Annotated in this window: 49 protein-coding genes, 3 pseudogenes and 1 riboswitch (1 of these 53 only partly in view); of the genes and pseudogenes, 40 read left to right on the forward strand and 12 right to left on the reverse strand. The window is 72.1% G+C overall.

From position 1 onward, the window contains the following. Positions 1-69 precede the first annotated feature (69 nt). Positions 70-729 (reverse strand): bifunctional DNA primase/polymerase, encoded by a 660-nt coding sequence (locus ACFWMZ_RS12905; RefSeq protein ID WP_383180885.1) that lies wholly within the window; start codon positions 727-729, stop codon positions 70-72. A 442-nt stretch (positions 730-1171) separates the two neighbouring features. On the opposite strand from ACFWMZ_RS12905, the gene ACFWMZ_RS12910 reads away from it, so the two are divergent. The 6 genes from ACFWMZ_RS12910 (at position 1172) to ftsH (ending at position 11510) form a co-directional block, all read left to right on the forward strand. Then, on the forward strand, positions 1172-2656 hold the full coding sequence (locus ACFWMZ_RS12910) for a hypothetical protein (protein WP_383180883.1): 1485 nt from the start codon (positions 1172-1174) through the stop codon (positions 2654-2656). A 259-nt stretch (positions 2657-2915) separates the two neighbouring features. Continuing rightward, entirely contained in the window at positions 2916-4193 is a 1278-nt protein-coding gene (locus ACFWMZ_RS12915) for an ammonium transporter (RefSeq protein WP_383180881.1), read from the forward strand. Continuing rightward, positions 4190-4528, forward strand: coding sequence for a P-II family nitrogen regulator (locus tag ACFWMZ_RS12920; protein ID WP_383180878.1), 339 nt, complete (start codon positions 4190-4192; stop codon positions 4526-4528). The genes ACFWMZ_RS12915 and ACFWMZ_RS12920 overlap by 4 nt, the downstream gene beginning before the upstream one ends. Before the next feature lie 26 nt (positions 4529-4554). Continuing rightward, complete coding sequence (locus tag ACFWMZ_RS12925; RefSeq protein WP_383201380.1) at positions 4555-7095, forward strand: [protein-PII] uridylyltransferase; 2541 nt, start codon at positions 4555-4557, stop codon at positions 7093-7095. A 423-nt stretch (positions 7096-7518) separates the two neighbouring features. Continuing rightward, on the forward strand, positions 7519-9069 hold the full coding sequence (gene ffh, locus ACFWMZ_RS12930; RefSeq protein WP_383201383.1) for a signal recognition particle protein: 1551 nt from the start codon (positions 7519-7521) through the stop codon (positions 9067-9069). A gap of 500 nt (positions 9070-9569) precedes the next feature. Beyond that, positions 9570-11510 carry an ATP-dependent zinc metalloprotease FtsH gene (ftsH, locus tag ACFWMZ_RS12935; protein WP_383201386.1) on the forward strand — a complete coding sequence of 647 codons (1941 nt, stop codon included), beginning with the start codon at positions 9570-9572 and terminating at the stop codon, positions 11508-11510. Between the two features lie 317 nt (positions 11511-11827). On the opposite strand, the gene ACFWMZ_RS12940 is transcribed toward ftsH, so the two are convergent. Next, a complete protein-coding gene (locus ACFWMZ_RS12940; protein WP_383201389.1) occupies positions 11828-12679 on the reverse strand; it encodes an SAM-dependent methyltransferase in 852 nt (283 codons plus the stop codon). Between the two features lie 597 nt (positions 12680-13276). On the opposite strand from ACFWMZ_RS12940, the gene ACFWMZ_RS12945 reads away from it, so the two are divergent. The 17 genes and pseudogenes from ACFWMZ_RS12945 (at position 13277) to ACFWMZ_RS13025 (ending at position 26839) form a co-directional block, all read left to right on the forward strand. Next, entirely contained in the window at positions 13277-13918 is a 642-nt protein-coding gene (locus ACFWMZ_RS12945; protein ID WP_383180863.1) for a hypothetical protein, read from the forward strand. Positions 13919-14155: 237 nt separating this feature from the next. Further along, a complete protein-coding gene (rpsP, locus tag ACFWMZ_RS12950; protein WP_100457680.1) occupies positions 14156-14590 on the forward strand; it encodes a 30S ribosomal protein S16 in 435 nt (144 codons plus the stop codon). 2 nt (positions 14591-14592) lie between these two features. After that, a complete protein-coding gene (locus ACFWMZ_RS12955; RefSeq protein WP_383180859.1) occupies positions 14593-14829 on the forward strand; it encodes an RNA-binding protein in 237 nt (78 codons plus the stop codon). A gap of 160 nt (positions 14830-14989) precedes the next feature. After that, positions 14990-15580, forward strand: a complete 591-nt coding sequence (gene rimM / locus ACFWMZ_RS12960) for a ribosome maturation factor RimM (RefSeq protein ID WP_383180856.1) — start codon at positions 14990-14992, stop codon at positions 15578-15580. After that, a complete protein-coding gene (gene trmD, locus ACFWMZ_RS12965; RefSeq protein ID WP_383180853.1) occupies positions 15580-16401 on the forward strand; it encodes a tRNA (guanosine(37)-N1)-methyltransferase TrmD in 822 nt (273 codons plus the stop codon). Before rimM ends, trmD begins: the two co-directional genes overlap by 1 nt. A gap of 132 nt (positions 16402-16533) precedes the next feature. Beyond that, on the forward strand, positions 16534-16884 hold the full coding sequence (rplS, locus tag ACFWMZ_RS12970; protein WP_020128707.1) for a 50S ribosomal protein L19: 351 nt from the start codon (positions 16534-16536) through the stop codon (positions 16882-16884). Between the two features lie 115 nt (positions 16885-16999). Beyond that, on the forward strand, positions 17000-17695 hold the full coding sequence (gene lepB, locus ACFWMZ_RS12975) for a signal peptidase I (protein WP_383201392.1): 696 nt from the start codon (positions 17000-17002) through the stop codon (positions 17693-17695). Between the two features lie 157 nt (positions 17696-17852). Then, positions 17853-18377, forward strand: a pseudogene (lepB, locus tag ACFWMZ_RS12980) (signal peptidase I); the annotation flags it as partial. Positions 18378-18654: 277 nt separating this feature from the next. Then, entirely contained in the window at positions 18655-19566 is a 912-nt protein-coding gene (lepB, locus tag ACFWMZ_RS12985; RefSeq protein WP_383180848.1) for a signal peptidase I, read from the forward strand. Positions 19567-19654: 88 nt separating this feature from the next. After that, complete coding sequence (gene lepB, locus ACFWMZ_RS12990; RefSeq protein WP_383201395.1) at positions 19655-20431, forward strand: signal peptidase I; 777 nt, start codon at positions 19655-19657, stop codon at positions 20429-20431. Then, complete coding sequence (locus tag ACFWMZ_RS12995) at positions 20421-20939, forward strand: NUDIX hydrolase (protein WP_383180842.1); 519 nt, start codon at positions 20421-20423, stop codon at positions 20937-20939. The genes lepB (ACFWMZ_RS12990) and ACFWMZ_RS12995 overlap by 11 nt, the downstream gene beginning before the upstream one ends. A gap of 63 nt (positions 20940-21002) precedes the next feature. Next, positions 21003-21311 (forward strand): DUF2469 domain-containing protein, encoded by a 309-nt coding sequence (locus tag ACFWMZ_RS13000; protein WP_383180839.1) that lies wholly within the window; start codon positions 21003-21005, stop codon positions 21309-21311. A 463-nt stretch (positions 21312-21774) separates the two neighbouring features. Continuing rightward, the gene (locus tag ACFWMZ_RS13005; RefSeq protein ID WP_383180837.1) at positions 21775-22137 is read left to right on the forward strand and encodes a YraN family protein; all 363 of its coding nucleotides are present in this window, start codon (positions 21775-21777) and stop codon (positions 22135-22137) included. Further along, complete coding sequence (locus ACFWMZ_RS13010) at positions 22137-23750, forward strand: YifB family Mg chelatase-like AAA ATPase (RefSeq protein WP_383180834.1); 1614 nt, start codon at positions 22137-22139, stop codon at positions 23748-23750. The genes ACFWMZ_RS13005 and ACFWMZ_RS13010 overlap by 1 nt, the downstream gene beginning before the upstream one ends. Continuing rightward, the gene (gene dprA, locus ACFWMZ_RS13015; protein ID WP_383201399.1) at positions 23747-25000 is read left to right on the forward strand and encodes a DNA-processing protein DprA; all 1254 of its coding nucleotides are present in this window, start codon (positions 23747-23749) and stop codon (positions 24998-25000) included. Before ACFWMZ_RS13010 ends, dprA begins: the two co-directional genes overlap by 4 nt. Positions 25001-25220: 220 nt before the next feature. After that, positions 25221-26060, forward strand: a complete 840-nt coding sequence (gene whiG, locus ACFWMZ_RS13020) for an RNA polymerase sigma factor WhiG (RefSeq protein ID WP_383180825.1) — start codon at positions 25221-25223, stop codon at positions 26058-26060. A 221-nt stretch (positions 26061-26281) separates the two neighbouring features. After that, positions 26282-26839 carry a TetR/AcrR family transcriptional regulator gene (locus ACFWMZ_RS13025; RefSeq protein WP_383180888.1) on the forward strand — a complete coding sequence of 186 codons (558 nt, stop codon included), beginning with the start codon at positions 26282-26284 and terminating at the stop codon, positions 26837-26839. Here the strand turns inward: ACFWMZ_RS13025 and ACFWMZ_RS13030 are convergent. After that, positions 26793-28061 carry a peptidoglycan DD-metalloendopeptidase family protein gene (locus ACFWMZ_RS13030; protein WP_383201402.1) on the reverse strand — a complete coding sequence of 423 codons (1269 nt, stop codon included), beginning with the start codon at positions 28059-28061 and terminating at the stop codon, positions 26793-26795. The genes ACFWMZ_RS13025 and ACFWMZ_RS13030 overlap by 47 nt on opposite strands. 273 nt (positions 28062-28334) lie before the next feature. Between ACFWMZ_RS13030 and rpsB the strand changes: the two genes are divergently transcribed. The 10 genes and pseudogenes from rpsB (at position 28335) to ACFWMZ_RS13080 (ending at position 39821) form a co-directional block, all read left to right on the forward strand. After that, positions 28335-29273, forward strand: a complete 939-nt coding sequence (gene rpsB, locus ACFWMZ_RS13035) for a 30S ribosomal protein S2 (RefSeq protein ID WP_383180819.1) — start codon at positions 28335-28337, stop codon at positions 29271-29273. 92 nt (positions 29274-29365) lie between these two features. Continuing rightward, positions 29366-30202 carry a translation elongation factor Ts gene (gene tsf, locus ACFWMZ_RS13040; RefSeq protein WP_003951138.1) on the forward strand — a complete coding sequence of 279 codons (837 nt, stop codon included), beginning with the start codon at positions 29366-29368 and terminating at the stop codon, positions 30200-30202. Between the two features lie 171 nt (positions 30203-30373). Further along, complete coding sequence (pyrH, locus tag ACFWMZ_RS13045; RefSeq protein WP_100457664.1) at positions 30374-31138, forward strand: UMP kinase; 765 nt, start codon at positions 30374-30376, stop codon at positions 31136-31138. A gap of 153 nt (positions 31139-31291) precedes the next feature. After that, positions 31292-31849: a ribosome recycling factor gene (frr, locus tag ACFWMZ_RS13050; protein WP_003951140.1), complete on the forward strand. Its 558-nt coding sequence runs from the start codon at positions 31292-31294 to the stop codon at positions 31847-31849. Beyond that, entirely contained in the window at positions 31849-32955 is a 1107-nt protein-coding gene (locus tag ACFWMZ_RS13055) for a phosphatidate cytidylyltransferase (RefSeq protein ID WP_383180811.1), read from the forward strand. Before frr ends, ACFWMZ_RS13055 begins: the two co-directional genes overlap by 1 nt. A gap of 477 nt (positions 32956-33432) precedes the next feature. Beyond that, positions 33433-34545 (forward strand): 23S rRNA (adenine(2503)-C(2))-methyltransferase RlmN, encoded by a 1113-nt coding sequence (gene rlmN, locus ACFWMZ_RS13060; protein WP_383180808.1) that lies wholly within the window; start codon positions 33433-33435, stop codon positions 34543-34545. A gap of 93 nt (positions 34546-34638) precedes the next feature. Then, positions 34639-34760: riboswitch (TPP riboswitch) on the forward strand. A gap of 80 nt (positions 34761-34840) precedes the next feature. Further along, the gene (locus ACFWMZ_RS13065; protein WP_383180806.1) at positions 34841-35917 is read left to right on the forward strand and encodes a thiamine ABC transporter substrate binding subunit; all 1077 of its coding nucleotides are present in this window, start codon (positions 34841-34843) and stop codon (positions 35915-35917) included. A 212-nt stretch (positions 35918-36129) separates the two neighbouring features. Next, complete coding sequence (locus ACFWMZ_RS13070; protein WP_383201405.1) at positions 36130-37773, forward strand: ABC transporter permease; 1644 nt, start codon at positions 36130-36132, stop codon at positions 37771-37773. Beyond that, positions 37773-38891: an ABC transporter ATP-binding protein gene (locus ACFWMZ_RS13075; protein ID WP_383180800.1), complete on the forward strand. Its 1119-nt coding sequence runs from the start codon at positions 37773-37775 to the stop codon at positions 38889-38891. Before ACFWMZ_RS13070 ends, ACFWMZ_RS13075 begins: the two co-directional genes overlap by 1 nt. 129 nt (positions 38892-39020) lie before the next feature. After that, positions 39021-39821 (forward strand): annotated as a pseudogene (locus ACFWMZ_RS13080) (maleylpyruvate isomerase family mycothiol-dependent enzyme). A gap of 160 nt (positions 39822-39981) precedes the next feature. Here the strand turns inward: ACFWMZ_RS13080 and ACFWMZ_RS13085 are convergent. The 5 genes from ACFWMZ_RS13085 to ACFWMZ_RS13105 form a co-directional block, all read right to left on the reverse strand. Then, entirely contained in the window at positions 39982-40392 is a 411-nt protein-coding gene (locus ACFWMZ_RS13085; protein ID WP_383180797.1) for a VOC family protein, read from the reverse strand. A gap of 205 nt (positions 40393-40597) precedes the next feature. Beyond that, complete coding sequence (locus ACFWMZ_RS13090; RefSeq protein ID WP_383201408.1) at positions 40598-41773, reverse strand: hypothetical protein; 1176 nt, start codon at positions 41771-41773, stop codon at positions 40598-40600. Beyond that, positions 41755-42483: an ABC transporter ATP-binding protein gene (locus tag ACFWMZ_RS13095; RefSeq protein ID WP_383201411.1), complete on the reverse strand. Its 729-nt coding sequence runs from the start codon at positions 42481-42483 to the stop codon at positions 41755-41757. Before ACFWMZ_RS13095 ends, ACFWMZ_RS13090 begins: the two co-directional genes overlap by 19 nt. A gap of 627 nt (positions 42484-43110) precedes the next feature. Next, complete coding sequence (locus ACFWMZ_RS13100; RefSeq protein ID WP_383201414.1) at positions 43111-44490, reverse strand: aspartate aminotransferase family protein; 1380 nt, start codon at positions 44488-44490, stop codon at positions 43111-43113. Further along, positions 44475-44963, reverse strand: a complete 489-nt coding sequence (locus ACFWMZ_RS13105; RefSeq protein WP_003951151.1) for an Lrp/AsnC family transcriptional regulator — start codon at positions 44961-44963, stop codon at positions 44475-44477. The genes ACFWMZ_RS13100 and ACFWMZ_RS13105 overlap by 16 nt, the downstream gene beginning before the upstream one ends. Before the next feature lie 176 nt (positions 44964-45139). On the opposite strand from ACFWMZ_RS13105, the gene ACFWMZ_RS13110 reads away from it, so the two are divergent. Continuing rightward, a complete protein-coding gene (locus tag ACFWMZ_RS13110) occupies positions 45140-46585 on the forward strand; it encodes a gamma-aminobutyraldehyde dehydrogenase (protein WP_383201417.1) in 1446 nt (481 codons plus the stop codon). A gap of 210 nt (positions 46586-46795) precedes the next feature. Here ACFWMZ_RS13110 and ACFWMZ_RS13115 read toward each other — a convergent pair. Then, positions 46796-47101 (reverse strand): annotated as a pseudogene (locus tag ACFWMZ_RS13115) (peptidase); the annotation flags it as partial. 259 nt (positions 47102-47360) lie between these two features. Between ACFWMZ_RS13115 and ACFWMZ_RS13120 the strand changes: the two are divergent. Further along, complete coding sequence (locus ACFWMZ_RS13120) at positions 47361-47609, forward strand: hypothetical protein (RefSeq protein WP_383201484.1); 249 nt, start codon at positions 47361-47363, stop codon at positions 47607-47609. A 101-nt stretch (positions 47610-47710) separates the two neighbouring features. Here ACFWMZ_RS13120 and ACFWMZ_RS13125 read toward each other — a convergent pair whose 3' ends face one another. Further along, on the reverse strand, positions 47711-48466 hold the full coding sequence (locus ACFWMZ_RS13125) for a glycerophosphodiester phosphodiesterase (RefSeq protein WP_383180782.1): 756 nt from the start codon (positions 48464-48466) through the stop codon (positions 47711-47713). Between the two features lie 43 nt (positions 48467-48509). Next, positions 48510-49553: an adenosine deaminase gene (locus tag ACFWMZ_RS13130; RefSeq protein ID WP_383180779.1), complete on the reverse strand. Its 1044-nt coding sequence runs from the start codon at positions 49551-49553 to the stop codon at positions 48510-48512. 858 nt (positions 49554-50411) lie between these two features. On the opposite strand from ACFWMZ_RS13130, the gene ACFWMZ_RS13135 reads away from it, so the two are divergent. Next, the gene (locus ACFWMZ_RS13135) at positions 50412-50699 is read left to right on the forward strand and encodes a DUF4190 domain-containing protein (protein WP_383201420.1); all 288 of its coding nucleotides are present in this window, start codon (positions 50412-50414) and stop codon (positions 50697-50699) included. 280 nt (positions 50700-50979) lie between these two features. Here the strand turns inward: ACFWMZ_RS13135 and ACFWMZ_RS13140 are convergent, their stop codons facing one another. Further along, entirely contained in the window at positions 50980-51531 is a 552-nt protein-coding gene (locus ACFWMZ_RS13140; RefSeq protein WP_383180773.1) for an NADAR family protein, read from the reverse strand. A gap of 229 nt (positions 51532-51760) precedes the next feature. Between ACFWMZ_RS13140 and ACFWMZ_RS13145 the strand changes: the two genes are divergently transcribed. The 4 genes from ACFWMZ_RS13145 to ACFWMZ_RS13160 form a co-directional block, all read left to right on the forward strand. Then, positions 51761-53278, forward strand: a complete 1518-nt coding sequence (locus ACFWMZ_RS13145) for a gamma-aminobutyraldehyde dehydrogenase (RefSeq protein WP_383180770.1) — start codon at positions 51761-51763, stop codon at positions 53276-53278. A 160-nt stretch (positions 53279-53438) separates the two neighbouring features. After that, positions 53439-54695 (forward strand): spermidine/putrescine ABC transporter substrate-binding protein, encoded by a 1257-nt coding sequence (locus tag ACFWMZ_RS13150; protein ID WP_383180767.1) that lies wholly within the window; start codon positions 53439-53441, stop codon positions 54693-54695. A 207-nt stretch (positions 54696-54902) separates the two neighbouring features. Further along, positions 54903-56054 (forward strand): ABC transporter ATP-binding protein, encoded by a 1152-nt coding sequence (locus ACFWMZ_RS13155; protein ID WP_383201423.1) that lies wholly within the window; start codon positions 54903-54905, stop codon positions 56052-56054. After that, positions 56051-56790 carry the 5' portion of an ABC transporter permease gene (locus ACFWMZ_RS13160; protein WP_383201426.1) on the forward strand. 193 nt of this gene lie beyond the right edge of the window, so only the first 740 of its 933 coding nucleotides appear in the window; it begins with the start codon at positions 56051-56053; its stop codon lies off the right edge, out of view. Before ACFWMZ_RS13155 ends, ACFWMZ_RS13160 begins: the two co-directional genes overlap by 4 nt.

A 56790-nucleotide genomic window follows, 5' to 3' on the forward strand; every position in this document is an offset into this window, starting at 1 on the left:
GTGAGGAGCCCCGCACCGGCGACGTGCCCGGTGCGGGGCTCCTCACTGCGCGGGTCGGGCGACGCCCCGCTACGCGTAGGCCGGGGTCCGGTGCGTGACGTACGCCAGCGTCCCCAGCAGCAGCCGTGCCTCCGGCGGCCGCCCCGAGGACGCCGCGCCGGGGGAGCGGAGCCAGCGCACCGGACCGAGCCCGGCCCGGTCCGAGGGCGGCGCCGTGATGTGCGTACCGGGGCCCAGGCAGCGCAGGTCGAGATCGGCGTCGTCCCAGCCCATCCGGTACAGCAGCCCCGGCAGGGCGCGGGCGGAGCCGGGGGCGACGAAGAACTGGGCGCGCCCCTCCGGTGTGAGGGTGACCGGGCCGAGCGGCAGTCCCATGCGCTCCAGGCGGACCAGGGCGCGGCGTCCCGCGCGCTCCGCCACGTCGAGGATGTCGAAGGCGCCGCCGACCGGGAGCATCATCGCCGCCCCGCCGTACGGGGCCCAGAGCCGCGCCGCGCTCTCCGCCGCGGTGCCCGCGGCGACGCGCCGTCCGCGGTCGAGAGGGTGGGCGCCCGGTGCGGCGCAGTCGTCCGTACCGCACGAGCAGCCGTCCGCCGTGGCGCGGGCGCCGGGCACCACGTCCCAGCCCCAGCGGCCGCTCAGTTCTGCCAGCGCGAGGCGGTCCGCGGTGCGTCCGCGTCGCCGGGTGCCGGACCGGATGTCCCGGATACCGCCGATCGTGAAACCCATGCCCCCTCCAACGGGTCCGCGCAGTGCCGGTTACGTGGCGGAGTCGACCGGTCACGGGGCGCACCCCCGATCGGGGGGTGGTGTGCGGGGTGACGTTCCACGGTGCCGGGGGTGGTGCGCGGCGCGTCGCGCGCCCCCTGGTGCGTCTCCACTCCTGTTTCAGCCGCTCGTGTCCAGTCAAGCGCGGGTGGCGGGGCGGGAGCCCGGAAGAGGGGGTGGCGAATGGTGGCGTTTCCCCGGGACCGGCCCCCGGAGAGGTGAGCGGGGCGTTACTTTCGGTACACAAGCTCACGCGTTCGTGTACGCGAGGGCGTGCCGCAGCTGCTTCGACCCCGTGTTCGAAGGGTGACCGCCGCTCCTGAGGGCGCCACCGCGCGCGGCACATCGGCTGGTGCCCGGCGCTCCCACACGCCGGGCGGTGCGAGGAGACGGGGGCGTTCCGGTGAACGGCGACGACGACATCAGCGCGGTGCACGCGGAGAAGCGCCCGAACGAGCTGCTCAGCTCCTGGTTCGTGCGCAGCGGCTGGTCCAAGGGCGAGCTGGCCCGTCAGGTCAACCGCCGAGCGCGCCAGCTCGGCGCCGCGCACGTCTCCACCGACACCTCCCGGGTGCGCCGCTGGCTCGACGGCGAGCAGCCCCGCGAGCCCATCCCGCGCATCCTCTCCGACCTCTTCTCGGAGCGGTTCGGCTGCGTCGTCGCCGTCGAGGGCCTGGGGCTGCGCCCCCAGCACCAGACGCCCTCCGCCGCCGGCGTCGACCTGCCGTGGACCGGACCGCAGACGATCGCGCACCTCAGCGAGTTCTCCCGCAGCGACCTGATGCTGGCCCGCCGGGGCTTCCTCGGCACCTCCCTCACCGTCGCCGCCGGGGCCTCCCTCATCGAGCCCATGCAGCGCTGGCTCGTCCCCACCCCGCAGACCTCACTCACCACCGACGGCCCCCACCGCGTCGCCGACCGCCGCCGCGGGCCCCGGCTCTCCGCCCCCGAACTGGACCTGCTGGAATCCACCATCCAGATGTTCCGCCGCTGGGACGCCCAGTGCGGCGGAGGGCTGCGGCGCAAGGCGGTTGTCGGCCAGCTCCACGAGGTCACCGAGCTGCTCCAGGAACCGCACCCCGCCGAGACCACCCGCCGCCTCTACCGCGTCGCCGCCGAGCTCGCGGAACTGGCCGGCTGGATGAGCTACGACGTCGGGCTCCAGCCCACTGCCCAGAAGTACTTCGTGCTGGCCCTGCACGCCGCGAAGGAGGCCGGGGACAAGCCGCTCGGCTCGTACATCCTGTCGCACATGAGCCGGCAGATGATCCACCTCGGCCGGCCCGACGACGCCCTGGAACTGGTCCACCTAGCCCAGTACGGCAGCCGCGACTGCGCGGGCCCGCGGACCCAGTCCATGCTGTATGCGATGGAGGCCCGCGCCCACGCCTCGCTCGGCAACCCGGGCAAGTGCAAGCGGGCCGCCCGGATGGCCGAGGCGACCTTCGCGGAACTGGAGGACGCCACCGAGCCGGAGCCGACCTGGATCCACTTCTTCACCGAGGCCGAACTCAGCAGCGAGAACGCCCACTCCTACCGCGACCTCGCCTACGCCGCGGGCGGCAGCACCCTCTACGCCAACCTCTCCGCCCAGGGCATGCGCCAGGCCGTCGACCTCTTCCGCGCCGACAGCCTCTACCAGCGTTCGTACGCACTGAACCTCATCGGCATGGCCTCCGTGCACCTGCTGCGCGACGAACTCGCCGACTCCACCGTCTGCGCCGAGGAGGCCGCGCACCTGGCGGCGAAGGTCCGCTCCGAGCGGGTCAACACACGGCTCCGCAAGACCGTCGACAGGGTGATGCGCCAGTACCCCGGCCGCAGCGAGACCGCCGAGCTCGCCGAGCTGCTCGCCCACCACCTGCCAGAGGCCGCGCAGGCGGTCTGACCCGCCGCGCGCCTCCCCCGGCCACCGGCCGCGGCCGACCGTCTCGAGACCGCCCGACGAGGCTCCCCGAGCCAGGCCGAGCGGACGGCGGCCGCGGCCGGGCGTTCATGCACGCGTAACACGGCTCGCGCCTTCGTCACTGGCGCGAAACAACGAGGCGCATCGGCCGAAACCGCGCTGCGTCAGTCTCCTCAGCACAGTCGGCCCGACGTTCCAGGCATCCGCGAGGGCCGTTCCGATCTGCAAGGAGACACTGGCCTTGAACGGTGCAGATACCGCATTCGTACTGATCAGTGCCGCGCTCGTCATGTTGATGACGCCCGGCCTGGCGTTCTTCTACGGCGGCATGGTGCGGGTCAAGAGCGCCCTCAACATGCTCATGATGTCGCTGATCTCGATGGGCATCGTCGCCATCCTGTGGGTCCTCTACGGGTACTCGCTCACCTTCGGCGGCGACATCGGCGGCGGCCTCCTCGGCAACTTCGACCACATCGGCCTCAAGGGCATCGACCCCACCACCCTCACCGGTGGTGACGAGGGCATCCCGGTCCTCGCCTTCGCCCTCTTCCAGCTGATGTTCGCCACCCTCACCCCCGCCCTGATGAGCGGCGCCCTCGCGGACCGTGTGAAGTTCAGCGCCTGGGCCCTGTTCATCGCCCTCTGGGTCACCGTGGTGTACTTCCCGGTCGCCCACTGGGTCTGGCAGGAGGACGGCTGGCTCTACCAGCTCGACGTGATCGACTTCGCGGGCGGTACGGCGGTCCACATCAACGCCGGTGTCGGCGCCCTCGCCGCGGTCCTCGTCGTCGGCAAGCGCATCGGCTTCAAGAAGGACCCGATGCGGCCGCACAACCTGCCGCTGGTCGTCCTCGGCGCCGCCCTCCTGTGGTTCGGCTGGTTCGGCTTCAACGCCGGCTCCGCCCTCGCCGCCGACGGCACCGCCGCCAACATGGCCTTCAACACGCAGGTCGCCACCGGCGCCGCGATGCTCGGCTGGCTGATCTACGAGCGCGTCCGCCACGGAGCGTTCACCACGCTCGGCGCCGCCTCCGGCGCCATCGCGGGCCTCGTCGCGATCACCCCGTCCGGCGCCCACGTCAACGCCTTCGGAGCCATCCTCATCGGCCTCGTCGCCGGCGCCCTCTGCTCCTGGGCCGTCAGCCTCAAGTACAAGCTCGGCTACGACGACTCGCTGGACGTCGTCGGCGTCCACCTGGTCGGCGGCGTCATCGGCACCCTGCTCGTCGGCGTCCTCGCCGTCGACGGCGTCGGCGGCCTCGGCCAGCTCGGCAAGCAGGCGATCGGCGCCTTCGCCACCATGGCCTTCTCCTTCACCGTCTCCTGGCTGCTCGCCAAGTTCGTCGACGTGACCATCGGCTTCCGGGCCCCCGAGGACGACGAGGTCGGCGGCGTCGACCAGGCCTACCACGCGGAGAGCGCGTACGACTTCACCGCCGTCGGGGCCTCCCTGACCAGCGGTAACCTCCCCAAGGCCGACGCTGCCCCGGCCGCCCCGAACTCGAAGGTGGACGCATGAAGCTCATCACCGCGGTCGTCAAGCCGCACCGGCTCGACGAGATCAAGGACGCCCTCCAGGCCTTCGGCGTCCACGGGCTGACGGTCACCGAGGCCAGCGGCTACGGCCGGCAGCGCGGCCACACCGAGGTCTACCGCGGCGCCGAGTACACCGTCGACCTGGTCCCCAAGATCCGCATCGAGGTCCTGGTCGAGGACGACGACGCCGAACAGCTCATCGAGGTCGTCGTCACGGCCGCCCGCACCGGCAAGATCGGTGACGGCAAGGTGTGGAGCCTGCCCGTGGACACCGCGGTCCGGGTCCGCACCGGCGAGCGCGGACCCGACGCGCTCTGACCACACACGAGGAACGGAGTCGCCGGGTGACGAGCACGGACGTGAGTACGGCAGCGGAAGACTCGGGACCCGGCGGTTATGCGGCGGCCCGGCTGAGCCTCCTCCAGCAGGAGGCCCGGCCCGGGCCGCCGCGCCGTAAGGCCCTCTCCGCCCTGACCGACGACTGGCTGAACGGCCTGTTCACCGCCGCCGCGGGCGGCATGCGGGGCGTCGCCCTGGTCGCCGTCGGCGGCTACGGCCGTGGGGAACTCTCCCCCCGCAGCGACCTCGACCTCCTTCTCCTGCACGACGGCAGCGCCTCGTCGGCCGAGATCGCCCGGCTCGCCGACCGCATCTGGTACCCGGTCTGGGACCTCGGCCTCGACCTCGACCACGCCGTCCGCACCCCCGCCGAGGCCCGGAAGACGGCCGCCGACGACCTCAAGGTCCAGCTCGGCCTGCTCGACGCCCGCCACCTCGCGGGCGACCTCGGCACCACCGCCGGCCTGCGGACCACGGTCCTCGCCGACTGGCGCAACCAGGCCCCCAAACGCCTCCCGCACCTGCGCGAACTCTGCGAGGAGCGCGCCGAACGGGCAGGCGAACTCCAGTACCTCCTCGAACCCGACCTCAAGGAGGCCCGTGGCGGCCTCCGCGACGCCACCGCGCTGCGCGCCGTCGCCGCCTCCTGGCTCGCCGACGCGCCCCGCGAAGGGCTCGACGACGCCCGGCGCCGCCTCCTCGACGTCCGCGACGCCCTCCACCTCACCACCGGACGCTCCACCGACCGCCTCGCCCTCCAGGAACAGGACCAGGTCGCCGCCGCCCTCGGCCTCCTCGACGCCGACACCCTCCTGCGCCAGGTCTACGAGGCCGCCCGCACCCTCTCCTACGCCGGCGACGTCACCTGGCGCGAGGTGGGCCGCGTCCTGCGCTCCCGCTCCGTACGGCCCCGGCTCCGGGCCATTCTTCCCGGCAAGCCTCCCGTCGACCGCAGCCCGCTCGCCGAGGGCGTCGTCGAGCAGGACGGCGAGGTCGGCCTCGCCCGCGCCGCCCGCCCCGAACGCGACCCCGTCCTGCCGCTGCGCGCCGCTGCCGCGGCCGCCCAGGCCGGGCTGCCGCTCTCCCTGCCCACGGTGCGCCGACTCGCCGCCACCACCCGGCCGCTGCCGACGCCCTGGCCCGCCGAGGCCCGGGACCAGCTCGTCACCCTGCTCGGCGCCGGACGCTCCACCGTGCCCGTCTGGGAGGCGCTGGAGGCGGAGGGGCTCGTCACCCGGCTCCTGCCCGACTGGGAACGCGTCCGCTGCCGCCCGCAGCGCAACGCCGTCCACACCTGGACCGTCGACCGGCACCTGGTGGAGACCGCCGTCCGCGCCGCCTCCCTGACCCGCCGGGTCAGCCGCCCCGACCTGCTCCTGGTCGCGGCGCTGCTGCACGACATCGGCAAAGGCTGGCCCGGCGACCACTCGGTGGCCGGGGAGATCATCACCCGCGACGTGGCGGGGCGGCTCGGCTTCGACCGGCACGACACCGCCGTCCTCGCCACCCTCGTCCGCCACCACCTGCTGCTGGTGGAGACCGCCACCCGCCGCGACCTCGACGACCCCGCCACGGTGCGCTCCGTCGCCGACGCCGTCGGCAGCCAGACCACCCTGGAACTCCTGCACGCCCTCACCGAGGCCGACGCCCTCGCCACGGGGCCCGCCGCGTGGTCCGCCTGGCGCGACTCGCTCGTCACCGACCTCGTGGGCCGCGTCGGCGCGGCCCTCGCGGGGGAGGAGCCGGAGGAGCCCGCCGCCCCGGCGCCCACCGCGGAGCAGGAGCGGCTCGCCGTCGAGGCGTACCGCACCCGCAGGCCCGTCCTCGCCCTCCGCGCCCACGCCGAGGCGCTGCCCCGCGACGGGGCGGGCGACGCCGCGGACGGGGCGGACACCGCGCAGGAGCCCCTCGGTGTCGAACTCGTCATCGCCCTGCCGGCCCGTCCCGCGCAGGGCGCCCGGGACAGCTACGCGGTCGGTGTGCTGCCCGCCGTCGCCGGGGTGCTCGCCATGCACCGCCTCACGGTGCGCACCGCGGAACTGAGCGCCGTCAGCCTGCCTCGCGGCCTCGACGGCGCGCCGCGGGCCGCCCCCGCCACGGCCGCCGACGACCCGTCCGGCGTCCTGCTGCTCAACTGGCGCGTCGCCGCCGAGTACGGCTCCCTCCCGCAGTCCGCCCGGCTCCGCGCCGACCTGGTCCGCGCCCTCGACGGGTCGCTCGACATCCGGGCGCGCCTCGCCGAACGCGACGCCGCCTACCCGCGCCGCCGCGGCATCACCGCCCCGCCGCCCCGGGTACGCGTCGCCCCCGCCGCCTCCCGGCACGCCACCGTCATCGAGGTACGCGCCCAGGACGCGCCGGGCCTGCTCCACCGCATCGGCCAGGCTCTGGAGAGCGACGGCGTTCGCGTCCGCAGCGCCCACGTGAGCACCCTCGGCGCCAACGCCGTGGACGCGTTCTACGTCACGGACGCCGGGGGGAGGCCGTTGTCGGAGGAGGAGGCGGGGCGGGTGGTGAAGAGGCTCGAGGAGACGTTGCGGGGGTGACGGGGCGGGGCGGGGGCTCGGGGCGGGCCCGCGAGGTCCGTTGCACGGTCCGGTACGAGGCGCTGCGCGCCGGTACCCCTTACGGTGCCGCCCCAGCTCGGTGCGGGGCGCGCCCCGCACGGGGCGGGTAGGGGGCGCTGCGCGACGGTGCCGCTTACGGCGGTGCTCCGTCCGGCTGTGGCGGGGGATGCTTCGCTCTGCCCAGGCCCGCCCCGCGCTACGCAGGTACGGGGCGCTGAGCGACAGCGCCGCTTACCGTGCCGCCCGCCCCGTGCGCGGGGCGCCCGCGGAGTGCCCCGCGCACCGTACGCTGCGCCCCCGGCCCCGTGCACCGCTTCAGGCTGCGGGACGACGCACTTGCCGGGGCGGATACCCTGTACAACGACCCACCCTGCCCCCGACCCCCGAGGACCGACGAGCGCCGTGTTCGACACCCTCTCCGATCGCCTTGCAGCGACATTCAAGAGCCTCCGCGGCAAGGGGCGCCTGTCCGAGGCGGACATCGACGCCACCGCACGCGAGATCCGCATCGCACTCCTGGAGGCGGATGTCGCGCTGCCCGTGGTGCGCGCCTTCATCAAGCAGGTCAAGGAGCGGGCTCTCGGCGAAGAGGTCTCCAAGGCGCTGAACCCGGCGCAGCAGATCATCAAGATCGTCAACGAGGAGCTGGTCGGCATCCTCGGTGGCGAGACGCGCCGCCTGCGCTTCGCCAAGCAGCCGCCCACCGTGATCATGCTCGCGGGTCTGCAGGGTGCCGGTAAGACGACGCTCGCCGGAAAGCTCGGCAAGTGGCTCCAGGGCCAGGGGCACGCGCCCCTCCTCGTCGCCGCCGACCTGCAGCGCCCCAACGCCGTCAACCAGCTCTCGGTCGTCGCCGAGCGCGCCGGTGTCGGTATCTTCGCCCCGGAGCCGGGCAACGGCGTGGGCGACCCGGTCCAGGTCGCCAAGGACTCCATCGCCCACGCGCGCACCAAGCAGTACGACGTGGTCGTGGTCGACACCGCGGGCCGCCTCGGTATCGACCAGGAGCTGATGCAGCAGGCCGCGGACATCCGCGACGCCGTCCAGCCCGACGAGGTCCTCTTCGTCGTCGACGCCATGATCGGTCAGGACGCGGTCAACACCGCCGAGGCCTTCCGCGACGGCGTCGGCTTCGACGGTGTGGTCCTCTCCAAGCTCGACGGCGACGCCCGCGGTGGTGCGGCGCTCTCCATCGCGCACGTCACCGGCAAGCAGATCATGTTCGCCTCCAACGGCGAGAAGCTTGAGGACTTCGACGCGTTCCACCCGGACCGCATGGCCTCCCGCATTCTCGACATGGGCGACATGCTCACCCTGATCGAGCAGGCCGAGAAGACCTTCAGCCAGCAAGAGGCCGAAGACATGGCCCGCAAGCTCCAGAAGGGACCCAAGGAGTTCACGCTCGACGACTTCCTGGCCCAGATGGAGCAGGTCAGGAAGATGGGCTCGATCTCGAAGCTGCTCGGGATGCTCCCGGGCATGGGCCAGGTCAAGGACCAGATCAGCAACCTCGACGAGCGGGACGTCGACCGCACCGCCGCCATCATCAAGTCGATGACGCCGGCCGAGCGCGCCGAGCCGACGCTCATCAACGGCTCCCGCCGTGCCCGTATCGCCAAGGGTTCCGGTGTCGACGTCAGCGCCGTCAAGAACCTCGTGGAGCGCTTCTTCGAGGCACGGAAGATGATGTCGCGCATGGCGCAGGGCGGCGGCATGCCCGGGATGCCGGGCATGCCCGGCTCGGGCGGCGGCCCCGGCCGCCAGAAGAAGAAGCAGAAGCAGGCCAAGGGCAAGCGCAAGAGTGGCAACCCGATGAAGCGCAAGGCCGAGGAAGAGGCCGCAGCGGCCCGCCGCGAACAGGGCGCCCAGGAGGGCAGCCCGTTCGGCCTTCCCGGCGGCCAGCCCGGCAAGGACTTCGAGCTGCCGGACGAGTTCAAGAAGTTCATGGGCTGAGATGGTTCGCCTGCGCCGGCCTGAGGGCTGGAGCGCGGGTCGAGGAGGGGCGCACGTCTTCGGGCGTGCGCCCCTTTCGCGTTTTCCGCCTGGTGCGTGGTGACGGGCGGAGCGCCTGCGGGGCGGGGCGTGAGGCGGCTCCGTCGGGGCTCGGCTGCTGGGCGTTACGGGGCGGGCGACCTGCGGTGATGTGATTGACGGGGCGCGCCCCGTACGGGGCGTTGCGGGGCGGGCGGCGTGGCGCTTCGGACGGCGCGGCCGGGGTGACGTTCCGTGCGGGGCGCGCGTGGCGTTGAGCGCCCCGTACGCACCGCGCGGCCGCCCAGTGCCCGCGCCCCGCACCGGGCGCGGCGCGCGCTCCGTCACCCGCGCCCCGCCCCGCGCCGAAGCCCGCCGGGGCCCCGTCGAGGAGGATCACCCGCCTGACAGGCCCCTCGCGCATTGGGGTGATATGCGGACTAATGTCGGCCGCACCCGGCGTCGGCGTGAAGGAGATGCGAGTGACCAGCCCCGTCCCGCCGCGCGACCGCACCGACAAACCCTGGCGCTCGGAGGGGGCCCCGGAGCCCGACCCGCCCAAGGAGCGCGGCCGGATGCCGGGCGGCTGGTGGAGGCTCCTGCTCACCGCGCTCCTGGTCTTCGTCATCGCCAACCTGGTGCTCTCCTTCTTCGACCAGGGCGACGACACCACGATCTCGTACACCGAGTTCAGCCGGCAGGTCGGCGACAACAACGTCGCCAGGATCTACGCCAAGGGCGACGCCATCCAGGGCGAGCTGAAGAAGTCCCAGCCCCGCCCGGGGGACGACGACGCCGACGACGGCGAGGGCGACTACAAGACCTTCACCACGCAGCGCCCCTCGTTCGCCGACGACGGCCTCTGGACGGAACTCGACCGGCACAAGGTCACGGTCACCGCCGAGCCGGTCGTCGCCGAACGCAGCCTCTTCTCCAACCTCCTGATCTCCCTCGCGCCGATGTTGCTCCTCGTCGCGCTCTGGGTCTTCATCGCGCGCCGCATGAGTGCCGGGCTCAGCGGGGGAGGGGGCATGCTCGGCCGGAAGCCGCCTCCCAAGCCCGTGGAACTGGAGGAGGGGCGGCGGACCACTTTCGCCGACGTCGCCGGTATCGACGAGGTGGAGGAGGAGCTCAACGACATCGTCGACTTCCTCAAACACCCCGACGCCTACCGCGCCATGGGCGCGAAGATGCCCCGCGGCGTCCTGCTGACCGGCCCGCCCGGTACGGGCAAGACGCTGCTGGCCCGCGCCGTCGCGGGCGAGGCCGACGTCCCGTTCTTCTCCGCCTCGGCCTCCGAGTTCATCGAGATGATCGTCGGCGTCGGCGCCGGGCGGGTCCGGGAGCTCTTCGCCGAGGCCCGGAAAGTGGCACCGTCGATCATCTTCATCGACGAGATCGACACCATCGGCCGCGCCCGGGGCGGGGGCTCGGGCATGGGCGGCCACGACGAACGCGAGCAGACCCTCAACCAGATCCTCACCGAGATGGACGGCTTCTCCGGCTCCGAGGGCGTCATCGTGATAGCCGCGACCAACCGCGCCGACATCCTTGACCCCGCCCTGACCCGCCCCGGCCGCTTCGATCGCGTCGTCGCGGTCAGCCCGCCCGACCGCGGGGGCCGCGAGGCCATCCTGAAGATCCACACGCGGGACATCCCGCTCGCCCCGGACGCCGACCTGGCGCAGATCGCCCGCAGCACACCGGGCATGACCGGCGCCGACCTGGCCAACCTCGCCAACGAGGCGGCCCTCCTGGCGGTCAAACGGCGCCAGAAGCAGGTCGACCAGCGCGACCTCTCCGGCGCCTTGGAGAAGGTCCAGCTCGGCGCCGAACGCCCCCTCGTCATGCCCCAGGACGAACGCCGCCGCACCGCCTACCACGAGAGCGGCCACGCCCTGCTCGGCATGCTCCAGCCCGGCGCCGACCCCGTCCGCAAGATCACCATCGTCCCGCGCGGCCGCGCCCTCGGCGTCACCCTCTCCACGCCCGAGGCCGACAAGTACGCCTACACCGAGGAGTACCTGCGCGGCCGCATCATCGGAGCGCTCGGCGGCATGGCGGCGGAGCAGGTGGTCTTCGGCATGGTGACCACCGGCGCGGAGAACGACCTGGAGCAGGTCACCGGCATGGTGCGCGGCATGGTCGGCCGCTGGGGCATGAGTTCCAAGGTCGGCCGCCTCTCCGCCCTCCCGCAGGACGCCCAGCAGGCCTACGGCCTCTCCGCCGCCCCGGCCACCCTCGACACCATCGACGAGGAGATGCGCCGCATCGTCGAGGAGTGCTACGAGAGCGCCTGCCGCCAGCTCACCGACCACCGCGACCAGCTGGACGCCCTCGCCGCGGCCCTCCTCGAGAACGAGACCCTGGAGGAGGCCGAGGCATACCGCGCGGCTGGGATTCCCCGACTGCACAAGGGCTAGGCGCCTGGCTGCGACGCGACGCAATTCGCGTCCCGCTGCGGGCCTCGTACGCCGCAGTGGCGCGCCCTGCGGACAGCGAGACGAGGCGCCCGGGACGCCCCGTGAACGCCGCGCGCGACGGGGCGCTTACGGGGCGCGCGACCTGCGCTTTTACCTCCGGTAGGCGGCGCGGCGCGTAACGACGGGGCCAGCCCCGTAGAACGTCGCTGAGCGGCGCGCGCGACGTCCCGCAACCCCCCCGCCCCGTCAGAGCCCACGGCGCGCGAACCTACGACACCTCGGCCGCAGGCCTCAGCCCCCGGCCCCGCCTCGCCCGCTCACACCGACCGAGCCACCACGTACCGGAAGACGTTGGGCAGCCACACACTTCCGTCGGCGCGGGTGTGGGGATGGAGCGCCTCGACGAGTTCCTTGGCCACGCGGGCCGTGTCGGTCGCAGCGAGGGCCGCGTCCAGCAGCCCTGTCGACAGCAGGCCGCGTACCGCGTTCTCCGGGTCCGAATAGCCGAACGGGCAGCTCACCCGCCCCGACCCCTCCAGACGCAGCCCCGCCGTGCTCGTCACGTCCTCCAGGTCGTCGCGCCCCGCCGAGCGCCACGCGCCCGGCCCCGCCACGGGCTCCGAGAGGCGGTGCGCGGCGCGCAGGACTCCCGTGGCGGCGCATCGTTCGGGCGGCCCCCAGCCCGTGAGCACCACCTGCGTGCCCCGGCGTGCCCCGTCCAGCGCCCGCGCGAGCTGCGCCCCCAGCGCCGCCGCGTCACCGGCCGTGCAACCCAGCGGCCGGAAGGACACCACGAGGGAGTGCCCGGCGCCCGGCCCCGCCGCGCCCCACGCGTCGTCCCCCAGCAGGGGGCCGTCGCCCGCCGGAACGTCCCCGGTGCCCCGCAGCCGTCGCTGCGCGTGGGCGAGCAGCTCCGGCCGCTCCGTCTCCGCCCCCGCCACCGAGGCGCCCCGCCCCGCGGCGAGCAGCAGACCCAGGCCCGACCCGCACCCCAGCTCCAGGACCCGCGCGCCGGGCCCCAGGCCGACCCGGGCGTAGACCGCCTCCTGGAGGGGGACCAGCATCCGTTCCTGGATCTCCGTCCAGTCCCGCGCCCGGGCCTGCGCCCGCACCCGCGCCGGGTCCGTCTCGTGTCGCGATCCGTGCCGCCGCACCAGCGTCGAAGTCATCGCATGAGCCCCCATCTGCCGAGAGGTTGTGGCCTGTCCGTGTTCCGCCCCCGGTGCCGTGCTCGCTCTGCCCCCGTATGCCAGGGAACGACGCCCGCGCCCCCACGTCCAGTGGACGCCGCCCACGTGCTTGCGTGCTCCCCTCGCGCGCCCCCGCACCACCCGGCCGCCCCTCCGCTCCCGGCGACTGCCCCGGCCTGCGACGAAGCGCGCCCCGAGCCGCCCCGCACGGACTCACGAGGGCCGGCGAAGCGCTGTACATCCGTCCGTGGCTGTACGCACGTGCGCCGCGAGAAGCCCGGCGCACGCGGACCGCCCCGCCCGCCCGGGCCCGGTGCGGGGCACCACAGGTCCGCCGGGTACCGTCGACGGCGAGCCGCGTGCCTCTGCCCCGCCCACCCCGCAGCCGCCCGGCGTCCGCCCCGCAGCGGGCGGCGGACCGGGGGAGCCGTTGCGTCAGACCGGGGTACAGGAGGCGGCGTACCCGGGGATACGTACGGGCTTGTGACGAGCTGCGCGACTTCTGTGCAGATCTGCGCACTCGCTCTCCTCACGACGCATCAGCGGCAACTGACGGGTACGTGCAAAATATTTGGGATGGCCCGGAATAGGAACACGGAGCCGTTCCTGCTCGTTGGGCACGACGTGAGCACGACACCACCTGTTCTCGCCGCAGAGCTGGCACAGGCGTGGGCCGACATTCAGCGGTACCACCCCGAGCTGCCAGATCTTGCCGCGCCCGAGTCCCTGATCGGAGAGTCCTCGTCCGCCTGCGGCGCCGAGCTCTCCTTCGAGCGACTGCTCCACGAAGCAGTCCATGGCATCGCCGCAGCCCGTGGCATTCGCGACACCTCACGGGCCGGCCGGTATCACAACCGCAGATTCCTCGCCGTCGCCGAGGAGCTGGGCCTGGACCACCCCGAGGAGCCGCATCCCAGCAGCGGCTTCTCCCTGGTCGGGCTCAACCCGGAGGCCAAGCGGCGCTACCGCCAGACCGCCGACCGCCTGCACCGCGCCCTCAAGGCGCACTCCGTGGCCACCGCGGGGGACACCGCGCGCAGCTTCCGCGGCCCGGCCGCCCGCCACGGATCGTCCGGAGGCGGCGTCCGCGTCAAGGCGGTCTGCGACTGCGGGCGCAACGTCCGCGTCGTCCCCTCCGTCCTGGCCCAGGCGCCCATCATGTGCGGCGGCTGCGGCAAGCCGTTCCGCATCCCCGAGGCGGTCGCAGTCGCGGGGTGACCGGCGAGCACGGCCCCGCGCCCCGGCCGATCCGTCCCCGGGGCGGGGCCGGCCGACGGCGGCCACGGGCGTGGGAAGGCGGGCCCTCCCCGTATGGCAGAATGGCAAGCTGTACTCGACAGTCGCACAGGACCCCTCTCTCCTCCGGCTGACGCGTCCATCGGGCACCCCGAGTACCGCAACCCCACGTGGCATCCCGTTGTGCCCACCTCGTCAAGACCAGGAGACACCACTCCCGTGGCAGTCAAGATCAAGCTGAAGCGTCTGGGCAAGATCCGTTCGCCTCACTACCGCATCATCGTCGCCGACTCCCGCACCCGCCGTGACGGCCGTGCGATCGAGGAGATCGGCCTGTACCACCCGGTGCAGAACCCCTCCCGCATCGAGGTCGACTCGGAGCGCGCCCGCTACTGGCTCTCCGTCGGCGCCCAGCCGACCGAGCCGGTTCTCGCGATCCTGAAGCTCACCGGTGACTGGCAGGCCCACAAGGGCCTTCCCGCCCCGGCCCCGCTGCTCCAGCCGGAGCCGAAGGCCGACAAGCGTGCGCTGTTCGACCAGCTCACCAAGGACATCGAGGGCGGCCCCAAGGGCGAGGCCATCACCCAGAAGAAGAAGGCCGACAAGAAGGCGGACGAGGCTGACGCCCCGGCCGCCGAGTCGACCGAGGCCTGAGCATGCTCGAGGAGGCTCTCGAGCACCTCGTGAAGGGCATCGTCGAGAACCCCGACGATGTGCAGGTCGCCGAGCGCAACCTGCGCCGCGGGCGCGTGCTGGAGGTCCGGGTCCACCCCGACGACCTCGGCAAGGTGATCGGCCGTAACGGCCGTACCGCCCGCTCCCTGCGGACCGTCGTGGGAGCCATCGGCGGCCGAGGCGTCCGCGTCGACCTCGTCGACGTGGACCAGGTCTGAGCCCTCCGGGGTTCTCGCAGGACACAGGCCGGGGGCCGGAAGCGGTACGTACGCTTCCGGCCCTCAGTCCGTTCCGGGCCCGGCCCCGTGCCCGCGACGTGGGCGCCCGGGCCCGTTCCCGATCCTCCTTTCGAACGACGAACGACCAGGAGCAGCACAGGTGCAGTTGGTAGTCGCACGGATCGGCCGTGCCCACGGAATCAAGGGCGAGGTCACCGTCGAGGTGCGCACCGATGAGCCGGAGGTCCGCCTCGGGCCCGGCGCCGTACTCGCCACCGATCCCCCCGGAACCGGACCGCTGACCATCGAGACCGGACGCGTGCACAGCGGACGGCTGCTGCTGCGCTTCGCCGGGGTGAGCGACCGCACCGGCGCGGAGGCGCTGCGCAACGTTCTCCTCATCGCCGAGGTCGACCCCGAGGACCTCCCGGAGGACCCCGAGGAGTTCTACGACCACCAACTCATGGACCTCGACGTGGTCACCGAGGACGGTGTGGAGGTGGGCCGCATCACGGAGATCTCCCACCTGCCCTCCCAGGACCTCTTCATCGTCGAGCGGCCCGACGGGAGCGAGGTCATGATCCCGTTCGTCGCCGAGATCGTCGCCGAGATCGACCTGGACGAGCAGCGCGCCGTCATCACGCCGCCGCCGGGCCTCATCGACGACCGCGCCGTCGTCGCCTCCGCCCGCGACGCGGAACAGGAGAACGGGGCGCCCGACGGTGCTGACGAGGCCGGAGGGGCGCGCTGATGCGCCTCGACGCCGTCACGATCTTCCCCGAGTACCTCGACCCGCTGAACGTCTCCCTGGTCGGCAAGGCCCGCGCCCGCGGCGTCCTCGACGTCCGCGTCCACGACCTGCGCGACTGGACGTACGACCGCCACAACACCGTCGACGACACTCCGTACGGCGGCGGCCCCGGCATGGTCATGAAGACCGAGCCGTGGGGCGAGGCGCTCGACCAGGTCCTCGCCGACGGGTACGAGGCCGGGGCGCACAGCCCCGCCCTGGTCGTCCCCACGCCCAGCGGCCGGCCCTTCACCCAGGACCTCGCGGTCGAGCTCTCCGGCTGCCCCTGGCTGATCTTCACCCCTGCCCGCTACGAGGGGATCGACCGGCGCGTGATGGAGGAGTACGCCTCGCGGATACCCGTCCACGAGGTCTCCATCGGTGACTACGTGCTGGCCGGCGGCGAGGCCGCGGTGCTGGTCATCACCGAGGCGGTCGCCCGGCTGCTGCCGGGCGTGCTCGGCAACGCCGAGTCGCACCGCGACGACTCCTTCGCGCCCGGCGCCATGGCCGACCTGCTCGAAGGCCCCGTCTACACCAAGCCCCCGTCCTGGCGCGGCCGCGGCATCCCGGAGGTGCTGCTCAGCGGCCACCACGGGAAGATCGCGCGCTGGCGGCGCGACGAGGCCTTCCGCCGTACCATCCGCAACCGCCCCGACCTCATCGAGCGCTGCGACCCCGCCTCGCTCGACAAGAAGGACCGGTCACTCCTCGCCTCCCTGGGCTGGCAGCAGGGGCCGGACGGCCGATTTGGGCGCGGACCCGAAGCCGTGGAAGAATAGCCCGCTGTTGTACGTCCACGAGCGTTCGCCCCTGCCACAGGGGGACCGACGGCGCTCCCGGACGCGGCAGCACTCGCACATCCCTCTCATGTTCCGTTGATGACCTGTGGCATCAGCGAGGAAGCAGACATCATGTCCCACCTGCTCGACTCCGTCGACGCCGCGTCGCTGCGCAGCGACGTTCCCGCCTTCCGCCCGGGTGACACGGTCAACGTCCACGTCCGCGTCATCGAGGGCAACCGCTCCCGTGTGCAGCAGTTCAAGGGCGTCGTCATCCGCCGCCAGGGCGCCGGCGTGCGCGAGACCTTCACGGTCCGCAAGGTCTCCTTCTCCGTGGGCGTGGAGCGCACCTTCCCGGTGCACACCCCCATCGTGGAGAAGATCGAGCTGGTCACCCGCGGCGACGTTCGCCGCGCGAAGCTGTACTACCTCCGTGAGCTGCGCGGCAAGGCCGCGAAGATCAAGGAGAAGCGCGACAACTGAGCCCGCCGGGCGACGGTCCCGGTGCCCTGAGCGGCGCCGGGCCCCAGCCCACGAACAGGTCAAGCATCGCTTGCCTGTTCGTGTCCACGGCGGAGCCGGATAACATCTGGCACCGATGGACACCGAAGCACAGCAGACGGAGCGCGACCGCTCCTCCACCGCCGGACTAGGGGACGCCCCCGAGGACTCCGGGGCGGAGGAGGGGTCGCGCTCCGCGCGTCTGTCCGGGCTGCCGGGCGGCCGGTTCACCGTCGTCCTCCTCGCCTGCGTGGCCTTCGTGCTGCTCTTCAGCACCTTCGTCCTCCAGCCGTTCCAGATCCCGAGCAGGTCCATGGAACCGGCGCTGCATGTCGGCGACCGGATCCTGGTGAACAAGCTGGCGTACCGTTTCGGCGACGAGCCGCGCCGCGGGGACGTGGTCGTCTTCGACGGCACCGAATACTTCGGCGAGGGCGACTTCGTCAAGCGGGTGGTGGGGACCGGCGGCGACCGCGTCGTCTGCTGCGACGCGCGGGGCCGTCTCGCCGTCAACGGCACCGTCGTCGACGAGCCATACCTCCACCCCGGCGACGAGGCCTCCTCGGTCCCCTTCGACGTCGTCGTCCCGACCGGGCGCCTCTTCCTCCTGGGCGACCACCGGAGCGACTCCAGCGACTCCCGTGACCGGCTGGGTTCGCCCGGGGGCGGCATGGTCCCCGTGGAACGGGTGCTCGGCCGCGCGGAATGGGTCGGCTGGCCCTTCTCCCGCTGGTCCTCCGTCGGCCACTCCGGCGCGCTCGCGGAGCTGCCGGGCCGGGGCCGCCATGGGTAGGCGCGGAAAGCCCCGCGGCCGCTCCGGCGCGGGCGCCGCGCGCAGTGATAACGGGTACGCCGCGGCGCCGCCCCCTACGGGGCGTGCGGAACGGCGCAAGCTCGCCCGCAAGGTGCGCCGTCGGCGGCGCCGCTCCGCGCTCCGCGAGATACCCCTGATGATCGTCGTCGCCGTCGGGATCGCGCTCTTCCTGAAGACCTTCCTGATCCAGGCCTTCGTGATCCCCTCCGGATCGATGGAGCAGACCATCCGGATCGGCGACCGCGTCGTCGTCGACAAGCTCACCCCGTACTTCGGCTCCCGACCCCAACGGGGCGACGTGATCGTCTTCGAGGATCCGGCCGACTGGCTGCACGGCGAGCAGGCCGCCGACACCGGCGACGACTCCGCCGTCACCGCGCAGGCCAAGCGGGCGCTCTCCGCGATCGGCCTGCTCCCCTCCGACGACCAGCGCAACCTGATCAAGCGGGTCGTCGCCGTCGGCGGCGACACCGTCGTCTGCTGCGACCGGCAGGACCGGATAACCGTCAACGGAACAGCCCTCACCGAGCCCTACCTCCACCCCGGCAACAAGCCCTCCTCGCTCCGCTTCACCGTGCGCGTCCCCGAGGGCCGGTACTTCGTGATGGGTGACCACCGGGAGAACTCCGCCGACTCCCGCTACCACCGCGCCGAGGGCTACGGCGGGACAGTGCCCGGCGACCACGTGGTGGGCCGCGCCGTGGCGATAGCCTGGCCGGCGGCCCACTGGGGGAGCCTCGCGGCCCGTGAGACGTACGCGGCGGTGCCCGACGCGCCAGGCGGATCGACGGCGGCCGACGGGGCGTCGCATAAGGTGGCGTCCCAGGATCCGAACAGAACGATCCCCCTCCCGACCCCTGCGGAACTCCCGCTCGTTATGGGAGTGGTGGTCCTGCGCCGTACGAGGCGAGGACAGCGGCACACAGTGAGGAGTCGATGTGGGGGATGTGGCGGTGGGCGCACGGTCCGGACGCGAGCCCGAGGGTGGTTCCGGACGCCCCGAGGACGAGTCGGCGCAGTACGCCGACGGGCCCGGAGGATCCGGTCGGGACGACGGGCCCGAGGATCAGGGGCGCAAGGGGAAGAGGCGCATCCCCTTCTGGCTGGAGATCCCGTTCCTGATCGTCATCGCGCTGGGACTGGCGCTGCTGATCAAGACCTTCCTCGTGCAGGCATTCTCGATTCCCTCGGAGTCGATGCAGAACGCCCTGCAGAAGGGTGACCGGGTCCTGGTGGACAAGCTCACCCCGTGGTTCGGCAGTGAGCCGGAGCGAGGCGAGGTGATCGTCTTCCACGACCCGGACGGCTGGCTGGCCAACGAGGTCGTCGCGGAGCCCAACTCGGTCCAGCGCTTCCTCAGCTTCATCGGTCTGATGCCCTCCTCGGAGGAGAAGGACCTGATCAAGCGGGTCATCGGAGTCCCGGGCGACACCGTCGAGTGCAACGGCACAGGACCGCTCAAGGTCAACGGCAAGGCGCTCGACGAGCCGTACGTCTTCCCCGGCAACACCCCGTGCAGCCCCGACGACACGGGCGGCACCTTCAAGGTGACCGTTCCCGACGGCAAATTCTGGGTCATGGGCGACCACCGCCAGTCCTCGCTCGACTCTCGGTACCACCAGAACGACGAGAACGCCGGCATGGTCCCCGCCGACGAGGTCGTCGGGCGCGCCATCGTCGTCGCCTGGCCGCCCACGCGCTGGTCGACGCTGCCGGTGCCGGACACCTTCGACCAGCCCGGCCTCAACGCCGCGCTCGGCGCCGCCCCGGGCGTCCTGGGCCTCGCCGGTGTCGTACCGCTCGCCCTCTGGCGGCGGCGACGGGTTACCGCCCGCCGGACCGACGGGTAGGGTGCCGTCCCAGATCGCCGCTTCCCGCCGCCCGACACCTGCCGGGACGGCGGGAAGACCATTTTCTCCGAGGCGGGGGCGGGCTGGGATGAGCACCACACGAAGCACGGAAGACCGTACCGACCGGACGGACGGTACGGACGAGGGCCACGGCCGGCTCGGCAGGATCCTGTCGGGCGCCGCCGTGGCCCTCGGCTGTGTGCTCTTCCTCGGGGGGTTCGCCTGGGGGGCGCTGCTCTACCAGCCCTACGCGGTCCCGACGGGGTCGATGGCCCCGACGATCAGCGCGGGGGAGCGGGTCCTCGCCCAGCGCATCGACGGGGCCGACGTGCGCCGCGGCGACGTGGTGGTCTTCAAGGAGGCCGAGTGGGGCGACCTGCCCATGGTCAAGCGCGTCGTGGCCGTCGGCGGCGACGAGGTCGCCTGCTGCACCGGAGGGCAGCTCACGGTGAACGGCGAGGCCGTCGACGAGCCCTACCTGCCCGTCGGCACCCCCGCCTCGGTCTCCGGCATCCCCCGGACCACCGTCCCTGAGGGGCGGCTGTTCCTGCTGGGCGACGAGCGTGCGGGCTCCCTCGACTCCACCGCCCACCTCCAGGAGGTCGGCCGCGGCTCCGTGTCCCGGGACGCGGTCGTGGCGCGGGTCGACGCGGTCGCCTGGCCGATGGAGGGCATGCTGGCCCGCCCCGACGGGTTCGCGGCGCTGCCCGGCGGCATCTCCGAGCCGGGACCGCTGAAGGCGGTGGTCGCGGCCGTGGCCGGCGGCGCGGTACTGATCCTGGGCGGCGCCGCGTACGGGCCGGTCGCGGCGCGGTTCGGCCGGGCGGCGCGGCAACGGCGTACGGCGGGCGCACGTGGCGCCTGACCAGCCCCGCGACGGCGTGGCGGAGACCGGCGCGGAGTCGCTGCGGCGTGTCGCCCGGGTCGTACTCCTCGATCCCGACGAACGGGTGCTGCTCCTCCACGGCCACGAACCGGACGACGCCTCGGTGGACTGGTGGTTCACGCCGGGCGGCGGCCTGGAGGGCGTGGAGACCCACGAGGAGGCGGCCCGCCGGGAACTCGCCGAGGAGACCGGGATCACGGACATCGAACTCGGCCCCGAGCTCTGGAGGCGCGTCTGCTCCTTCACCTTCGCCGGGCGCCGCTGGAACCAGGACGAGCGGTACTACCTCGCGCGCACCCGGAGCAGTGTGACGGGGCCCACCGCGCTCACCGAGCTGGAGCGACGTACCGTCGCAGGTGCGCGGTGGTGGTCGTGCGAGGAGCTGACCAGGACGCATGAGACGGTGTATCCGACCAGACTCGCCGAACTGCTGCGCACGCTGCTCGACGAAGGAGCCCCGGCCAGGCCCATGACGCTCGACAGGTAAACGTCCAGCGCCGAGCGGGGCTGGCGCACAATGGGGGCACGCACGGCTGAAGGGGAACATGCCATGAGCGCCGAGGACCTCGAAAAGTACGAGACCGAGATGGAGCTGAAGCTCTACCGGGAGTACCGCGATGTCGTCGGTCTGTTCAAATACGTGATCGAGACCGAGCGGCGCTTCTACCTCACCAACGACTACGACATGCAGGTCCACTCCGTGCAGGGCGAGGTCTTCTTCGAGGTCTCCATGGCGGACGCCTGGGTGTGGGACATGTACCGGCCGGCGCGGTTCGTGAAGCAGGTCCGGGTGCTGACCTTCAAGGACGTGAACATCGAGGAGCTCAACAAGAGCGACCTGGAGCTGCCTGGCGGGTGAGCCGGGCGGGGGCGGCGTGACGGGGCGCGCTCCGGAGGAGGCGGCGTACGGGGGGACGCGGGCCCGGTGGGCGCGGCGTGCGGAACGTACGGGGCGGGTGCGTCGGGCGTGGCGTACGGGGCGCGTGAGCTGGGGTTTTGCGGTCCGCCCCCGCGGCGTACGGTGCGGCACGCCCGGGCCCCGCGACGCCGCGCGGCCGACGACGCCGCGCGGCCGACGACGCCGCGCGGCCGACGACGCCGCGCGGCCGGTGACGCCGCGGCCGGCGTTCGCGACGCAGGGCGCCCCCGCAGCAGCTCCGCCGCACACCACGCGGGCGCCGCCCCCGAGCCGCCCTCACTGCCGGCTCCTCGCCCCCACCCCGGCCCGAGGGTGACGGAATTGTCCACAACGGCGGCGTTGTCCACCATGATCCGTCGGCACGTTTCCGGCCCCCCACTGTCGGTGCCGGAGGTGATGCCGCATGAACGCACGAGGCGCTCTGGGCCGGTACGGCGAAGATGTGGCGGTCAGGACGTTGACCGCCGCCGGGATGCGGATCCTGGCGAGGAACTGGCGCGCGGGACGCGCCGGAGAGATCGATGTGGTGGCCCGCGACGGTGACGTCCTGGTCCTGTGCGAGGTCAAGACCCGGCGGCCGGGCCCGTTCGGGCACCCGTCGGCCGCGATCACGGCGGAGAAGGCGGAACGCATCCGCCGCCTCGCTGAGCTCTGGCTCGCGGAACACGGGGGACCGCCGCAGGGAGGCGTACGGATCGACCTTGTGGGCGTCGTGCTGCCACCGCGCGGGGCGGCACGCGTCGAGCATGTGCGGGGGCTGAGCTGATGGCGTTCGCACGGACCTACGCGGTCACCCTGGTCGGTGTCGAAGGAATCATCGTCGAGGTCCAGGCGGACCTGGAGCCGGGCGTCGCGTCCTTCGCTCTGGTGGGGCTCCCGGACAAGACGCTGGTGGAGAGCCGGGACCGGGTGCGGGCCGCCGTGGTCAACGCGGGCATCGAATGGCCGCAGCGCAAGCTGACCATCGGCCTCAGCCCGGCATCCGTCCCCAAGAGCGGCAGCGGGTTCGACCTCGCCGTGGCCACCGCAGTGCTCGGCGCCGCCGAGCTCATCGACCCCCGCACCCTCACCGACATGGTCATGATCGGTGAACTCGGTCTCGACGGCCGCGTACGGCCGGTACGCGGAGTGCTCCCCGCCGTACTGGCAGCCGCGGAGGCCGGGTACGAGCAGGTCGTCGTCCCCGAGTGCTCGGCCGCCGAGGCCGCCCTGGTGCCCGGCGTGTCGGTGCTCGGCATCCGTACGCTGCGCCAGCTCGTGGCGCTGCTCACCGACACGCCCGTCCCGGACGAGGAGCCCGATCCCTCGGGCCGCCCCGACCCGCTGCTGTCGGGCCTCAGCTTCCCGGGCACAGGCATCGGCGCCCTGAGCCAGACGGGAGACGGCCGACGGCTGGACTTCGCCGACGTCGCCGGTCAGCACCTTGCCCGCGGGGCTCTGGAGGTCGCCGCGGCCGGGGGACATCACATCTACCTGAAGGGACCGCCCGGAGCGGGCAAGACGATGCTCGCCGAGCGCCTCCCGGGCCTCATGCCACCCCTGGACCGGGCGGCCGCCCTGGAGGTCACGGCTGTCCACTCGGTGGCCGGAGTCCTCCAGGCGGGCGGCCCCCTGCTCAGCCGGCCCCCGTACTGCGCTCCACACCACTCGGCGACCATGCAGTCGCTGGTCGGCGGGGGCAACGGGCTGCCCCGCCCGGGTGCCGTCTCCCTCGCCCACCGGGGCGTGCTCTTTCTGGACGAGGCTCCCGAGTTCGGCGTCCGGGCCCTCGACGCGCTGCGCCAGCCCCTCGAATCCGGTCACGTCGTGATCGCCCGCGCGGCCGGAGTGGTCCGGCTCCCGGCGCAGTTCCTCATGGTGCTGGCAGCCAACCCATGCCCCTGCGGGCGTCACGGCGCGCAGGGCGACCCGTGCGACTGCATGCCGTCCGTCGTGCGGCGCTACCAGGCCAGGCTCTCGGGACCGCTCCTGGACCGGGTCGACCTGCGGGTCGACGTCGACCGTGTCTCCCGGTCCCAGCTGATCGGCACGGGGGAGCGCGGCGAGTCCACGGAGACCGTCGCCGCGCGGGTGCTGGAGGCCCGCCAGCGCGCCGAACAGCGGTTCCTCGGCACACCGTGGCGGACGAACAGCGAAGTGCCGGGGCACGTCCTGCGCACCCGTTGGCACGCCGCGTCGGGGGCGATGCACGCCGCGGAACGGGAGCTGGAGCGCGGCCTGCTCAGCGCCCGCGGCCTGGACCGCGTACTGCGCGTGGCCTGGACCGTCGCCGACCTCGCGGGACACGACCAGCCGGACTCGGGCGACGTGGAGGCGGCGCTCCAACTCCGCACCGGGGTCTCCCGGGGCGTGCCCAGCACGGCGGGAGGCGCGCGATGACGGCACCGGACGCCGGAGGGCTCTTCTCCGCTCAGGGACCGGCGACCGGCAGCGAACGGAAGGCACGAACGGAGGACTCCGACCGGTTCGCCAGAGCCGGCCTGACCCGAGTCCTGGAACCGGGTGACCCGCGAGGAGGCCAGTGGCTGCGGTCGATGGGCCCGGCGGCACTGCTGGACCGGTTGCGCGGCGAAGGGCCGCCGCTCCCCGGTGCTACGGCGGGGAGGATGGCCGGGCTGCGGCTGCGGGCCCAGCAGGCCCGCCCTGAGCTCGACCTGGCGGTCGCACGGGAGGCCGGAGCCCGGTTCGTCTGCCCCGGCGACGCCGAGTGGCCCGCTCAGCTCGACGACCTCGGCGATGCCCGGCCCGTCGGGCTCTGGGTGCGTGGTACGCCCTGGTTGCGCTTCTGGGCGCTCCGTTCCGTCGCGCTGGTCGGCGCCAGGGCGTGCACCGACTACGGGGCGCACGCCGCGGGCCTCTTGGGGGCCGGACTGGCGGAGCGCGGCTGGGTGGTGGTCTCGGGCGGTGCGTACGGGATCGACGGCGCGGCCCACCGGGCGGTCCTCGGCGCGGGCGGCGCCACGGTCGCGGTCCTGGCCTCCGGAGTCGACAGCCCCTATCCGCGAGGACACGCCCAGCTCATCGCACGGATCGCCGAACAGGGCCTCGTGGTGAGTGAGTTGCCGCCGGGGGAACACCCGACGCCGAGCAGGTTCGTCCTGCGCAACCGCGTCATCGCCGCACTGACGCGGGGAACCGTGGTGGTGGAGGCGGCCCACCGCAGCGGGGCACTGTCGACGGCACGCGCCGCTCTGCGCCTGGGGCGTGCCGCCATGGGTGTCCCCGGCCCCGTGACCAGCAGCCTCTCCGCGGGAGTGCACGAACTGCTGCGCGGTGAGGGCCACCTGGTGGCGGACGCCGGTGACGTCATCGAACTCGTCGGTGGCATCGGGGAGCTGGCCCCCGTCAAGTCCGGTCCGGTGCTGCCCAGGGACCTCCTGCCCGAGCGGCTGGGGCAGGCCCTGGAGGCCGTACCGGGTGGCGCCGGCGGGGCCCTGGAACAGATCGCGCGTGCGGCGGCCACCAGCGTCGACGAGACGGTCGGCAACCTGTACGAACTGATGGCTCTCGGCTACGTCGAACGCAGAGGGAAGAACTGGAAGTTGACACGCCAGGCGCTTTCGGGCGGATTTCCGACCTGTGACGATCCGGTAGCTAAAGTGCCTAGCTGTCCGGATCATGCCCCATGACCTTGGCTGTTGCGAGGTTCGCCGCCCCGGTGTGCTGGTCGCACCGGGGCCGGGCGGGGCGCGCGAGGCGCCCGGTGGGGCGCAAATGTCCCGCTCCGACCCCGTACCCTTCGCTCAACGCGACCCCTTCGTCACGTTACGCTCGCAAGGATTTCGACTCAGACACGCCATCGGACCATCAATCTCCCCCAGTTCACGGCAGAACGGCTCAAGGCGACGAATGCCCCAGCACACCTCCGGGTCTGACCGGGCGGCAGGACCTCCCGCCGCCCGCGGCAGCGTGCGGCCCAAGGCTCCCTCCACGCTTGAGGAGCTGTGGAGCTCCTACAAGGCCACGGGCGACGCACGACTGCGCGAGCAACTGATCCTGCACTACTCCCCGCTGGTCAAGTACGTCGCGGGCCGCGTGAGCGTCGGCCTGCCGCCCAACGTGGAGCAGGCCGACTTCGTCTCGTCCGGGATCTTCGGGCTGATCGACGCCATCGAGAAGTTCGACCCGGAACGGTCGATCAAGTTCGAGACGTACGCCATCACGCGGATCCGGGGCGCGATGATCGACGAACTCCGCGCCCTGGACTGGATCCCCCGCTCCGTCCGGCAGAAGGCTCGCAACGTGGAGCGCGCGTACGCCTCGCTGGAGGCCGAACTGCACCGCACACCCAGCGAGGCGGAAGTGGCCGCCGAGATGGGCATCGCGGTGGAGGACCTCCACGCGGTTTTCAGCCAGCTCTCCCTGGCGAACGTGGTGGCCCTCGAGGAACTCCTCCACGGCGGTGGCGAAGGCGGCGGGGACCGCCTCAGCATCATGGACACCCTGGAGGACACCTCCGCGGACAACCCCGTCGAACTCGCCGAGGACCGTGAACTGCGCCGCCTGCTCGCCGGAGCGATCAACCTTCTCCCGGAGCGCGAGAAGACCGTGGTCACGTTGTACTACTACGAAGGCCTGACCCTTGCCGAGATCGGCCACGTACTGGGTGTGACCGAAAGCAGAGTGAGTCAGATCCACACGAAATCGGTTCTGCAGCTCCGGGCGAAACTGTCCAGTTTCGGCCGCTGACGCCCTCTGGGGCCACGGCGGCGCTGCCAGCCTTCCCTGCCTGCGCGGCGCGGGTGCGGGAGCCTGGTCCGGGCCGGCGCCGCGGGGCTCCTGGCGTCCAGCTCACGACGCGGGCGCAGAGAGATTCCAGCGGCGCGACCCACGCGAAGAGGGCGTACCGGCTGCCGCCGCGTACGCGTCATCCGTACAGTGGGAACGTGCCAAGGATTCGAGCGGCCTCCGTGGCCGAGCACCGGTCGATGCAACGCGGCGCCCTCCTGGACGCCGCCAGGTCCCTTCTGTCCGAGGGCGGTACGGACGCCCTCACCTTTCCTGCGCTCGCCGAACGTACGGGGCTGGCGCGGTCCTCCGTCTACGAGTACTTCCGCTCGCGCGGGGCCGTGGTGGAGGAACTCTGCGAGGTCGACATCCCTGTCTGGGCCGCCGAGGTCGAAGTGGCCATGGAGCGCGAAGCCACGCCGGAGGCCAAGGTCGAGGCGTACGTCCGTACGCAGCTCGCCCTGGTCGGGGACCGCAGGCACCGTGCCGTCGTGGCCATCTCGGCGAGTGAGCTCGACGCCGGCGCCCGGGAGAAGATCCGCGCGGCCCACGGAGGGCTCGTGACCGTCGTGGTGGACGCCCTGGAGGGCATGGGGCACGACCGCCCGCGGCTCGCCGCCATGCTGCTCCAAGGCGTGGTCGACGCGGCCGTGCGGCGCATCGAACTGGGGGCGGCCGAGGACCCGCAGGCCATCATCGAGGCGACCGTGGCGATGGCCCTCGGCGGCGTCCGCGGCTGAGGCGCCCACGGCGTGCCCGTCCCCGCTCCCGGCGCGGGCCGGTGGAAGCGGGGCGCCCGCGGGCGGAGTCGGCGGGTCCGGTCCGCCCTGCGGAACGCGTGGCGGCGTGGGTGTCGCCCGGATGCGTCCGGTTTTGCTTCCTCGGTGCGGCGTGCGGGCGGTGCGTCGCCCCTGTGTACGTCGCGGGCCGCGCTGCGGAGACCGCCGCTCGGCCGGAGCCGGACGGCTCCGGGACTCCGGCCACGGGCAGCAGGCGGGAAGGCCTGCGATGCAGCATCCACTCGGGGAGCAGGGAGAGCGGGTTCAGGTACTCCTTGCCACGCAGCAGGCCCCAGTGGAGACACGAGTGCGGGCAATGAGTACTGCTCCCCAGTACGGCCACCGGCTGCCCCGCCACCACTTCGTCGCCGACGCGCACCAAAGGGCGTACCGGCTCGTACGTGATGCGCAGAGGGGGGTCGCCGCTGTCGGCCAGTTCGATGGCGACCACGCCGCGACCTGCTACCGGACCGGCGAAGGACACGCGTCCGGAAGCGGCCGCTCGCACCGTTGTGCCCTCGGGGGCGCTCAGGTCCACTCCTCGATGGCCCGGCCCGAAATCGGTCGCCGGCGGCTCCCAGCCGCGCACGACGCGAGGCCGGGCGCCGACCGGCCATGACCGGCTGCCGGGGACGGCGGCAGGAGAGGGCGCGTCGGACCGCTCCCGGTGGGGCCTGGCGGCCGGGCGAGCCTGGCCCTGCGGGCGTGACGTAGCAGCCCGCCGGGGCCGGGGCTTCGCCGGGGCAGCGTCGGGTCGAGGACGCTGCGTGGCGGGGTCGGGGAGGCGCGGAGCGGGATGGGCGGCGATGTCCTCGCTGCTGGGAGCGGCCTTAGGCGGCGTGAGGAGGTCCGGGGTGGCGGCTCTGGCTGTCGCGGCCAGGGCCAGAGCGAGGGCTCCGCAGAGCAGTACCGTCCCGGCGCGGGTGAGCGCGAGGTGTCGCGGGGGTGTCGACCGCACGGTGGCGGCGGGGCCGACGCGGCACCTGGGCGCCGCTGCCCAGTACAACTGGGCGGCCAGGACTCCGCCCCTGTGCGTGGCCGCCCATGCTCGCTCAGGCCTTTCGAGGGCAGGGATGAGGGCGCCCGTGACCGGACTGGCAGGCGTGCGTCGGGTGCGTGGGTTGAAGGCCGCCCGGGCGATCGGGCGGACGAAGCGGGCAAGTGCGTAACTCTCAGTGTTCATGGCCCCACAGTCGCTCTTTGCGGGCGATTTCGTGGATCATGATCCGAATCTGTGGACTACCGGCTGGTTGTGGACAGCGGCGTCACCCGGTGGGTCGGCGGTCCCGTACACTTCTGATGGCGATCCGGGTCACCGGGTCGACTTCGCACGCCCCGACGTCAACCCCTCTGGTTGGCGTCCGCGCTCCTCGGTCCTCAGGGCACAGCGCGCGGGGCGTCAGGCGTGACCGCCGTCCGGTGGTCGCGGCAACCGAGAACTCAAGGAGATACGGCCATGGCCGTCGTCACGATGCGGGAGCTGCTGGAAAGCGGCGTCCACTTCGGTCACCAGACCCGCCGCTGGAACCCGAAGATGAAGCGCTTCATCTTCACGGAGCGCAACGGCATCTACATCATCGACCTGCTCCAGTCGCTGTCGTACATCGACCGCGCCTACGAGTTCGTCAAGGAGACCGTCGCCCACGGCGGCACGGTGATGTTCGTCGGTACGAAGAAGCAGGCGCAGGAGGCCATCGCGGAGCAGGCCACCCGCGTCGGCATGCCGTACGTCAACCAGCGCTGGCTGGGCGGCATGCTCACCAACTTCTCCACCGTCTACAAGCGCCTCCAGCGCCTCAAGGAGCTGGAGCAGATCGACTTCGAGGACGTGGCCGCCTCCGGCCTCACCAAGAAGGAGCTCCTGGTCCTCTCGCGTGAGAAGGCCAAGCTGGAGAAGACCCTCGGTGGTATCCGCGAGATGCAGAAGGTGCCCAGCGCCGTCTGGATCGTGGACACCAAGAAGGAGCACATCGCCGTCGGTGAGGCGCGCAAGCTCCACATCCCGGTCGTCGCGATCCTCGACACCAACTGCGACCCCGACGAGGTCGACTACAAGATCCCGGGCAACGACGACGCGATCCGCTCCGTCACCCTGCTCACCCGCGTGATCGCCGACGCCGTCGCCGAGGGCCTCATCGCCCGCTCCGGCGTCGCCACCGGCGACTCGAAGCCGGGCGACAAGGCCGCCGGCGAGCCGCTGGCCGAGTGGGAGCGCGACCTGCTCGAGGGCGACAAGAAGCCCGCCGAGGCCACCGAGGCCGAGACCCCCGCCGTCGACGCCGAGGTGCAGACCTCCGCCGAGACGGAGAAGGTCGCCGACGCCGAGCAGGCTGTGGCCCCGGCCGCTGCCGAGGAGGCCACGGGCGCCGCGGCCGTCGAGCCCGAGCAGGCCTGACCGATCCTCATCGGTTGCTGACGGCGGGGGCTGGACCAGCCCCCGCCGTCCACCCGTAGATCTTCCAGACTTCGAGAGAGATTCACATCACCATGGCGAACTACACCGCCGCCGACGTCAAGAAGCTCCGCGAGCTCACCGGCGCCGGCATGATGGACTGCAAGAAGGCCCTCGACGAGGCCGAGGGCAGCGTCGACAAGGCTGTCGAGCTCCTCCGCGTCAAGGGCCAGAAGGGCGTCGCCAAGCGCGAGGGCCGCTCCGCCGAGAACGGCGCCGTCGTCTCCCTCATCGCCGACGACCACACCTCCGGGGTCCTCGTCGAGCTGAAGTGCGAGACGGACTTCGTCGCCAAGGGCGAGAAGTTCCAGCACGTCGCCAACACCCTCGCCCAGCACATCGCCGCAACCTCCCCGGCCGACCTGGAGGCGCTGCTCGCCTCCGAGATCGAGTCCGGCAAGACGGTCCAGGCGTACGTGGACGAGGCCAACGCCAACCTCGGCGAGAAGATCGTCCTGGACCGCTTCGCGCAGTTCACGGGCGGCTACGTCGCGGCGTACATGCACCGCACCATGCCTGACCTGCCCCCGCAGATCGGTGTCCTCGTCGAGCTCGACAAGGAGAACGCCGAGGTCGCCAAGGACGTCGCGCAGCACATCGCCGCCTTCTCGCCGAAGTACCTCTCGCGTGACGAGGTGCCGGCCGAGGTCGTCGAGAACGAGCGTCGCGTCGCCGAGGAGACCTCGCGCAACGAGGGCAAGCCCGAGGCCGCGCTTCCGAAGATCGTCGAGGGCCGGGTGAACGGCTTCTTCAAGGAGGTCACACTCCTCGACCAGCCTTTCGCCAAGGACAACAAGAAGTCCGTCCAGAAGATCCTGGACGAGGCCGGTGTCAGCCTGAAGCGCTTTGCGCGCATCAAGGTCGGCATCTGAGTCCGTACCGCGATCGACATACGGCCCTCACGGGGCCGGTAGCGGACGCCACGGTGCGCCGCGTCGGACGCACCGGACGACCGCAGATCTGACGAGGAGGCCATTGCCGCGATCGGGATACCGCATCCACCGGCAATGGCCTCCTTCGTATGTGTACGAGGAGAAGACCCCATGGGCAATGTTGACAGTGCTGCCAGGAGCGAGGACGGCAAAGGAGCCGGCCGTTTCCTGCTGAAGCTTTCCGGCGAGGCTTTCGCCGGCGGCGGGGGGCTCGGCGTCGACCCCGACGTGGTGCATGCCATCGCCCGTGAGATCGCCGCCGTGGTCCGCGACGGCGCACAGATCGCCGTGGTGATCGGCGGCGGCAACTTCTTCCGCGGCGCCGAACTCCAGCAGCGGGGCATGGACCGCGCGCGCTCCGACTACATGGGCATGCTCGGCACCGTCATGAACTGCCTCGCGCTCCAGGACTTCCTGGAGAAGGAAGGCATCGACTCGCGGGTCCAGACGGCCATCACCATGGGGCAGGTGGCCGAGCCGTACATCCCGCTCCGTGCGGTGCGGCACCTGGAGAAGGGCCGCGTCGTCATCTTCGGCGCGGGCATGGGCATGCCGTACTTCTCCACCGACACCACCGCCGCCCAGCGCGCGCTCGAGATCGACGCCGAAGCGCTGCTGATGGGGAAGAACGGTGTCGACGGGGTCTACGATTCCGACCCGAAGGCCAACCCGGACGCGGTCAAGTTCGACGCCCTGGGCTACGGCGAGGTCATCACCCGGGACCTCAAGGTCGCCGACATGACCGCCATCACGCTGTGCCGGGACAACAAGCTGCCCATCCTGGTCTTCGAACTTCTCGCGGCCGGCAATATCGCCCGGGCCGTGAAGGGTGAGAAGATCGGCACGCTCGTGGGCGAGCCGCGCGCCCGGGACTGACCCGTCAGCGTCCCCCCGTGGGGATGGACAAAGCCCTGCCGGTCGGACACCGTGCAGGGAAGACACACGACGCAGCCGGCCCTGTTTCGTCCCCCGACAGCCACCACCGTGCGGGGGGTCCTCAGGCCAACTCAAGACACGCAGGAGCAAGTGGTGATCGAAGAGACCCTCCTCGAGGCCGAGGAGAAGATGGAAAAGGCCGTCGTGGTCGCCAAGGAGGACTTCGCCGCGATCCGCACCGGCCGTGCGCACCCGGCGATGTTCAACAAGATCGTGGCGGACTACTACGGCGCCCTCACGCCGATCAATCAGCTCGCGTCGTTCTCCGTGCCGGAGCCGCGCATGGCTGTCGTGACGCCGTTCGATTCGAGCGCGCTGCGCAACATCGAGCAGGCCATCCGCGACTCGGACCTCGGCGTCAACCCGAGCAACGACGGCCGCATCATCCGTGTGTCGTTCCCCGAGCTCACGGAGGAGCGCCGCCGCGAGTTCATCAAGGTCGCCAAGGGTAAGGCCGAGGACTCGAAGATCTCGATCCGCGCCGTCCGCCGCAAGGCCAAGGAGACCATCGACAAGCTGGTCAAGGACGGCGAGGTCGGTGAGGACGAGGGACGCCGCGGCGAGAAGGAACTCGACGACACCACTGCCAAGTACGTGGCTCAGGTGGACGAGCTGCTCAAGCACAAGGAAGCCGAGCTGCTCGAAGTCTGATGAACGACTCCTCCTGGGGCGCACCGTCGCATGCCGGGTACGCGGGTCCGTGGCCGACGCCAGGCCAGGGACCCGTCCAGGGGGCCGCTACGGCGGGTCCCGCGTACGATGCCCATGAAGCCCAGCAGACTCGGCCCATGCCCATCGTGCCCGAAATGCCGGACCTGCCTGCCGACGGTGGGAAGCGGGACGGCCGACCCGACGGCGCCCGGCCGGGCGCACCGCTGTTCCGTGACGAGACGCCGCAGGAGCCCATGCCCGCCGCCACGCCGCCCCCCGCACCGCAGAAGAAGAGCGCGGGGCGGGACCTCGGCGCAGCGATAGGGGTCGGCGTCGGCCTTGGAGCGGTGATCGTCGCGTCGCTGTTCATCGTGAAAGCGGTGTTCATCGGGGTCATAGCGGTCGCCGTCGTCGTCGGCCTGTGGGAGCTCACCACGCGCCTGGCGGAGCGTAAGGACATCCACGCGCCGCTGGTGCCGCTCGCCGTGGGCGGGGCGGGCATGGTCGTCGCCGGCTATGTGTGGGGCCCCGAGGGTGCCTGGGTCGCCATGGCTCTCACGGCGCTCGCCGTGCTCCTCTGGCGGATGACGGCGCCTCCTGAGGGATATCTGAAGGACGTCACGGCGGGCGTCTTCGCGACGTTCTACGTACCGTTCCTCGCGACGTTCGTGGCGCTCATGCTGACGGCCGACGACGGTGCGCAGCGCGTGATCACCTTCCTCATCCTGACCGTGGTCGCCGATACCGGCGCCTACGCCGTCGGCTGGCGATTCGGCACTCACAAGCTGGCCCCCCGCATCAGCCCCGGGAAGACCCGGGAAGGGCTGTTCGGGGCGGTCGGGGCTGCCATGGTCGCCGGTGCCCTGTGCATGCAGTTCCTGGTCGATGGCGGAGCCTGGTGGCAGGGGCTGCTGCTGGGGCTGGCAGTCGCGGTCAGTGCCACGCTCGGTGACCTCGGGGAATCGATGATCAAGCGGGACCTCGGCATCAAGGACATGGGCACGCTGCTGCCGGGGCACGGCGGGATCATGGACCGCCTGGACTCACTGCTGCCGACGGCGCCTGTGGTGTGGGCGCTGCTGGTGCTGTTCGTGGGAGCCGGCTGACCGGCCGATGATGTGGATGGGGACGGGGCGGCGCCTCTGGGTGCCGCCCCGTCCGGCGTTTTGCGGTGCTGCTGTGCCGGGTGGGGCAGGGCTTGAAGTCGCTGCTACGGATTCCGGGGGGGCGTACGTGAAGCGCGTGAAGCGGCGCGTGCGCGACGTGCGCGACGTGCGTGATGCCGCGGAGGTTGGGCCTCGCGACGGTGGGGGCGCCGCACGGCGCTCGGCTCGCCTGGGACAACGGTGCGGGCGCCCCGTCCCTGGCCCCGTCGCAGGGCGTTTCCGCAGGTCGCGCGCCCCGTGCGGGGCGCGCCCCGGAGGCGGGAAGGCGGCGGGAAAGGACCGCCCGGCAGTCCGGTTACCCTGGAAGAGCCCGCGCCGTCCAGTAGCGGGCCTTTTCCTGCCCCGCACCGTCGGACGATGCCGCGCCGCGTCTCCGCGGGTGCCCCGGCCTTCGCCGTCCTGAGGAGTCTTCCGCCCATGGCACCGCCCGCACCCGGAGTGCTCACCTTTGTCGCGCCCCGCGGAGCCAAGAAGCCGCCGCGGCACCTCGCCGACCTCACCCCCGCCGAGCGCAAGGAAGCCGTGGCCGCGATCGGTGAGAAGCCGTTCCGCGCCAAGCAGCTTTCGCAGCACTACTTCGCGCGCTACGCGCACGACCCGGCGGAGTGGACCGACATCCCCGCCGGCTCCCGCGAGAAGCTGCGCAGCGAGCTCCTGCCGGACCTCATGTCGGTGGTCCGGCACATCTCGTGCGACAACGACACCACCCGTAAAACCCTGTGGCGGCTCCATGACGGAACCCTCGTCGAGTCGGTACTCATGCGCTACCCGGACCGGGTGACCATGTGCATCTCGTCCCAGGCCGGCTGCGGCATGAACTGTCCGTTCTGCGCCACGGGGCAGGCGGGGCTGGACCGCAACCTCTCCACGGCCGAGATCGTGCATCAGATCGTCGACGGGATGAGGGCACTGCGGGACGGCGAGGTGCCCGGCGGCCCTGCCCGCCTGTCCAACATCGTCTTCATGGGCATGGGCGAGCCCCTCGCCAACTACAACCGGGTCACCGGCGCGATCAGGCGCCTCACCGACCCCGAGCCGGACGGTCTCGGGCTGTCGCAGCGCGGTATCACGGTCTCCACCGTCGGCTTGGTCCCGGCCATCCACCGTTTCGCGGACGAAGGATTCAAGTGCCGCTTGGCCGTCTCCTTGCACGCGCCCGACGACGAACTGCGTGACACGCTCGTTCCCGTCAACACCCGCTGGAAGGTCCGCGAGGTCCTCGACTCCGCCTGGGAGTACGCGGAGAAGTCGGGACGGCGGGTCTCTATCGAGTACGCCCTGATCCGCGACATCAACGATCAGGCGTGGCGTGGTGACCTGCTCGGGCGGTTGCTGAAGAACAAGCGCGTGCACGTCAACCTGATCCCGCTCAACCCCACGCCGGGCTCCAAGTGGACCGCCTCGCGGCCCGAGGACGAGAAGGCGTTCGTCGAGGCCATCGCCTCCCACGGAGTGCCGGTGACGGTTCGCGACACCCGGGGCCAGGAGATCGACGGGGCCTGTGGGCAGCTCGCCGCGACGGAGCGCTGAGCGTCCCGTCCGCGTCGTCTTCGTTCTGTACGGGGCGGAGGCGCCGTTCGGTCACGGGGCCCTCGCGCGAGTATCCTGACCTCGAACACATGCATATTCCGACAGGGGAGCGCCACAGCGCTGAGAGTGCGGCACCACGTGATGCACGTAAAGGCCGCAGACCCTCTGAACCTCGCCCGGGTCATTCCGGGTAGGAAGTTCGGACCACTCAAGCTGTTGCGCCTTGCCCTGGCGCCGGTTCGCCGGCACCAGGGCAAGGCCGCGTCTCTTCCTGGCCTATCCAGGAGGAAAATCAGTGCCCACCACACGAAACGTCGCCAGGACCGCGTTGGCGTCGTGTTTCGGCCTGGTCGCCGTGGCGGCCTGCGGTTCCGGCGGCGCCGACGAGGCACAGTCGAAGCAGGTCACCCTGATCACGCACGATTCGTTCAACGTGTCCAAGGACGTCCTGGCCGACTTCAAGAAGCAGACCGGCTACACCGTCAAGGTGCTGAAGAGCGGGGATGCCGGCCAGGCGGTCAACCAGGCCGTTCTCTCCAAGGACAACCCGCAGGGGGACGTCCTTTTCGGCGTCGACAACACGCTGCTCTCCCGCACGATCGACAACGGCGTCTTCGCCCCGTACCAGGCGAAGGGGCTGGACCGCGTCTCGAAGGAGTACCAGCTCGACGCGGAACACCGGGTGACACCGATCGACACCGGCGACATCTGCGTCAACTACGACAAGAACTACTTCGCCGACAAGAAACTCGATCCGCCACGCACCTTCGAGGACCTCGCCGACCCCAAGTACAAGAACCTCCTGGTCACCGAGAATGTCGCGACGTCCTCGCCGGGGCTCGGCTTCCTGCTCGGAACCGCGGCCGAGTTCGGCGACGAAGGCTGGCAGGGGTACTGGAAGAAGCTCAAGGACAATGGCGTGAAGGTCGTCGAGGGCTGGGAGCAGGCGTACAACGAGGAGTTCTCGGGCTCCGCGGGAGGCAAGAAGGCCGGAGGCGACCGGCCGCTCGTCGTCTCGTACGCGTCCAGCCCGCCGGTCGAGGTGCTGTACGCCGACCCTCAGCCCGACGAGGCGCCCACGGGGGTGCTGACCGACACCTGCTTCCGGCAGATCGAGTTCGCGGGGCTCCTCGACGGGGCGAAGAACCCTGAGGGCGGGAAGAAGCTGCTGGACTTCCTGATCGGCAGGACGTTCCAGGAGGACCTGCCGCTGCAGATGTTCGTCCGGCCTGTGGCGGACGACGCGAAGCTGCCCGAGCTGTTCACCGAGTTCGGCGCGGAGGCGGACCGTGCGCGGTCGCTGGACCCGAAGAAGATCGCCGACAACCGTGAGGCGTGGGTCAAGTCGTGGACCTCGCTTGTGGTGAAGTGACGGAGCGGCACGCCGCGCCGGGCGCCGCGCGCGGCCCCCAGAGCGGCCCCGTCCGCGGCGTGACCGCGGTGGACGGGGCAGGCAAGGCCCGTCGTCCGGGGGGCGGCACGGCGCAGACCCCGCGCGGTCCGCGACGGGGCGGGCCGCGCCTGCGTCGTCGCGCCGTCGCCGCAGGTGGCGCGCGCCGTGGCCGCTGGACGCGAGCCGCCCTGATGGCCGTCCCCGTGATCTTCTTCGGGCTCTTCTTCGCGTACCCCGTCGCCGCCATCGTCGGCCGGGGTCTGCGGCAGGACGGGACCTGGCAGTTCGCCGCGCTGGGCGACGTACTGGGCGACCCGGACATCGGTCAGGTGCTCTGGTTCACCCTCTGGCAGGCCCTCGCGTCGACAGCACTGACCCTGGCCGTCGCCATGCCGGCCGCGTACGTGTTCGCCCGGTTGGAGTTCCCCGGCAAGGGGCTGCTGCGCGCCGTGGTCACGGTGCCCTTCGTCCTGCCCACGGTGGTGGTCGGGACCGCGTTCCTGGCACTCCTCGGACGCGGCGGCCTGCTGGACGACCTGTGGGGCCTGCGCCTGGACACCACAGTCTGGGCCATCCTCCTGGCCCACGTCTTCTTCAACTACGCCGTCGTGGTGCGTACCGTCGGAGGGCTCTGGGCACAGCTCGACCCGCGGCAGGAGGAAGCCGCGAGGACGCTCGGCGCGTCGCGCTTGCGGGCCTGGCGCACCGTCACGCTGCCCGCCCTCGGGCCCGCCGTCGCGGCCGCCGCCCTGATGGTCTTCCTGTTCACGTTCACCTCGTTCGGTGTCGTGCAGATCCTGGGCGGGCCCGGCTTCGCGACGTTGGAGGTGGAGATCTACCGGCAGACCGCGCAGCTCCTCGACCTCCCCACCGCCGCCGTCCTCACGCTGGTGCAGTTCGCTGCCGTCGGGGCGATCCTCGCCGTGCACGCCTGGACCGTGCGGCGCCGCGAGACCGCGCTGAGCCTGGTCGACGCGGCACAAGCCGTCCGGCGCGTCCACGGGGCGGGGCACCGCCTCCTGCTGGGCTTCGTGCTCGGCACCGTCGCCGTACTGATCCTGCTGCCCCTCGGGGTCCTGGTGGAGCGGGCTCTCGACGCCCCGGGCGGATACGGGCTGAGCTACTTCCGCGCCCTCACGTCGGCTGACGGCGGGGCGTTCCTCGTGCCGCCGGTCGACGCCATCGGCAACTCCCTGCGGTACGCCGCCGTGGCGACCCTCATCGCGCTGGTCGTCGGGGGCCTCGCCGCCGCGGCGTTGACGCGGCGTGCGGGGCGGTTCACCAGGGGATTCGACGCTCTGCTGATGCTCCCGCTGGGGGTGTCCGCGGTGACGGTGGGGTTCGGTTTCCTCATCGCCCTCGACGAGCCCCCGCTGAACCTTCGCGCCAGTTGGATCCTGGTCCCGCTCGCCCAGGCGCTCGTCGGAGTACCGTTCGTGGTGCGCACCATGCTGCCCGTGCTGCGCGCCGTGGACAGCCGCCTGCGCGACGCGGCCGCCGTCCTGGGCGCTTCACCGTGGCGGGCCTGGCGAGAGGTTGACCTGCCACTGGTACGCCGGGCGCTGTTGGTCGCCGCCGGGTTCGCCTTCGCCGTGTCGCTCGGCGAGTTCGGCGCGACCGTCTTCATCGCGCGCCCCGACAACCCGACGCTACCGGTGGCCGTGGCCAGGCTGCTGGGCCGCGCCGGCGACCTCAACTACGGACAGGCCATGGCTCTGTCCACGATCCTCATGATCGTCTGCGTCGTCTCGCTGCTGCTCCTGGAGCGGGTCCGCCCGCCGTCCCGCGGGACGGGCAGCGCCGGGGCGCCACTCGACCGAACCGGAGCGTTCTGATGGCCGATGAACCACGGCGCGCGGACGGGCACCGTACCCGCACCGAGGCGCCTGCCGCGCAGACGGAGCGGGACGCCGCGCGCCCCGTGGCGCCGCTGCTGGAGCTGGACGGGGCGTCGGTGCGCTTCGACGGGGCGCCGCACGCCGCGCTCGGCGCGGTCGACCTCCAGGTGGATGCGGGCGAGATCGTCTGCGTGCTGGGGCCGAGTGGAAGCGGTAAGTCCACACTGCTGCGCACGGTGGCGGGGCTCCAGGAGCTCGATGCGGGGCGGGTGCTGCTGGAGGGGAGGGACCAGGCAGGCGTTCCGGCGCACCGGCGCGCCGTGGGGCTCATGTTCCAGGACCATCAGCTCTTCCCGCAGCGCGACGTCGGCGGCAACATCGCCTTCGGGCCCCGAATGCACGGGGCGACGCGCCAGGAGCAGAGCGACCGGGTGGCGGACCTGCTGCGGCTGGTGGGTCTGCCCGGAGCCTCGGGCCGCGCCGTCAGCACGTTGTCCGGCGGCGAGCAGCAGCGGGTGGCCCTGGCCCGCGCGCTGGCGCCCCGTCCGCGCCTGCTGATGCTCGACGAGCCGCTCGGTCAGCTCGACCGCAGCCTTCGGGAGCGCCTCGTGGTGGAACTGCGCGAGCTCTTCGCCACCCTCGGGACGACCGTGCTGGCGGTGACGCACGACCAGGGGGAGGCGTTCGCCCTGGCCGACCGGGTGGTGGTGATGCGCGAGGGGCGCATCGCCCAGTCGGGCACGCCGCTGGAGGTGTGGCAGCGGCCGGTCGACGCGTTCGTGGCCCGGTTCCTCGGTTTCGACAACCTCGTCGAGGCCACCGTGGCCGACGGCGCGGCAGACACGCCCTGGGGCGAACTGGCCGTACCGCCCGGGGCGCCGCGGGGGAAGCGGGAGGTACTGATCAGGCCCACCGGTGTCCGCCTCGTGGAGGTGGGGCGCGGTCTTGCCTGCACCGTGGCTGCCCGGACCTTCCGGGGCACGCACGTCTCGCTCCGCCTGGAGCCCGCGACAGGGCCGGAGCTGGAAGCCGCGTGCACCTTGCGGGAGGCGCCGGAACCCGGGGCGGAGGTCGGAGTCGTCTTCGACCAGGACGACGTGGTCGTCCTGGGATAAGAGCAGGCCGGCGCCTTCGCCGGGAGGGTGGTGGCCCGCCGCTATGCGATGGCGCGCGCCCGTACGGTGCCGTACGGGGCGGCGTGATAATGCCGTGCCGGTCAGCGGGGCCGCGGCTACGCTCCGGCCATGACAAGCACGGATCTTTCTACGACCGGTACTGCGACGAAGTGAACGTGCAGACGGCACTGCTGCGGCAGGCCATGGCGGGAGCTGATCTCCGGGCACGCGTGCCCACGTGCCCGGAGTGGACGCTGCGCGAACTCGCGGTGCACGTGGGCGGTGCGACGCAGTGGGTGGACGAGATCGCACGCGGCCGAGCGGCGGCCGAGGTGCCGGAGGAGGCGGTCCCCGCGTTCACGGGGCCGCCCGCCGCGGACGGGCCCGGGGCCTTGGATGCGTGGTTGGCTGAGGGAGCCGAGGCGGCCGCGGAGGCACTGAGGGAAGCGGGGCCCGGGCGGAAGAGTGGACCTGGTCCTGGGATCAGAGCTCCAGCTTCTGGGCGCGGCGGCTCACCCACGAACTCCTCGTCCACCGCGCCGACGCCTGCCTCGCGGCCGGCGCGCCCTTCACGGCCGACGCCGAGCTGGCCTCGGATGCCGTGGACGAGTGGCTGGAGATCGTCGCGTACGTGCAGCGGAGTGTCCCGGGCGATCCCGCCGCCCAGCTACGGGGCGACGGGCGCACTCTGCATCTCCACGCGACGGACGGGGCGGGCGGCGTACGGGGGGAGTGGCGCGTCGAGCTCACCGACGAAGGGTTCACGGTGAGCCCGGATCACATGGAGGAGGCCACGGTGGAGCTGCGCGGGCCGATGACGGAGCTGACGCTCGGCTTCTATCGCCGCATGCCCGTGACCGGTGGACGCCTGGAGGTGCGGGGCGATCGTTCGCTCCTGGACTTCTGCTGGAGCGGGCGACTTTCGAGTGAGGCGAGGGGCGACGTCGCGCCGTGGCTGCTGGGTCGCGGGGCGCGTGGGACGAGCCGTCCTTGCTCGCCCCGTCGCTCCGATGGCGCGGATGGCGATGCCCCGTCACCCGCGCCGTCCATGGCTTGACGGGCGGCCCGTGCGCCTCACTCTGACGCTCGCTCAGCCTTCGACGACCGACGGGTCCATCCAGACGACCTCGAAGTGGTGGCCGTCCGGGTCGAAGAAGGCGCGGCCGTACATGAAGTCGCCCTCCTCCTGGGCCTCACCGGCGGGGGAGCCGCCGGCGGCGATGGCCTTGTCGACGAGCTCGTCGACCTTCTCCCGGCTCTCGGCGCTCAGCGCCAGCAGCGCCTCGACCGTCTGGGAGGAGTCCGCGATCTGCTTCTTGGTGAACTGGCCGAACCGTTCCTTCGTCATGATCATCAGCACGATGGTGTCGCTGATCACGACGGACGAGGTGGTGTCGTCGGAGAACTGCTCGTTGAGGGAGTACCCCAGCTCGGTGAAGAACTTCTTCGACGCTTCCAGGTCGTGCACCGCGAGGTTGACGAAGATCATCTGCTGGTACATGGCTGTCCCCACTGATAGGCGGAGGACGGGGTGGCCGTCCCTCCTGCGGCGCAGGTGACCCGGAGGTTCCTGCGTTTCATGGTGGTAGACCAGGCTCGGCCGCGGAACTCATCGATGAGGCGGTACGGACGTGCCGATTTCTTCGCCACAGGGCTGGGCGTGGGATGTCGGCGGGCGGCGGGACCATGCAGCGGCCCAGCACGACTCACCCGCGGAGCGGAGCCGCCGCCAGGGTGGCCGCCGCCCAGGTGAGCGGGACGAACACGACCACCAGCGTCAGGGCCCGGAGCGCCGCCGCGTTGCGCAGCGCGGAGGCACGGGCGCCCAGCCGCAGCAGCGCGGCATTGGCCGACGCGCGCGACCTCCTGGCCTCGACGCCGGCGCTGAGCAGGGTCGCGAGTGCGCAGCCGGCCACCAGCACGCCACCGAGCGCGGTCAATGGCCCGGCGGCGGAGGCACCGGTGCCCGCCCCGTGGAGTGCGGTGGAGGCGAGCGCGCCCGACGCCACGGCACAGACCACGCCGAGGGGACGGCCGATCCGGGTGGCCTCCTCCTGGAGGCCGCGCCCGGCGAGCAACCGCACCGCGCCTGGCTTCGCCGATTGCAGCAGCCGTCCGCAGAGATGGGTGAGGCCCGGTCCGGCGAGCGCCAGCCCCAGCGCGGTGAGGGCCCAGCCGAGTACGCCGCCGAACGCGCTCGACTCCGCGCCGCCCGGCAGCGGAACGTCTGTCCCGTCACCGCGCGACGTACCTCCCGTTGCCCAGGTCTCCACCGCCAGCCCCGTGGCGAGCAGGGCGACGCCCCAGGGGAGCCCCGTCGGCACGGGCAACGGGGCGGCCGGCTCCGTCCGCGGGGTGGACGGAGCGGACTCCCCCTCGCGGGGACGCAGCGCCAGGGCGCTGGCCGTCGACGCCACGACCGGCACGACCGCCAGCAGGGTCAGCGCGGCGGCCAGAGGCAGCGGCTGGTCCGCGGCCAACATGTCGGCGGCCGCCCCGTCGAACGGCAGCCCCGTCAGATCGCCCCGCAGATGGAGGAAGAACAGCAACGCGACCACGGAGCCGAGGAGGCTGGACAGCGCCGTGGACACCGCGGCGAGCCCGGCCAGCGCCGCGGGCCCCAGTCCGAGGGAGGAGAGGCCGTCGCGGGGGCGCGTGGCCGGGTCGTTGCGGGCCATGGCGACGGCGAAGTACACCGTTGCGGTGAGCGGTACGAGGCACCAGGCGAGCCGGAGCAGGGCGCCGCCCGCCCCGGGGTGCGCCAGAGCGTGGCTCAGGGCGCTCAGCATGAGGAAACCCGTGCCCGCCGACGCCGCGGAGACGAGGAGTCGGCCGCAGAGGACGAACGGGTGGGCGCCGCGGGTCAGACGGAGAGCGAGCACGCTGCCCGGCCTTCCTGCTCGGGGGCGTCGGGAGCGCCGTCGGTCCGGCCGTCGCTCAGCCGCACTTCGCGGTCGGCGACGGACGCGGTGTCCGGGTCGGCGGTCGCGATGACGACCGTGATGTCGTGGGAACGCGCCGCCGAGACCAAGGCGCGCAGCGCGTGGTCCCTTGTGGGACGGCGCAGTGCGATGGTGGGCTCGTCGGCGAGGATGGCGTCGGGATCCATGGCGATGGCCCGCGCGATGCAGACGTGCTGGCGCTGTGCGTAGGCCAGGGCGTGGGGGCGCTTGCGCGCCACCGCTCCGAGATCGAACTGGTCGAGCCACTCCATCGCGGCGTTCTTCGCGGCGCGCCGCGGCGTACCGCGCAGGAGTAGGGGGAGCGCGGTGTTCTCCCAGGCGCTGAGTTCCGGGACGAGATGAGGCTCCGAGTCGATCCACCCCAGGTGTTCGCGCCGGAAACGCTCCCGCTGCGACGGCGTGAGGCTGTGGACCGGCATGTCGTCGAACCACACCTCGCCCTCGTCGGGGGTGATCTGGCCGGAGAGGCACCGCAGCAAGGTGGTCTTCCCGCACGCCCGGGGCCCCGTGACCGCGAGGATCTCGCCCGCGCGCACCCCGAGCGTGATGCCTGCGAGGGCGGGAGTGCCGTGATGCGCGTGGTGTAGGCCGACGGCTCGCAGTAGGTCGTCGTCGGGTGGGGCCGCCATGGTGACACCTCGGTTCCGTGAGCACGGTGCGGCCGACGCGGCTCCGCGGGCCCACGGGGCGGGGCAGATGCGGTGCACGGGGCGGTCGCCCTACGGAAGGGAACCTAGGGACGCCGCGCGCGGAGCATCGCACGCACACGGCCCGATGCCGCACGTTCCCACTCGAACGGGTGGCGTCGGGCCGCCGGGGGAGAGGGAGGCGGGAGTACGCCGTACGCGGCTACGGGGCGCGCTGTAGCAGGGGCGCGCAGCGGGGCGGGCGTCGTGCCTGCGACGGGACGGGGCGGTACGGGGTGGCGCCGCCCAGTGCCCCGTACGAGACGGGCCGACCTGCACTGTGCGTAAGGGGTGACGTCCGGCGAGGGGCCTCGCGTCCAGGGGCTCCCGCACCAGAGGAGGCCCCCGCAGGGGGGCGGTAAGGAATGACGGCGCGCAGCGCCCCGTATCGGATGAGCCGCTTGGTCCGTCTGGCGCGGCGCCCGCCCAGCTGAGCCGCAACCCTCGAAGCATAGTAAGGAGTGACGTCGCGCAGCACCCCATACCTAACGTCGCCCCGCCCGGACGCCCCACTTAACGGGGCGCGCCCCGCACGGAGCCCGCCCCGCACGGGGCGCACCCCGCAACACCTCAGAGCTTTGTCCAAGCCTCCGTAAGTACCCCTCGGAGGATCCCCTCGATCTCGTCGAACGTCGACTGGTCGGAGATCAGCGGCGGGGCCAGCTGGATGACCGGGTCGCCGCGGTCGTCGGCGCGGCAGTACAGGCCGTTGTCGAAGAGCGCCTTGGAGAGGAAGCCGTACAGGACGCGCTCCGTCTCCTCGTCGGTGAACGTCTCCTTGGTGGCCTTGTCCTTGACGAGCTCGATGCCGTAGAAGAAGCCGTTGCCGCGGACGTCGCCGACGATGGGCAGGTCGTGCAGCTTCTGGAGAGTCGAGAGGAAGTTGTTCTCGTTGTCGAGGACGTGCTGGTTGAGGCCCTCGCGGTCGAAGATGTCGAGGTTGGCCAGGGCGACCGCGGAGGAGACCGGGTGGCCGCCGAAGGTGTACCCGTGCAGGAAGGTGTTGTCGCCCTGGTAGAAGGGCTCCGCCAGGCGGTCGGAGATGATGCAGGCGCCGATGGGTGAGTAGCCCGAGGTCATGCCCTTGGCACAGGTGATCATGTCCGGGACGTAGCCGAACTTGTCGCAGGCGAAGGTGGTCCCGAGCCGTCCGAACGCGCAGATGACCTCGTCGGAGACGAGCAGCACGTCGTACTGGTCGCAGATCTCGCGGACCCGCTGGAAGTAGCCGGGCGGCGGCGGGAAGCAGCCTCCGGCGTTCTGCACCGGCTCCAGGAAGACGGCGGCGACGGTCTCCGGGCCCTCGAAAAGGATCTGCTGCTCGATCTGGTCGGCGGCCCAGCGACCGAAGGCCTCGGGGTCGTCACCGAAGAGCGGCGCGCGGTAGATGTTGGTGTTGGGCACCTTGTGCGCGCCCGGCACCAGCGGCTCGAACGGGGCCTTCAGCGCGGGCAGTCCGGTGATGGACAGCGCGCCCTGCGGCGTGCCGTGGTAGGCGACGGCACGCGAGATGACCTTGTGCTTGGTCGGCTTGCCGGTCAGCTTGAAGTACTGCTTCGCCAGCTTCCACGCCGTCTCGACGGCCTCGCCGCCGCCGGTGGTGAAGAAGACCTTGTTCAGGTCGCCCGGCGCCTCGTGGGCCAGCCGCTCGGCGAGCTCGACCGCCTTGGGGTGCGCGTACGACCAGATGGGGAAGAACGCCAGCTCCTGCGCCTGCTTCGAGGCGGCCTCGGCCAGTTCGGTGCGGCCGTGTCCGGCCTGTACGACGAAGAGCCCCGCCAGTCCGTCCAGGTAGCGCCGCCCCTGGTCGTCGTAGATGTAGGTGCCCTCACCCCGCACGATGGTGGGAACGGGCGCGCTCTCGTACGACGACATGCGCGTGAAGTGCATCCACAGGTGGTCGTACGCGGTTCGGCTGAGGTCCTTGCTCACGGCTATCGGGTTCCCCACATGTAGGTCTGCTTCTTGAGCTTCAGGTAGACGAAGCTCTCGGTGGAGCGCACGCCGGGGAGGGCCCGGATGCGTTTGTTGATCGTCTCCAGGAGGTGGTCGTCGTCCTCGCAGACGATCTCCACCATCAGGTCGAAGGAGCCCGCGGTCATCACCACGTACTCGCACTCGGCCATGGCCGACAGCGCCTCGGCCACCGGGTCGAGGTCGCCCTCGACGTTGATGCCGACCATCGCCTGGCGGCGCAGTCCCACGGTGAGCGGATCGGTCACCGCGACGATCTGCATCACGCCCTGGTCGAGCAGCTTCTGGACGCGCTGCCTCACGGCTGCCTCGGAGAGGCCGACGGCCTTCCCGATCGCGGCGTACGGGCGGCGCCCGTCCTCCTGGAGCTGCTCGATGATTGCCAGGGACACGGCGTCGACGGACGACGAACCGCTCCCGTTCCTGGAGTCTGCGCTTCGACTGGCCACGACCTCACTGTGCACGAGGTCTCGTCGTTTTCGCAAGGCGGTACCGATGTAATTCGTTGTCGCCGCGTCTCTCAGGTACCGATTTCGCAGATACTGAGGGTTGGCTATGTTGAAAACGTCGCCGTACGGATTAGGGTGGGTGTCTCATCCACTGGACATCCGACAGGAGGCCGGCAGTGACCGAGCTGGGACAGCCGCGCACGCTACGCAACTACATTGCCGGGGAGTTCAAGGACGCCGCCGACGGGCGTACGACCGAGATCATCAACCCCGCCACGGGGGAGGTCTACGCGACCGCGCCGCTCTCCGGCCAGGCCGACGTCGACGCCGCGATGGAGGCCGCCGCAGCGGCCTTCCCCGCCTGGCGCGACACCACCCCGGCCGAGCGGCAGAGGGCGCTGCTGAAGATCGCCGACGCCTTCGAGGAGCGGGCCGAGGAACTGATCGCCGCGGAGTCGGAGAACACCGGCAAGCCGCTGGGCCTGACCCGGAGCGAGGAAATCCCTCCGATGGTCGACCAGATCCGGTTCTTCGCGGGCGCCGCGCGGATGCTCGAAGGACGCTCCGCCGGGGAGTACATGGAGGGCCTCACCTCCTTCGTACGCCGCGAGCCGATCGGCGTCTGCGCGCAGGTCGCCCCGTGGAACTACCCGATGATGATGGGTGTCTGGAAGTTCGCCCCGGCGCTGGCCGCGGGCAACACCGTCGTCCTCAAGCCGTCCGACACCACCCCCGCGTCGACCGTGCTGATGGCGGAGATCATCGGCTCGATCGTGCCCAAGGGCGTCTTCAACGTCATCTGCGGCGACCGCGACACCGGCCGCGCGATGGTCGAGCACCCGACGCCCGCGATGGCCTCCATCACGGGCTCCGTACGCGCCGGTATGCAGGTGGCCGAGTCCGCGGCCAAGGACCTCAAGCGGGTTCACCTGGAGCTGGGCGGCAAGGCGCCGGTCCTCGTCTTCCAGGACGCCGACATCGCCCAGGCCGCCTCGGGCATCAGCGAGGCCGGGTTCTTCAACGCGGGCCAGGACTGCACCGCGGCCACCCGCGTCCTGGTCCACGAGTCGGTCCACGACGACTTCGTGGCCGCTCTCGCCAAGGCCGCCGCCGACACCAAGACCGGCCGGCCGGACGACGAGGACGTGCTGTACGGCCCGCTCAACAACGCCGACCAGCTCGCCAAGGTCTCCGGCTTCGTCGACCGCCTCCCGGCCCACGCCAAGGTCGAGGCGGGCGGCCACCGGGTCGGTGACAAGGGCTACTTCTACGCCCCGACCGTGGTCAGCGGCCTCAAGCAGGACGACGAGATCATCCAGAACGAGGTCTTCGGCCCCGTCATCACCGTCCAGTCCTTTCGCGACGAGGACCAGGCCCTCGCCTACGCCAACGGCGTCGAGTACGCCCTGGCCTCGTCCGTCTGGACCAAGGGCCACGGCCGCGCCATGCGCCTCTCGCGCCACCTCGACTTCGGCTGCGTGTGGATCAACACCCACATCCCGCTGGTGGCCGAGATGCCGCACGGCGGATTCAAGAAGTCCGGTTACGGGAAGGACCTGTCGGCGTACGGCTTCGACGACTACACGCGCGTCAAGCACGTGATGACGTCGCTGGAGGGCTGAGCCCCGGCGACGTGGTGAAGCAGTACGGCCGGCGCCGCCCCGTTCGCGGGGCGGCGCCGGTGTGTTCGCGGGGCGGGGCGTGCGCGTTTGCGGGGCGGCTCGGCGGGGCTGGGCGGCGCCGCGTTTGCGCAGGTACGGGGCGGCGTACGGGGCGGGGCGCGCCTGGTGCGACGGTGCGGCGGGGCGGGGTGCGGCGCGCCCACCGTGGCGTCAGCCCAGCGCCGGTATGCCGAACCGCGCCGCGACGGCGCCGCCCGATTCCTTCGCGGTGGTGCCCGTCACCCCGTACACGACGGTGCGGGACAAGTCCCGGGTGGCGGCGATGGCGGAGTTGTAGCCGGGGCATGCCCCGGTCTTGCCCCACCCGACGAGGCCGTCGCCCAGGTCGAACCGCTCCAGGCCGGCGCTCATCGTGGCGCCCTCGATGTCCGGCACGGTGAACATCTCCTTCAGCTGGGGGCGGGGCACCGCCTTGCCCGCGAACACGCCGATCAGGAGGCGTTCGAGGTCGGCGGGTTGAGGCCTCGCCGCGCGCCCCGTGCGGCCCACCGCGGAATGCCCCGTACGGGGCGGGCGACCAGGCAGTCTGCATGCGGCGCGGGGTTTCCCGCGGGCGTCTCGTACGGGGCGGCGTCGCACCTCGGGCGGCCCGTACGGGGCGCGCCAAGGCGCACGGCGCCCGCCCCGTGCCATGAGCAGGACGCACCGCATCGGGCCAGGGCGCTGGACGGAACGTCCATTGCCCTGGCCCGGTTCCCGGCGCCATCCCGCGCTGGTGCGAACGAACCTGAGGAACTCTCCGACCCGTCGTTCCCTGCTCGGCGTCCTCGGCGCCGCTGCCGCCGGTGCGGCACTCACCTCCTGCGGCGTGCCCGGCGCCTACGTGGCCCCGGAAGGGCGGTCACGGCGCGACGAATCCGCCCCCGACGACGCGATGCGCCGCCGGCTCGTGATCGCCCGGGACATCACGTCGGCGGAGCGCAGGGAGTTCGGGAAGCGATGGAACGCCATTGCCGGGCTGTGAGGGTGCGAGGCAACGCGGCGTCGCTGAACGTGCCCGACGGGGCGCGCACGGGGAACGCACGGGGCGGCGCGACGGTAAGGGCAGCGCCGCGCCGTGTCCCCTTACACGTCGATGGCGGGGCGCCGCGACGGACCGAGGAGCCCGCGCAGGACGTCGACGCGGTTGGTGGTGACGGAGTCGGCGCCCAGGTCCAGCAGACGGCGCATGGAGCGCTTGGTGTCGGGGGTCCAGACCGACACCAGCAGGCCGTCGCGGTGCGCGCGGTCCACCAGCTCCCTGCTCACCAGGCCGAACCGGTAGTTCAGCCAGCGGGGCCGTAGGGCGGAGAGCAGAGCGGGGCGCGGCGGCGCCAGCGTGGTCCAGGTCAGCGCGGTCTCCGCGGCCCCGTCCAGCGCCCGTACCTGGAGCATGGTCCGGGCGTCGCCCGTCCAGTACACGCGCTCGGCCGCCCCGCAGTCCCGTACCGTACCGATCACGGCGGCCACGTCCCGGCGCGACGGTGTGCCGGGCAGGTCGATCATGAGCCGGCTGTCCCGCGTCACCCTCAACGCCTCGTCCAGACGCGGAAGCCTGCCGGCCGTCAGGCCGGACACCTCCTCGGCCGACAGCGAGGCGAGGTGCCGCTCGTGCCCCCACAACCGTTCGAGGGTGGCGTCGTGCAGCAGCACCGGTACCCCGTCGCGGGTCACGCGTACGTCGGCTTCGATGGCGTCCGCCCCGTGATCGAGCGCGGAGCTCAACGACGGGAGGGTGTTCTCCCTGACCCGGTACGGGTCTCCCCGATGGGCCACGGCGACGGCGCGGGGCGGCGCGGGCGCCGTCCCCCTGGAGGACTTCGTGCGGTGCGCGGTGGACATGGCCACTATGCTGCCCGACGGGGCGCCGCACCGCCTCAGTGGCTCACCCCTGGGCGAGCCAGCTGTCCGTCCACGCGTCGATCTCCGCCGAGATCCGGTCCTTGCCCGCGCGGTCCAGGAACGACGCCTCGACCGCGTTCTTGGCGAGATCCGCGACGCCGCGTTCGTCGAGGCCGAGCAGACGGGCGGCCACGTCGTACTCGCTGTTGAGGTCCGTACCGAACATCGGCGGGTCGTCGCTGTTGATCGTCACCAGTACGCCCGCGTCCACCAGCTTCTTCAACGGGTGCAGCCCGATCTCGCTCACGGCGCGGGTCGCCACGTTGGAGGTGGGGCAGACCTCCAGCGGGATGCGGTGCTCTGCCAGGTACCGGAGCAGCTCCGGGTCCTGGGCGGAGCTGATGCCGTGGCCGATGCGCTCCGCGCGCAGCGCGTGGACCGCCTCCCAGACGGTTTCGGGGCCCGTCGTCTCACCCGCGTGCGGCACGCTGTGCAGCCCCGCGTCGATCGCCCGGTCGAAGTACGGCTTGAACTGCGTCCGCGGAACGCCGATCTCCGGTCCGCCGAGCCCGAAGGAGACCAGGCCCTCGGGGCGCAGGTCCAGAGCGAGCCGGGTCGTCTCCTCGGCCGCCTCCAGCCCCGCCTCGCCCGGAATGTCGAAGCACCAGCGAAGGACGATGCCCAGCTCCGCCTCGGCCGCCTTCCGGGCGTCCTCTATGGCCTCCATGAAGGCGCGCTCGTCGATGCCCCTGCGGGTCGAGCTGTACGGAGTCACCGTCAGCTCCGCGTAACGGACGTGCTGGCGCGCCATGTCCCGGGCGACCTCGAACGTCAGGAGGCGGATGTCCTCCGGCGTCCGGATCAGATCGACCACCGAGAGGTAGACCTGGATGAAATGGGCGAAGTCCGTGAAGGTGAAGTAGTCCGCCACCGCCTCCGGGTCGCTGGGCACCGCTGAATCCGGGTGCCGGGCCGCCAGCTCGGCGACGATCCGCGGGGAGGCCGAGCCCACGTGGTGCACGTGCAGTTCGGCCTTCGGCAGGCCCGCGATGAAGGCATGCAGACGGGTCACGGTGTCCTCCGGCATCTGGTCCAGGCTCCGCCGTCCGGAGTGTGCCTCCGGGCGGGCCGGAGCCATCCTAGGCGGAGGCCGGGCGGCAGTTGCATGGCCCGTAGCATGGCCGGACACCGGCACGAGGGGGTGGGCGCGATGCCCGAGAACGACCAGCAGGCGGAGCAGCACCGCCAACACACCGACCAGAACCATCCCGCCACGGTGATCGAGGTGAACGTCCCGGACGATGCGGATGCGGGGCCGCGCGGGGCGGACTTCGGCCAGGCGGACGGAGGCACAGCGCGCACGGACGGGGCGGAATCTGCCGACGCTCCGGGGCCCGGCTTGTCGCTCACGAAGAGCACGGACGCGGCTCCCCCGGCGGCCGACGGACCTAAGGCCGGCGTGGCGGCCGACGCCGCGTCAGCCGAGGACGCCGCCGTTGCGGAGCCGCACGAGCCGCGGGACCTGTGGGCGCCGCCGAACCCGGCGGACCGGGCACCCGGGCCCGCACCGGACGGGGCCCAGCCGCTGGGGTCCGGCTTCGGCGCGCCCGGGGCGCCGCCCGCCCCGAACGGCGTCGGGGGTCCTTACGGGGCGGCCACGTCCCCCACGTCCCCGGGCTTCGGCGGGGCCGTACCGCCTCCGCCGATCGGCCCCGAAGGCCCGGGCCCCGCCCCGGTCGGCCTCCCGTCGCAGGGTCCGCTGCCGCAGCAGGGCCCAGGATTCGCGCCGTACGGGTCGCACCACGCGGGCCCCGTGCCACCTCCGTACGGGGCTGCGGGCCCGCGCCCCGCAGCCCCGTACGGACCGGGCTACGGCGCGGCCCACGCGTACCCCTCGCCGTACGCCCACCACGCCTGGGGCTGGCCGCCGGGCCCCCGGAACGGCATGGGTGACGCGGCGCTGGCGCTCGGCATCATCGGCCTCGTCCTCTTCTTCGCCTTCCCCCTGGCGATGGTGCTCGGTGTGCTCGCCCTGGTCTTCGGAGGCATCGGCCATGCCCGGGCGCGCCGCGGTGAGGCCAGCAACCGGGGCCAGGCCCTGGCCGGGATGATCTGTGGTGGTGTGGCCCTGGTGCTGGCGACGCTGGTACTGGTCCTGGTCGTCACCATGGACGGCGAGGAGACGGAGGGGCGTCAGGAGGAGAGCGGGTACTCGGCGACATCGGCGCGCTGAGACAGCCGGTTGCGGCTGGCCTCGTCGCGTGTAGGGCCCCCGCCTGTCCCTCGGCGGGGCGCTTGTGCGCAGCGCCGTCCACCACGACGAGCGCACTGCGGGGTGGAGCACTCCGCGCGCCCCGCGACGCCGCTCCTCGCGCCCCGTCGCCCCGTCGCGGCCGATCACAAAACCGCAGGTCGCCCGCGACGTACGGGGCGCACACGGGGCGGGCGCCGCAACCTACGGCGCGCCCACCGCCCGGCACCATTACGCCACCCCGACGCCGCCACCCGCCTCCTCACCGCAGCCGATCCCGCGCCGCCATCAACGCGAACCCCAGCAGGTTCAACCCACGCCACCGCCCCGGGTCACCGATCCGCTCGTCGCTCCTCGCCAGGCCGACGCCCCAGATCCGGTCCACCGGGCTGGCCTCGACCAGGACCCGCTCGCCGGTCCCGACGAGGAAGTCCCGGAGTGCGGGATCGGAGCCGAACTTGTGCGTGCTGCCCTCCACCACCAAGGCGAAGCGCGCCTCGTTCCACACCCGTTCGTCGAAGTCGTGCACCAGGCGCCCCGCGACCTTGACCTCCGCCGGGGTGGAGGCACCGAGCGCGCGGCGTTCCGCCTCCGCGTCGCCGAAGAGGCGGGCCTTGCCGGCCATCATCCAGTGCTCGGCGGTCGCGTAGCGGATTCCGGACACCGTGAACGGCGACGGCCACCACTGACTGAGGCAACTCGCCCCGAGCTGCCCGTCGCGTCGGGGCGCATGGCCCCAGAAAGGCAGGTACTTCACCGTTCCGCCCGCGCCGGTGTACCGGATCAGGTCATCGCGTGAGGTGATGGTGTCCATGCACGGGAGCGTCGCACGCACACCCGGCACGGCGTCCGGGATTTTTTCCGCCGAGCCTCGACACATGGTCGGTCGACATGGCGGGGGCGCTACAGATTCCGTTGCTTAACCAAATGGCAACAACGGAATCACTTGTTGAGGTGTGAGCTTTCTGTCAGGATCGGCAGCCACACCGAGCCGGAGCTACGCCGTGACCCGGGGGCCGGGGCGCGCGGCGGAGGAGAGCGACATGCACGAGAACCGCTTCCAGGTGAACGACCGTCTCGCGGCCGGCGCCCAGTTCATCGCCGGAGTACTGCGACGCGGAACGTCAGGAACCAGCCACACGGTCGTCGACCCGGCCACCGGCCGCCCGGTCCACACCTACGAACTCGCCGGCACCGAGGACGTGGACGCCGCCGTCGCGGCGGCCCGCGGTGCCTTCCCCGCATGGTCGCGCGCGACGCCCGGCGAACGTTCCGACGCACTGCACGCCTTCGCGGCCGTGCTGGGCGAGCGCGCCGAGGAGTTCGCCCAGGCGGAGTCCCTCCAGTGCGGCAAGCCCCTGAAGCTCAGCCGGGAGTTCGACGTCCCGGGCACCGTCGACAACGCGGCGTTCTTCGCCGGCGCCGCGCGCCACCTGCGAGGATCCTCCGCGGGGGAGTACAGCGGTGACCACACCTCGTACGTACGCCGCGAGCCCGTCGGCGTCGTCGGCTCCATCGCCCCGTGGAACTACCCGCTGCAGATGGCCGCCTGGAAGATCCTCCCGGCTGTCGCCGCGGGCAACACCATCGTCCTCAAGCCCTCCGAACTCACCCCCTTCACCTCCCTCCTCTTCGCCGAGGCCGCTACGGCCGCCGGGCTCCCCGACGGGGTCGTCAACATCGTGAGCGGCGCGGGCCTCGGTGCGGGCGAGCACCTGGTGGGCCACGACGACGTCGCGATGACCTCGTTCACCGGTTCCACCGCCGTCGGCCGACGCGTGGCCGAAATCGCCACCGCGGGCGTCAAGCGGCTCCACCTCGAACTGGGCGGCAAGGCCCCGTTCGTCGTCTTCGACGACGCGGACCTCGACGCCGCGGTCCAGGGCGCCGTCGCCGGCGCGCTCATCAACACCGGCCAGGACTGCACCGCCGCGACCCGCGCCTACGTGCAGCGACCGCTGTACGACGCGTTCGTCGCCGCCGTCGCCGACCTGATGGCCACGGTCCGCGTCGGCGACCCGTTCGACGCCGCCACCGACATCGGCCCGCTCATCAGCCACGCGCACCGCGACCGCGTCGCCGGATTCGTCGACCGGGCCCGCTCCTACGCCCGCGTCGTCACCGGCGGCGAAGCCCCCGGCGGGGACCTCGCCGCAGGCGCCTACTACCGACCGACGCTCATCGCCGACGCCCCGCAGGACAGCGAGGTCGTCCAGGCCGAGATCTTCGGCCCCGTCCTCGTCGTGCTGCCCTTCGACAGCGACGACGAGGGACTGCGCCTCGCCAACGACACCCCGTACGGACTCGCCGCCTCCGCCTGGACCCGCGACGTCTTCCGCGCCGGGCGGGCCACGCGGGAGATCCAGGCCGGATGCGTGTGGGTCAACGACCACATCCCGATCCTCAGCGAGATGCCGCACGGCGGATACAAGGCCTCCGGATTCGGCAAGGACATGTCGGCCTACTCCTTCGAGGAGTACACCCAGATCAAGCACGTCATGTACGACAACACCGCCGTCGCGCGGAAGGACTGGCACCGCACCGTCTTCGGCAGCCGCTGACCGGTCCGAGCCGCCCCGTACGGGGCGGACGCCGCGCACCGCCGCCGCCCCGCACACCCGCCACGCACCGCCGTATCTCCCCCGTATCCGCACCGCCGCGGTCACCGGAGCCGGTCCCCGCCGCTCCCGGTGACCGCCCCTTTCGAAAGGGACCCCGCGCATGGAGCAGTACGAGCCCGACCGCCTCACCCCGGCCCAGTTGGCAGCGATGCGGCGCGGCTTGCGCGCCGGTGTGCCCCGGACCCGTAGCCCCCTCAGCCGGCGCTCCCTGCTGCGGGCCGCGGGCGGCGGGGCGCTGGCCGTCGGCGGGCTGGGCACGCTCGGCGCCTGCGGCATCCCCCCGGCGGCCGGGAACGCCCAGGCGGGTTCGTCCGAGGACCACTCGGCGAAGGAGAAGCGGCTGAACTTCTCCAACTGGACCGAGTACATGGACCTCTCGGAGGACAAGAAGAGCCGTCCCACCCTCGACGGCTTCCAGCGGCGCACCGGCATCAAGGTCAAGTACACCGAGGACATCAACGACAACGTCGAGTTCTTCGGCAAGATCAAGCCGCAGCTCGCGGCCGGGCAGGACACCGGACGCGACCTGATCTGCGTCACCGACTGGCTCGCCGCCCGCCTCATCCGCTTCGGCTGGGTCCAGAAGCTCGACCCCGCCAACCTCCCGCACGCGTACACCAACCTGTCGCCCCAGTTCCGGAACCCGGACTGGGACCCGGGGCGCGCGTACAGCTACCCCTGGCAGGGCATTTCCACCGTCATCGCCTACAACGCCAAGGCCACCAAGGGCAAGGAGGTCACCTCCGTCCAGCAGCTCCTGGAGGACCCGGCGCTCAAGGGGAGGGTCGGTCTCCTCTCGGAGATGCGCGACACCGTCGGGATGACCCTGCTCGACTCCGGCAAGGACCCCGGTGACTTCTCCGACGACGACTTCGACGCCGCTGTCGCCCGGCTCCAGAAGGGCGTCGACAGCGGCCAGATACGCCGCTTCACCGGTAACGACTACACCTCCGACCTCGAATCGGGCGACCTCGCCGCCTGCCTCGCCTGGGCCGGTGACGTCGTCCAGCTCGCCGCCGGAACCCCGGACGTCCGCTTCCACATCCCCGACAGCGGCTACGTCACCTCCAGCGACAGCCTGCTGGTGCCCAACAAGGCGCGGCACAAGACCAACGCCGAGAAGCTCATCGACTACTACTACGAGCCCCGCGTCGCCGCCGAACTCGCCGCGTGGATCAACTTCGTCTGTCCTGTCGACGGAGTGAAGGCCGAGCTGGCCAAGATCGACAAGGAAGCGGCCGAGAACCCGCTGATCGTCCCGGACAAGGCCATGGCCGCGAAGTCGCGCTCCTTCCGTTCGCTGACCTCCAAGGAGGAGCAGCGGTACGAGGCGGCCTTCGCCAAGCTCACCACCTGAGCCTTGCCGCCGCACGTCGCGCGCGCCGTTTCCGCAGGTCGCGCGCCCCGTACGGGGCGCACGACGCCGCCCCGTACGCGAGCGTCCCGCCGCACGCTACGCCGCGCCCCGCGCCGCCCCGTCGTACTCCGCCCCGCCCCCGCGCCGCGCCCCGTACGGCGCGGACGACGCCCTCTCCTTCGCCCCTCCAGCCCCCGGGACCACTCCATGACCACCGACCGCGGCGGCGACGTCCGCCTCTCCGGGATCAGCAAGACCTACGGTTCGTTCACCGCCGTCCACCCGCTCGACCTGACCGTGCCCGCCGGGTCGTTCTTCGCCCTGCTCGGCGCATCGGGCTGCGGCAAGACCACCACGCTCCGCATGATCGCCGGCCTGGAGGAACCGACCACCGGCACCGTCCTGCTCGGGGACCGCGACGTCACCGGGCTCGCCCCCTACAAGCGCCCCGTCAACACGGTCTTCCAGAGCTACGCCCTCTTCCCGCACCTCGACGTCTTCGAGAACGTCGCCTTCGGCCTGCGCCGACGCGGCGTCAAGTCGGTGAGCGGGCAGGTCGGCGAGATGCTCGACCTGGTCGAGCTCGGCGACTTCGCCCGCCGCAAGCCCCACCAGCTCTCCGGCGGCCAGCAGCAGCGCGTCGCGGTCGCCCGCGCCCTCATCAACCACCCTCAGGTGCTCCTCCTCGACGAGCCCCTCGGCGCGCTCGACCTCAAACTCCGGCGGCAGATGCAGCTCGAACTCAAGCGCATCCAGACCGAGGTCGGCATCACCTTCGTCCATGTCACCCACGACCAGGAGGAGGCCATGACCATGGCCGACCAGGTCGCGGTCATGAACGGCGGCCGCGTCGAACAGCTCGGCGCCCCAACCGACCTCTACGAGACCCCGCGGACCACCTTCGTCGCCAACTTCCTCGGCACCTCCAACCTCGTCGCCGCCCGCTTCGACGGCCGCAGCGGCGACGACCTCCTCCTGCGCGCCTGCGACGCGCCGCTCACCCTGCCCGCCGCGCGCAACGGCGCCGCAGCCACCACCGGCCCCGTCCTGCTCGGCATACGCCCCGAGAAAGTCTTCCTCGTCCCCGCGGCCGACGCCGCGGGCATCCCCGACGGCCGCAACCGCCTCACCGGCACCATCACCGCCACCAGCTTCATCGGTGTCTCGACCCAGTACGTGGTCGACAGCCCCGTCTGCGCGGGCTTCGAGGTCTACGTGCAGAACGTTGAACGCGACACCCGCCTCGTCCCCGGCGCCGACGTGGTCCTGCACTGGAACCCGGCGCACTCCTTCGGCCTCGACGCCGCCCAGGACATCGACGCGGGCAGCGCCTCGGTGGAGGAGGACGCCGCCGCATGACCACCACGCTGACCAAACCGCCCGGCGCCGCGCCCGCCTCCCCGCCACCGCCTCGCCCACGCAAGCGGCGCGGACGCTTCACCCCGTACTGGCTGCTGCTCCCCGGCATCCTCTGGCTGTTCGTCTTCTTCGCACTGCCGATGGTCTACCAGGCGTCGACCTCGGTGCAGACCGGTTCCCTGGAGGACGGCTTCCAGGTGACCTGGCACTTCGCCACGTACTGGGAGGCGCTGGCCGAATACTGGCCCCAGTTCCTGCGCTCCGTGCTGTACGCGGGCGCGGCCACGGTGCTCTGCCTGGTGCTGGGGTACCCGCTCGCGTACCTCATCGCGTTCCGCGCCGGGCGCTGGCGCGGGGTGGTGCTGATCCTGGTGATCGCGCCGTTCTTCACCAGCTTCCTCATCCGCACCCTCGCCTGGAAGACGATCCTCTCCGACGGCGGCCCCGTCGTGTCGGTGCTGAACAGCCTGGACGTCCTCGACGTCACAAGCTGGCTGGGCCTGACCCAGGGCGATCGGCTGCTCGCCACGCCGCTCGCAGTCGTCTGCGGCCTCACGTACAACTTCCTGCCGTTCACGATCCTGCCGCTGTACACCTCGCTGGAGCGCATCGACGGACGGCTGCACGAGGCGGCGGGGGACCTGTACGCGGGGCCCTTCACGACGTTCCGGAAGGTGACGTTCCCGCTGTCGATGCCCGGGGTGGTCTCCGGGACGCTGCTGACGTTCATCCCGGC

It is taken from the genome of Streptomyces sp. NPDC058373, from assembly GCF_042723275.1.
Taxonomy (GTDB): domain Bacteria; phylum Actinomycetota; class Actinomycetes; order Streptomycetales; family Streptomycetaceae; genus Streptomyces.

What these genes read in the sequence shown, in the direction of transcription:
- ACFWMZ_RS13070 (WP_383201405.1), top strand. Translation starts at nt 36,130, where the DNA reads ATGGCCGTCCCCGTGATCTTCTTCGGGCTCTTCTTCGCGTACCCCGTC.
- ACFWMZ_RS13085 (WP_383180797.1), bottom strand. Translation starts at nt 40,392, where the DNA reads ATGTACCAGCAGATGATCTTCGTCAACCTCGCGGTGCACGACCTGGAA.
- ACFWMZ_RS13135 (WP_383201420.1), top strand. Translation starts at nt 50,412, where the DNA reads ATGGGTGACGCGGCGCTGGCGCTCGGCATCATCGGCCTCGTCCTCTTC.
- trmD (WP_383180853.1), top strand. Translation starts at nt 15,580, where the DNA reads ATGCGCCTCGACGCCGTCACGATCTTCCCCGAGTACCTCGACCCGCTG.
- tsf (WP_003951138.1), top strand. Translation starts at nt 29,366, where the DNA reads ATGGCGAACTACACCGCCGCCGACGTCAAGAAGCTCCGCGAGCTCACC.
- ACFWMZ_RS13125 (WP_383180782.1), bottom strand. Translation starts at nt 48,466, where the DNA reads ATGTCCACCGCGCACCGCACGAAGTCCTCCAGGGGGACGGCGCCCGCG.
- ACFWMZ_RS13150 (WP_383180767.1), top strand. Translation starts at nt 53,439, where the DNA reads ATGGAGCAGTACGAGCCCGACCGCCTCACCCCGGCCCAGTTGGCAGCG.
- ACFWMZ_RS12955 (WP_383180859.1), top strand. Translation starts at nt 14,593, where the DNA reads ATGCTCGAGGAGGCTCTCGAGCACCTCGTGAAGGGCATCGTCGAGAAC.
- dprA (WP_383201399.1), top strand. Translation starts at nt 23,747, where the DNA reads ATGACGGCACCGGACGCCGGAGGGCTCTTCTCCGCTCAGGGACCGGCG.
- ACFWMZ_RS13000 (WP_383180839.1), top strand. Translation starts at nt 21,003, where the DNA reads ATGAGCGCCGAGGACCTCGAAAAGTACGAGACCGAGATGGAGCTGAAG.
- ACFWMZ_RS13075 (WP_383180800.1), top strand. Translation starts at nt 37,773, where the DNA reads ATGGCCGATGAACCACGGCGCGCGGACGGGCACCGTACCCGCACCGAG.
- ACFWMZ_RS12905 (WP_383180885.1), bottom strand. Translation starts at nt 729, where the DNA reads ATGGGTTTCACGATCGGCGGTATCCGGGACATCCGGTCCGGCACCCGG.
- ACFWMZ_RS13155 (WP_383201423.1), top strand. Translation starts at nt 54,903, where the DNA reads ATGACCACCGACCGCGGCGGCGACGTCCGCCTCTCCGGGATCAGCAAG.
- ACFWMZ_RS12940 (WP_383201389.1), bottom strand. Translation starts at nt 12,679, where the DNA reads ATGACTTCGACGCTGGTGCGGCGGCACGGATCGCGACACGAGACGGAC.
- pyrH (WP_100457664.1), top strand. Translation starts at nt 30,374, where the DNA reads ATGGGCAATGTTGACAGTGCTGCCAGGAGCGAGGACGGCAAAGGAGCC.
- ACFWMZ_RS12945 (WP_383180863.1), top strand. Translation starts at nt 13,277, where the DNA reads ATGGCCCGGAATAGGAACACGGAGCCGTTCCTGCTCGTTGGGCACGAC.
- ACFWMZ_RS13130 (WP_383180779.1), bottom strand. Translation starts at nt 49,553, where the DNA reads ATGCCGGAGGACACCGTGACCCGTCTGCATGCCTTCATCGCGGGCCTG.
- ACFWMZ_RS13140 (WP_383180773.1), bottom strand. Translation starts at nt 51,531, where the DNA reads ATGGACACCATCACCTCACGCGATGACCTGATCCGGTACACCGGCGCG.
- rpsB (WP_383180819.1), top strand. Translation starts at nt 28,335, where the DNA reads ATGGCCGTCGTCACGATGCGGGAGCTGCTGGAAAGCGGCGTCCACTTC.
- ACFWMZ_RS13145 (WP_383180770.1), top strand. Translation starts at nt 51,761, where the DNA reads ATGCACGAGAACCGCTTCCAGGTGAACGACCGTCTCGCGGCCGGCGCC.
- ACFWMZ_RS13095 (WP_383201411.1), bottom strand. Translation starts at nt 42,483, where the DNA reads ATGGCGGCCCCACCCGACGACGACCTACTGCGAGCCGTCGGCCTACAC.
- rplS (WP_020128707.1), top strand. Translation starts at nt 16,534, where the DNA reads ATGTCCCACCTGCTCGACTCCGTCGACGCCGCGTCGCTGCGCAGCGAC.
- lepB (WP_383201395.1), top strand. Translation starts at nt 19,655, where the DNA reads ATGAGCACCACACGAAGCACGGAAGACCGTACCGACCGGACGGACGGT.
- ACFWMZ_RS12920 (WP_383180878.1), top strand. Translation starts at nt 4,190, where the DNA reads ATGAAGCTCATCACCGCGGTCGTCAAGCCGCACCGGCTCGACGAGATC.
- ACFWMZ_RS13055 (WP_383180811.1), top strand. Translation starts at nt 31,849, where the DNA reads ATGAACGACTCCTCCTGGGGCGCACCGTCGCATGCCGGGTACGCGGGT.
- rlmN (WP_383180808.1), top strand. Translation starts at nt 33,433, where the DNA reads ATGGCACCGCCCGCACCCGGAGTGCTCACCTTTGTCGCGCCCCGCGGA.
- lepB (WP_383201392.1), top strand. Translation starts at nt 17,000, where the DNA reads ATGGACACCGAAGCACAGCAGACGGAGCGCGACCGCTCCTCCACCGCC.
- ACFWMZ_RS13005 (WP_383180837.1), top strand. Translation starts at nt 21,775, where the DNA reads ATGAACGCACGAGGCGCTCTGGGCCGGTACGGCGAAGATGTGGCGGTC.
- ACFWMZ_RS13030 (WP_383201402.1), bottom strand. Translation starts at nt 28,061, where the DNA reads ATGAACACTGAGAGTTACGCACTTGCCCGCTTCGTCCGCCCGATCGCC.
- whiG (WP_383180825.1), top strand. Translation starts at nt 25,221, where the DNA reads ATGCCCCAGCACACCTCCGGGTCTGACCGGGCGGCAGGACCTCCCGCC.
- ACFWMZ_RS13010 (WP_383180834.1), top strand. Translation starts at nt 22,137, where the DNA reads ATGGCGTTCGCACGGACCTACGCGGTCACCCTGGTCGGTGTCGAAGGA.